Consider the following 53,563-nt stretch of genomic DNA (forward strand, 5'->3'; position numbering starts at 1 on the left):
GGTGTCTTCCAGCGGCAGCGGCGCGTTGCGGTCCCAGACCTGCATCACATCCAGCCCCAGCCATTTGCGCTTCAGCTCGTAATAGCGGTGGCTGAGCTTGGGGTAGGCGGCAACCACCGCCTCGCGCAGCGCCTCGACGACCTCGGGCTCGACGTCGTTGGACAGGTGGCGGCCGGTCTGCGGGCTGGGCATGCCGCGCCAGCGGTCGATGATTTCCTTTTCCTTGGCTTGCGTGTTGTGGACGCGGGCAAAGGTCTTGATGTTCTCGCTGAACACGCGGGCCAATTCGCGGGCCGCGGCCTCGCGTTTGCTGCGGTCCTGTTCGGTCAGCAGGTTCAGTGTGCCCTCGATGTTCAGCTCTTCGCCGTTCACGGTGAAAGTGAGGCCCGCGATGGTCTCGTCGAACAGCTTCTCCCAGGCGTCGCCGACGATGCCGAGATCGTGCATGAACTTCTCCAGCTCGTCCGACAGCTGGTAGGGTTTCATCGCGCGGATGCGGCGGAACACACTGGCATAGCGGGCAAGCTCCGTATTGGCGGCCAGATGCGCCTGCATCGCGTCGTCTTCGATCCGGTTCAGCTCCAGCGTGAAGAACACCAGGGGGGTGGTGGCGATGGTCACCTTCTCCTGGCAGTCGGACAGGAAGGCGGCGCGGTCGGCGTCGGTGGTCAGCTGGTAATAACGCAGGCCCGCAAAGGACATGATGCGGCCGGCGATGTTGTTGATCTTCTCGTTGCGCTGCACGCATTCCAGCAGCCCGTCTGCATCCAGATCCGCCAGCTTGCCCTCGTAATCGGCGGCAAAGGCGGCGCATTCCTTCTCCAGCCAGTCCAGGTCGCGGGCCAGTTCGGGGGCGTCCTCCGACGCATAAAGATCGCTGAGGTCCCATTCCGGCAGATCGCCGAGGCCGCCGGAACCGGCAGTGGCATTTGCGTCGCGAACGGGGAAGGGAAGCTGGAACATGGGGGCTCCTGTCATGAGAAATGCTTTGACCCAACATCTAAGGGCGGGCTTGCGGGATCACAAGCAGCCGGGTGCGGAACCGGGAGAGAATGACAAAAGCGGGTAAGGGCCGGGTAAACGGTGCGTGCGCAGCCCGCGCAACGGGGCAGCAGAGTGTCAGCGGCTGTACTGGTCAAACAGGCGGCACATGCGGGAAAACACGCGGGTTCGGATTTCCGGGGTTTCCATCATCACCTCGTGCTGGGCGCCCTTGATCAGCTCCAGCTCGCCGCCCGGCCAGCGGTTCATGCGGTCGTGAACCGCCTCTGGATTGACGATCTGCTCTTCGGTGCCCAGGAAGGTGATGCAGGGCAGGGCAGGCGAGGGCATGGCTGCCAGTTCGGCGCATTCCTGCAGGCTGACACGCAGCCATTGGATGGTGGGGCCGCCAAGCGCCAGATCGGGCTGGGCCGCCAGCTGGGCATGCATCAGCCGGTACATCTCGGGGTCGGTGGTCAGCGTGTTGCCCTCAAACGGGGTGATCTGAACATACTGGTCCAGCGCGGTGGTCGGCAGCAGCCGTTTGTCCAGCCGCAGATACGGCGCGATGCTGCCCAGGAGGCTGGCGAGCGGCCGCAGCAGCGGTGGGATCTGGATGCCCCACATCGGGCCGGTGAAACAGCAGGAGTTGACCTCCAGCCCCTCGATCAGCGCCCGCAGGCCGATGGCGCCGCCCATCGAATGGCCAACCAGGTGCCAGGGCTGGGGCAGCTCCAGCTGCGCGGCCAGAGCGGCCAGCGCCTGCACATCTTTCTGAAAATCGGTGAAATGCCCGACATGGCCCAGCCGCCGTTCCGCCAGCATTCGCCCGGACAGCCCCTGGCCGCGCCAGTCAACCGTCAGGGTGGCATAGCCGCGGGCGGCAAACTCCGCCGCGGCGAGCCCGTATTTTTCGACATACTCGGTGCGCCCCGGGAACAGCAGGACCGTGCCCTTTGCCTCCCCCTCCGGGCGCCAGTGGCCGGCGCGGATGCGCAGGCCATCCGATGTGTGCACCCAATGGGCTGCGCCGCCCGCCGGCCCCCGCGCGATCTCCGCGAACAGGGGGGCGGGCTGCAGATCCACCGGGGTTCCGTCCATCAGGCCAGTGCCGAGGCGAGCTGCATCGCCGTGCCCATGTCGCCGTCAATGGTCAGCTTGCCGGACATAAAGGCGGCAGTCGGGTTCAGGTCGCCTTCCAGGATCGACTGGAAGGTGTCGGCGTCGGCGGACATGGTCACATCCGCCTCTTCGTCGGCAACGCGGGCGCCTGCGCTGTCCAGCATGATGGCGCCCAGGCCTTCGATCTGGAATTTGGCGGAGGCGGTGAATTCGCCTGCGTCCAGTTTGCCGTTCAGGGCTTCTGCCGCCTGCTCAAGGGTAACGCTCATATTGGTCCTCAATCTGTTTGGCGCGCTTATAGCACAAACCTGTGAAGCCATGGCAGCTAATACTGGAAAATGCAGCGCGCGGGATTACACTGGGGGTATCATGCTGGCAAATTTCCCAAAGCTCAAAGCTATCGTGGCGGCAACGGCGGCCACTGCCGCGCTATCCCTGTCCGGAAGCGGCGCGGCGCAGCAGCTTACCGCCGAGGTCCTGCTGCAGGACCTGGCGCAATCGGAGAAGTCCGAGGCTGCGGCGATCGACCGCGAGTTGCAGGCGCTGTGGGCCAGGAGCGGCTCTCCGGCGATGGATCTGCTGCTGCGGCGGGGACGCGATGCAATGGAGCGCGGCGATCTGCAGGAGGCGGTGGAGCATCTGACCGCGCTGACCGATCACGCGCCGGAATTCGCCCGCGGCTGGTACGAACGCGCGCGGGTCTATTTCGAGATCGGCCTCTACGGCCCTTCGATAGCGGATCTGGAACGGTCGCTGGCGCTGAACCCGCAGGACTACAACGCGATCTATGCGCTGGGCGTGGTGTTTGAGCAGTTCCGCCAGCCAGACCGCGCCTATGAGGCCTACCAGCGCGCCAAGGCTATACATCCGCACCACGAGGAAGTAAGCAGCGCCCTCGAACGTCTGAAGCCCTCTATCGAGGGCAGGGAACTGTAAGCCCCTTTGGGGCGCGGGGGCTGAAGATATGGCAAGCGCATCGCGGATCGTGGCCGTCCTGGGCCCGACCAATACCGGCAAAACCCATTATGCCATCGAACGGATGCTGGGCTACCGCACCGGGGTGATGGGCTTTCCGCTGCGCCTGCTGGCGCGTGAAGTTTATGACAAGGTGGTGGCAGCGCGCGGGCCGTCGGTGGTGGCGCTGGTCACCGGCGAGGAGCGCATTGTGCCGCCCCGGGCGCAGTACTGGATCTGCACGGTGGAGGCTATCCCGGAGGGCATGGGCTGCGACTTCCTGGCCATCGACGAGATCCAGCTTTGCGCCGACCCGGAGCGCGGCCATGTGTTCACCGACCGGCTGCTGCGCGCCCGCGGCACCCAAGAGACGCTGTTCCTGGGCGCCGACACCATGCGCGGGCCGATTTCGGCGCTGGTGCCGGGCGTCGAATTCCACCGCCGCGAGCGGATGTCCGATCTGGTCTATGCGGGTTCGAAAAAGATCAGCCGGATGCCGCCGCGCACCGCCATCGTCGGGTTTTCGGTCGACAGCGTCTATGCGATTGCCGAGCTGATCCGCCGCCAGAAGGGCGGCGCGGCAGTGGTGATGGGCGCGCTTTCCCCGCGGACGCGGAATGCCCAGGTGGCGCTGTATCAGAATGGGGAGGTCGACTACCTGGTTGCCACCGATGCCATCGGCATGGGCCTCAACCTCGACATCGACCACGTGGCGTTTTCTTCTACCACCAAGTTCGACGGCCGCCGGATGCGCCCGCTGGCGCCCAATGAACTGGCGCAGATCGCAGGCCGCGCAGGCCGGGGGATGAGCCACGGCACCTTTGGCGTCACCGGCGATGCCCGGCCGCTGGACGAGGGCACCGCCTCGGCGATCATGAACCACCAGTTCACACCGCTGAAAAAGCTCAACTGGCGCTCTGCCGATCTGCAGTTCGGCACGGTCGAGGCGCTGATCAATGCGCTCGAATCAAGCCCGGCGAATGAAAACCTGACCAAGGCGCGCGAAGCCGATGATCTGGGTGCGCTGAAGATGCTGTCGCGGGAATCCGCCGTTATTGCCCGCACCACCAATGCGCAATCGGTGAAACTGCTGTGGGATGTCTGCCGGATCCCGGATTTCCGCGGCATCTCCCATGCTGAGCACGCCTCGCTTCTGGGGGTGATTTTCGAACATCTGCACGGCGGCGGGGTGGTGCCGGACGACTGGATGGCCCGCCAGATAAAGCGGATTGACCGCACCGACGGAAACATCGACACATTGTCCAAGCGTCTGGCATTTATCCGGACGTGGACATATGTCGCGCAGCGGAATGGCTGGCTGCGTGACGAAAGCCATTGGCGCGGGGAGACGCGCGCTGTAGAAGACAGGTTGTCAGATGCTCTGCATGAGCGCTTGACTCAGCGATTTGTGGACCGGCGCACGTCTGTGCTGTTGCGGCGGCTCAAACAGAAGGAGGCCCTTTTGGCCGAAGTGAATGACAAGGGTGAAGTGACGGTCGAAGGCGAATTCGTCGGCCGTCTGGAAGGGTTCCGGTTCAGCCCGGACAAAGGTGCGCAGGGTGCCGAGGCGAAAGCCTTGAAGGCGGCCTCGCTGCAGGCTTTGGCGCCGCAATTCCATCTGCGTGCGGACCGGTTCTACAACGCGCCCGACACCGAGATCGATTTTACCGAGCAGGGCGGCCTGATGTGGGGCGAGCACGCGGTGGGCAAGCTGGTTCCCGGCGCAGACGCGCTGAACCCGCGGATCGAGGTCTTCGTCGATGACGCCGCCGGGCCGGACGTGGCCCAGAAGGTCGAGCGCCGCCTGCTGCATTTCATCACCCGCAAGATCAATGCGCTGTTCGAGCCGCTCTTGAACCTGCAGAAGGATGAAGAGCTGACCGGCCTGGCGCGCGGTTTTGCCTTCCGCATGGTCGAAAACCTCGGCGTGCTGCCCCGTGCGGGCGTGGCGCAGGAGGTCAAGGACTTGGATCAGGACGCCCGCGGCGCGCTGCGCAAGCATGGCATCCGGTTCGGCCAGTTCACCATCTTCATGCCGCTCTTGCTGAAGCCGGCGCCGACCCGTCTGCGCCTGGTGCTGTGGTCGCTGGCCAACGGCCTGCAGGACTTCCCCGAGGCGCCGCCGCCGGGCCTGGTCACCGTGCCGTCGATCAAGGACGCGCCGGAAGGCTATGACACCATGTCCGGCTACCGCGCGGCAGGCGAGCGGATGATCCGCATCGACATGCTGGAGCGCCTGGCCGACATGCTGCGCAGCGAAGACAGCCGCGGCGGCTTTGAAGCCAAGGCCGACATGCTGTCGATCACCGGCATGACGCTGGAGCAGTTCGCCGATCTCATGCAGGGCTTGGGCTACAAGGCCGAGAAGGGCGAGCGCGAGAAGGTGAAGCCGGCCGATGCCGTGGTGGCCGAAACCGGCACGCCTGCCGAAGGGCAGCCGGTGATGGATGCCGCCGCAGAGGCAGAGAACACCCCGGCCGCGGCGCCGGCCGCCGAGGGCGAGCCTGCGCCGGCGGATGTGCCTGCCGGCACCGAAGCCATCGCGGACGAGGGCGTTGCCCCCATCGCCGAGGAGCCGGCCGAGCCGGCAGCCGAGGAGCCCGTAGCGGAAACGGCCGCGGATGAAACCCCGGTTGGCGAAGCTGCCGATGCGGCCGTCGACGCGCCGGAGGTGGAAGTCTTCTATACCTTCACCTGGGGCGGCAACCGCGGCGGACGCCAAGGCGGCGGCCAGCGCCAGCAGAACCGCCGCCCGCAGGGCGAGGGCAAGCCTGGCGGCAAGGGCAAGCCGCGCGGCGCCAAGGGCGGCGACCGCGGCGACCGCGGCAAGCCGGGCCGCAAGGGCGGTCCGCGCCAGGATCAGGGCGCCAAGACCTATTCCTCGCGTCCCGCCAAGAAGGAAAAGCAGATCGATCCCGACAACCCCTTTGCCGCAGCGCTGATGGGGCTGAAGCAGGGCGACTGATCCGGCCATGGCCGAAGGGGCGCACAAGATCCGCATCGACAAGTGGCTGTGGCATGCGCGGTTTTTCAAAACCCGCAGCCTGGCCGCGAAACAGGTCAGTGCGGGCCATGTGCGCCTCAACGGCACCAAGGCCCTGAAACCGGCTCAGAACGTCACCCCGGGCGACGTTCTGACCTTTGCCCAGGCCAAGGTGATCCGCGTGGTGCGGGTGGAGGCCATCGGCGAGCGGCGCGGCCCGGCGCCGGAAGCACAGGCGCTGTACTTCGACATGACGGAAAGGCAGGAAAAAGTTCCGGCCAATCCGAAGTTCGAGGGAAAAGGCCGCCCGGACAAAAAAGCCCGCAGGGCGCTTGATCTTACCCGCAAGCCCGAGGGCTTTTGACGCCTTGAAGTGCAGCCGCGTCTGGATTAGCTAGGCGCAAACGGATAACGGGACTCGGTACAATGACCTATGTCGTGACGGAAAACTGCATCGCCTGCAAATACACCGACTGTGTCGAGGTGTGCCCGGTGGACTGTTTTTATGAGGGTGAGAACACTCTGGTGATCCATCCCGACGAATGCATCGACTGCGGTGTCTGCGAACCGGAATGCCCGGCTGATGCGATCCGCCCGGATACCGAGCCGGACATGGACAAATGGGTTGAGTTCAACCGCAAGTACGCCGAGCTGTGGCCGGTGATTGTCTCCAAGAAAGACCCGATGCCGGGTTACGAGGAGCGCGACGGCGAAGAGGACAAGATGGAGAAGTATTTCTCTGAGGCGCCCGGCGAAGGCGGCTGATTCTCTGCCGCCAGGGGCGATGCCGCATTTGTGCGGAAAACCGCCGCATTGCACGGGGAATTTACGCCCCCTTGCCAGCAGGCCGCCTTTCGGGCGGCCCTGTTTTATGATATACTTAAGGCGTAAATGACATAAACAATCGGAGTCCGCCCCCGGCGCACGCCTCTGGCGGTGCGCGTTATTGGGCGGTATTTCTGCGGAGAAAATGTCCTGGAACTGGTCAGAGCAAAATGACCGGAGCCGGGTGTTTTGTTCGCCTTAGTGCCGGTTCTGCCCGGCTGTGAGTGAGGAAAAACCTGTATGACCAAGTCGAAGAAGCTCGAATTCCGCCCCAATGATTACGTGGTCTACCCGGCGCATGGCGTGGGTCAGATCATCTCGATCGAGGAGCAGGAAGTCGCTGGCTTTGCGCTGGAGCTTTTCGTGATCACCTTCGAAAAGGACAAGATGACCCTGCGGGTGCCGACCAACAAGGCAACCGAAGTGGGTATGCGTTCGCTGAGCTCGCCGGACGTGATCGACCAGGCGATGAAGACCCTCAAAGGCAAGGCCAAGGTCAAGCGCGCCATGTGGTCGCGCCGCGCTCAGGAGTATGAGCAGAAGATCAATTCCGGCGATCTGATCTCAATCGCCGAGGTGGTGCGCGACCTGCACCGCACCGACGACCAGCGCGAGCAGAGCTACTCCGAGCGCCAGCTGTACGAAGCTGCGCTGGAGCGCCTGACCCGCGAAGTGGCTGCCGTTTCCGGCAACGACGAGATCGCCGCGGCCAAGCAGGTGGATGAGGTTCTGACCTCCCGCGCTGCCTGATCTTCCGGACCTAATGACTGATGGGCCGTGCCTGAAAAGGCGCGGCCTTTTTCATGGCCGGCCCGGTTCAGCCGCAGATGGCGAGGAGCGCAAGCAGCCCGGCAATCTCAGCCGCCTGCTGCGAGGCGCCCAGGATATCGCCGGTCTGGCCGCCGATCTTGGCCTTGGCCAGGGCGCCCAGGCCCAGGGCGGCCGCGGCCATCGCCAGGGCCGCGCCCAAAGCCGCGCTGCCAATCAGCGGCAGCGACAGGGCAACCGCCAGCCCGGCTGCCAGCAGGCAGGGCAGGGCGCGGGGGCGGCCCACGGTTTGCGACAGCCCCGCCGCCCGCGCATTGGGCAGCGCCGCCATCAGCGCGGGCATTGCGGCTCGGCTCATCATCGCCAGCGCCAGCAGCGGCCAGACCCCGGCCGTTTCCAGCAGCGCGGCAAGGGCGCTCCAGCGCAGGCCCAGCCCTAGGATCAGCGCAATCACCCCGTAGGCGCCAATGCGGCTGTCCTTCATGATCTCAAGCCGCCGTTCGCGGCTGAAACCGCCCCACAGCCCGTCGGCAGTATCCGCGAGCCCGTCTTCGTGCATGGCGCCTGTCAGCAAGACTTGCACTGCCAGCGCCAGACCGGCGGCTACCATGGCGGGCAGGCCCGCCGCCAGCGCCAGCGCGGCCAGCAGAGCTGCGGGCAGCGCAACCGCGAGCCCGGCCAGCGGAAACGCCCAGACCGCCCGGGACTGGCGCTGGAAGGCCTGCGGCGGCAGATGCGGCAGCGGCAGCCGGGTCAGCAGCACCAGCGCCAACAGGATGTCTTTTGCCTGAATGTCGTTTTTTTGCATTTGCGGGCCTATTGCAGTGCTTGCGGCAGGGCTGCCAGCGGGTAAACAGGGTGAAACCGCTTTATCCGCGTCACCCGCTCAGATGCAACGAGGCTTTCCCATGCTGCCACAGCTTTCTTCCCTTGATGATTTCCGCGCCGCACTGGCTGGCGCGCCCGCGCAGGACCAGACGGCGCTGGATGGCGCCGCCGAGCGCAACGGGCAGCTGACCAAGCCGCCGGGCGCGCTGGGGCGTCTGGAGGACCTGGCAGTGTGGTACGGCGGCTGGCGCGGCAGCGCGCGGCCCCAGATAGCCGCGCCGCAGGTGATTGTCTTTGCCGGCAACCACGGTGTGACCACGCAGGGCGTATCCGCCTTCCCGCCCGAGGTCACCGCGCAGATGGTGATCAACTTCGAGCATGGCGGCGCCGCGATCAACCAGCTGGCCAAGCTGGCGGGCGCCCGCATGGATGTGCATGCGCTGGAGCTGGACCGCCCGACGGCCGATTTCACCAAGGGCGCCGCGATGCGCCAGGACGAGCTGCTGGCGGCGCTGCAGACCGGCTGGGATGCGGTGGACCCGAGCGCGGACCTGCTGGTGGTCGGCGAAATGGGCATCGGCAACACCACCCCCGCCGCGGCGCTGGCCTGTGCGCTGTTCGGCGGCGAAGCGGCGGACTGGACCGGGCGCGGCACCGGTGTGGATGACGCGGGCCTTGCCAACAAGACCCGTGTGGTAGCCGAAGGCGTTGCTCTGCACCGTGATGCGGTCCGCGACGGGCTGGACGCGCTGGCCTGCCTGGGCGGGCGCGAGATTGCCGCCATGGCGGGCGCCATTGCTGCGGCCCGCGTGCTGCGCATCCCGGTGATCCTGGACGGTTTCATCTGCTGCGCTGCCGCTGCCTGCCTGCTGCAGACTTCCGATGGGGCGCTGGACCACGCGGTGGCAGGCCATCAGAGCGCTGAGGGCGCGCACAGCGCCTTGCTGGCTAAGCTGGGCAAGCAGCCGCTGCTGTCGCTCGGCCTGCGGCTGGGCGAGGCCTCCGGCGCCGCGCTGGCAATCCAGGTGCTGAAAGGCGCCATTGCCTGCCATAGCGGCATGGCGACATTTGCGGAAGCGGGGGTGGCTGACGGCTGATAGGTCCGCCGGCCCTGCGCATCAAAACAAAGCCCCGGCCAGTGCCGGGGCTTTTCTCATTCAGCAGCTTCAGCTGATTTCTTGCGCTTGCGTTCCGCCATTTCGAAGATTGCGCTTTCGATCGCCTTCTCCAGCTCCTGCGCGCGTTCGATATAGGCAGGGTTCTGGCTGGCGGGCACGCCGGGCATCCAATGCTGTGCCAGGTCGCGCAGGTTCTGGCGGTCATGGGCATAGAAAGTCTGCGCCGCCTGCGCTGCCTCATATTCGCTGAGGCCGACGTTCTCCAGCACATAGCGGCCGGCGCGGACCGAGCTGTCGAACAGCTCGCGCACGATGTCGTCGGCGCCGGCCTGGTACAGCTCATAGACATGATTGCGGTCCTTGGCGCGGGCGATGATGTGCAGGTCCGGGTAGGACCGGCGCACATGGGACACCATCTTGACCACGCCCTCGGGGTCATCCAGTGCCACCACAAAGACCTTGGCCTTGGCGATGCCCGCGGCCTTCAGAAGCTCCGGACGGGTGGGGTCGCCAAGGAAGCTCTTGACCCCGAAACGGCGCATCAGCTGCACCGCCTCCATGTCGTGATCCAGCACCACGGTCTTGAAGCCGCTGGCCTGCACCAGCCGGTTGACGATCTGCCCGAACCGGCCGATGCCCGCGATGATGACCGGGCCTTCCTCGTCGATCTCGTCCGGCTCCTGCGCCTGCAGCGGTTCGCCCATGCGTTTGGACAGCAGGTCATAGGCAATGAACAGCAGCGGGGTGATGAGCATCGACAGCGCAATCACCAGCAGCAGTTTCTCCGACAGCGCTTCCGGCAGGACGTTGAGCTGGGTGGAAAAGGCCAGCAGCACAAAGCCGAACTCCCCGGCTTGCGCAAGGCTGAGGGTGAACAGCCACAGCCGACGGCGGCGCAGGCCAAAGGCGCGGCCGACAACAAACAGCACCGCGCCCTTGGCGATGATGACCAGAAGCGCAAGGCCGATCAGGTCGCCCGGGTCGGCCAGGAACAGGCGGTAGTCGATGCCGGCCCCGACGGTGATGAAGAACAGGCCCAGGAGCAGACCCTTGAAGGGGTTGAGGTCGCTTTCCATCTCGTGCCGGAATTCCGAGTTGGCCAGCACCACCCCCGCGAGGAAGGCGCCGAGCGCCGGCGACAGGCCGACCAGGGTCATCAGGAACGAGATGCCGACCACAATCATCAGCGCCAGGGCAGTGTACATTTCACGCAGGTTGGAGGCGTGGATGAAGCGGAACAGCGGCCGTGTCAGATAGATGCCTGCCAGGATGATGAAGGCGATGGCGGCGAGTGTGACCAGCGCCACCGCCCAGCCCGGCAGCCCTTCCACCAGAGACAGGGAGCCGTGGCCGCCATGGCCGCCCGCGCCCTCGCGGCTGATGGAGCCGTCAGCGGTAAACTGGGGGATAGCGTAGCTGCCTAGGAGCGGCAGAAACGCCAGAATCGGGATCACCGCAATATCCTGGGTCAGCAGCACGGAGAAGGCGGCGCGGCCGCCGCCGGTGCGCATCAGCCCCTTCTCCGAGAGCGTCTGCAAAACGATCGCGGTGGAGGACAGCGACAGCGCCAGGCCGACCGCGAGGCTGACATGCCAGGTTTCTCCTGCAGCCATGGCAGCGCCCATCAGGACAACGGTCGAGGCGGTAATCTGCATGCCGCCCAGGCCGATCAGCTTGTCCCGCATCGCCCAAAGCGCCCGCGGCTCCAGTTCCAGGCCGATCAGGAACAGCATCATCACCACGCCGAACTCGGCGAAATGGCGCAGATCCTCGGTTTCGGTGCCGGTCAGGCCCAGCACCGGCCCAATAGCGATGCCCGCCGCCAGGTAGCCCAGCACCGAGCCAAGCCCGAGCCGGGCCGCCAGCGGCACCGCGATGACGGCGGCCGCCAGGTAAATTGTTGCCTGATAGAAAAACTCTTCCATGGAAAAGGTATCGCAAGCCTGCCCCGGCCTTGGCAATGGCTTTCCCGGCTGCGCCGCCATGTTCCGGGCAAAACGGCGCCTGCCGGGCGGTTATTGCTCCAGCATTCTGATCTCTTCGCTGAGTTTGCCGATCCGGTCCAGGCGCCGCGAAATCCGTTCCTGGAAGCCGCCCAGCTGGTCGATGATGTCCGCCAGGGTTTCGCCGGAATCGGTCAGCCGTGCGCTTTCGATCTTAAGCAGCACCCGGGTGGAGCTGAGGCCGAGGAAATGGCGGTGCATGATCTGGCAGGCCGCGGTGATCCGCGAGGCTTCTCCGTCCACCTCTCTCATGCCCTCCTCGGAGCGTTTCACCTGCTCCTTCACCAGATTGCTGAGGATGTCTCGCTCCGCTTCCATGTCGGCTTCGCCCATGCTGCGGCGCTCTTCCTGCAGCTGGTTGTCGCATTCGATCAGGATCCGCGCCATGCCTTCGACAAACAGGCTGGCATTCACAGAGGACTTGATCTTGGCAAAATTGCTGTTCTTGCCCATCACGTGGGCGGCAAACCAGTCCGACATCTGCCGCGACATGGCGCCATAGTTCTGCGACAGCACCGTCACCGGCCCGCCGGAGGGCTCGATCCGCGACGCCAGAACCCGAAGGTTGTGGGGGATGGTGTGCATCGCATCGAAATCGGTGATCAGGCCCTCGGTTTCTTCAACCAGGGTTTCGGCGTCCTTCAGCATGCTGGTCAGCTCCCGGACCCGGGCGTGCGGCTGGTTGCCCAGCCCCTGGTCGCGGGCAATCAGCTCCTGGCTGAGGGCATGGGCGGCAAACTGGTGGTAGTTCTCATAGCCCTGGCCGGCCAGCCAGTCGAGCAGGTACCGGGCGCTGTCCTCCGGGCTGGCGCCCTCGTCCTTTTCGCGCTTCAGCATTTTGGCATAAAGCCCACGCACCTCGTCAAACAGCTTGCTGCTGGGCTTGATCCGCGCGGACAGATAGCCGTCCTGGCAGGGCACGACCACGGCGAAGACCCAGTAGTACAGGCCGTCCTTGGCCTTGTTCTTGACATAGGCGCCAATCGCCTCGCCGCGCTGGATGGTTTCCCAGAACAGCGAAAACACGCCCTTGGGCATGTCCGGGTGGCGGATCACCTTGTGGGGGGCGCCGATCAGCTCCGACCAGGAGTAGGCGCCGACGCGGCGGAACACATAGTTGCCGGCCTGGATCACCCCGCGGCTGTCGGTTCTGGAAAAAAACACCTCGTTCAGGCCAAACGGAGCCTCCCCGCTGGAGGGGCGGGTTTCGACACGGCGGTCTACAAAAGACACGGAACAATTCCACTTTAGGTTACAGTAGTCGTTGCCGCATCTTTACGCCCAATTCCTTCCCGCTTGGTTAAGTCGGCAGCGGCGCATCGCGTTTTAATTGAGCCATGACGATCTGGCTCTGGACCCGTGAAACGCCGGGATGAGGCAGCAGAATGTCGTGGATCAGGGCGTTCAACGCCTGCAGGTCGGTGCAATAGACCCGCAGCAAGTAGTCGGCTTCGCCGGTCATGGTCCAGGCGGAGGTGATTTGCGGCTGGCTGGCGACCAGGCGGGCGAACCCCTTGGACTGTTCAGGCCCGTGGCTGCCCAGATGCACCTGGATGAATCCCTGCACGGCCAGCCCCAGCTTGGCAGGGTTCAGCCGGGCAGCGTAGCCTTCGATATAACCTTCTGCCTCCAGCCGCTGCCGCCGCCGCCCGGCCTGGCTGGGGGACAGATTGAGAATCTCGCCCAGTTCCTGCGCGGTCAGATGGGCGTTCTTCTGCAGCGATGCGAGCAATTTGGTATCTGTTGGGTCCAGCATGCGTATATTCCTCTTGTATGCACCATTTGGCGCGTAAAGCTCGCGTGTTTCAAGGCCTGGCTGCAGAACTACGCGGAAAACCTGCATCGCTAATGCGGTATTCTTGATTCAAGAATTCACATTGTCCCGCATGACATGAAGGAGACGCGCAATGGGTCCTTTCCCGCACAACGCCCCGAGATCCGAAATCACCCCCGAGAACCCGGCCGGCACCGATGGCTTTGAGTTTGTCGAGTTCGCAAGCCCCGAGCCGGAAGAACTGCGGGCGCTGTTCGCCCGCATGGGCTACGAGCTGACCGGCCGCCGCAAGGACCAGCCGCTGGTGGAACTGTGGCAGCAGGGGGATGTCACCTACATCCTGAATGCCGACCCGGAGAGCTTTGCCGCCAAATTCGTGGACGAACACGGCCCCTGCGCCCCGGCGATGGGCTGGCGCGTTGCCGACGCGCAGAAGGCTTTCGCGCACGCGGTTGCCAAGGGCGCCGAGGCCTATGAGGGGCCGGGCAAGGTCATGGATGTGCCGGCGATCAAGGGCATCGGCGGTTCGCTGATCTACTTCATCGACCAGTATTACGACACCTCGCCCTACAACACCGAGTTCGAGTGGCTGAAACAGTCCAAGCCGCGCGGCGACGGGTTCTATTACCTCGATCACCTGACCCACAACGTCTACAAGGGCAACATGGACAAGTGGTTCAAGTTCTACGAGGAGCTGTTCAACTTCAAGGAGATCCGTTTTTTCGATATCCAGGGCAAATACACCGGCCTGTTCAGCCGCGCGCTGACCTCGCCCTGCGGCCGCATCCGGATCCCGATCAACGAGGACCGCGGCGAGACCGGCCAGATCGTGTCCTACCTCAAGAAATACAACGGCGAAGGCATCCAGCACATCGCGGTCGGCACCGAGGACATCTATGCCAGCACCGATGCGATTGCCGATAAGGGCCTGAAGTTCATGCCCGGCCCGAACGACACCTATTACGAGCTGTCCAAGGAGCGGGTGCATGGCCACGACGAGCCGCTGGACCGCATGAAGAAACACGGCATCCTCATCGACGGCGAAGGCGTGGTGGACGGCGGCGAGACCCGCATCCTGCTGCAGATTTTCTCGAAAACCGTGATCGGCCCGATCTTCTTCGAGTTCATCCAGCGCAAGGGCGACGACGGCTTCGGCGAAGGCAACTTCAAGGCGCTGTTTGAATCGATCGAGCGCGAGCAGATCGAAAGCGGTGAGATCCAGGCCGCGGAATAAGCGCTGCAGGAAACCGGAAGAGAACTGGACTGCGCCGGGCCTGCCATGCAGGCCCGGCTTTTTTGCGGCTGGCCGTCAGCGGGGAGAGGGGGGAACCTGCCGCCGCTCCCCAAACCCGGGCGGATACCATGAGGGGCTGAGGGGCATGGGACTTAACGGGGATAAGCAAAGGCAGTGGCTGAGGGGCGAGCAGCGGCGCAGAAAGCTGCGCGCGAAGCCAGCTGCAGGCGGCAAAGCTGCCTGAACGCGGCAGCTTAGCCGTTGGGCATGGTCAGGGTGCGGTTGCGGCCGCCTTTCTGGTACTGCAGCTGGCTTTCGCCAATAGCGATCACCCGGCCGCCGTCGATGCGGTCGCCGACCTGCACCTTCTTGTAGCGGCCCGAGGGCAGCCGCACCAGCGCGCGGCGGTCGGAGGCGGTGCCATAGACCCCGATCAGGTTCAGCTTGCGCAGGTTGAGCGCCTTGCTGACGGTGGCGCGGCGCGCGACCGATGCGCTGGTCGGAATGCGCGGCGGAGTGGCCGCCGCGGCGGGCGGCACGGCGGCTGCAGTCTGCACCTGGTTCTGCGCGTTGCGGCGCGCGCGGTCGACCAGATTGGCGAAATTGGCAGGCCGGCCGCGCGGCACGACCGAGGACGCGATGGCCTGGGCAGTGACCGGCAGCTGTTCCTCTTCCGCCGGCTTCAGGCTGGCCGGGCGCTGCCGCGGGCGCAGGCTTGCCAGTTCCGCCCGGCTGAGGCCGCCGTTCTGGGCCCGCTCCACCTGTTCCGCCAGGTTTTCCGGCCGGGCCTTGGGCCGCTTGCGCGACAGCACCTGGTTGCGGGCGACCTCTTCCGCCAGCGCCTCGGCGGCCGGATCGGCGCGGTCCGGCGCGCGCGGCGGCACCTTCTTGGGACGGCCGAGGTAAACCGTGATGCCGTCGGGGTTCACCGCGCCCTCGGGCGTGGCCTTGACCAGCCCGCGCGCATCAAGGTCAAACGCAGACCCTGCCGCGGCGGGGGAGGCGATGGCGGCCGGAACGTCGTCGCGGGCAAAGGAGTCCGCTTGCGGCAGCGCCACCGCGTCGGCGGCGATTTCCGTGTGGTCGACGGAGGCGGTGTAGAGCTCATCAAGGCCGGTTGCGGCGGGAAAATCGTCCAGCTCCGGCGCCACAGGCCAGACACCGGTGGCCGCATAGCGCGCGGCCTGGGCCAGCTCATCCAGCGGCTCTGGCGCTGTATCTTCAGCTGCGCCAGGCAACAGGGCCTCGGAGTCCAGGAAGGCGGAGCCGGTGCCTTCTTCCGGCAGGTCTACCCCATCGGCAGCGGCTTCATCTTCAGCTGAAGGATCCGCAGCGCTGTCTTCGGCCTCCGGCAATGCGGTCTCACCGGTGTCCTGCAAACCCGGGTCGGGCTGATCCGCCAGCACGCTGACCTGCGGCGCAATTTCTTCCGGCTGCCCGCCTGTCCCGGAGGACGGTGCAGCGGCGGTTCCGCTGCTCTGGCCGTCACCGGTGCTGATTGCCGGGGCAGGGGACAGATCCCGGTTATCCACGGGGCCGCCGCCGAAGAAGCCGTCCTCGCCGAACAGGGCCCAGACCGCAACCGTGGCCAGGATGAGCAGCAGCAGTGCCGTCAGGGCGAGGCCAAGGAAGCGTGGTTTGCCGGTGCCCGCGGTCTTGCGGTCCGCAGCCGGTTCCGGCGGCGGGGCGGGGGCGGCAGGGGACGGCGCGCGCAGGGCAGCCGGGGCTGGCGGGATTGTCCGCGGCGGCGCGGGCGGCCCGGCCTTGTCTTCTGCCAGGTCAGCACCCGGGGCGCCCAGCGGCTTCACCGGTCCGGGCGCGTTTGCGGGCTGGAGGCCGGCGGACAGCGCCGCAGCAGGTTTCTCCGGCGCGGTCTTTCCTTCGGGTGCGGGCGCAGGCGGCACAATCCTGCTGCCTATTTCAGGCGCCGCGGCCCGGCGGCTGGAAAACCCCGAGGCCTCCGGCGCCGGTGCCGGCGCAGCCTGGGCGGGCGGCGGCGGTGCCGGCGGCAGCGTTACCGGTGCCGCAGCAGGCGCCGCAGTCTGCGGGGCTGCTGGAGCCTCCTTGGCGGCAGTCTCGTCAGGCTTGTCCGGCCCGGTCTCTTGTTCCGGTTCCGGCGCCGAGGTCTCGGCGATTTCCTCCGCGGCAGGAACCGGTTGCCGTGCGGCTTCGGGCTGCGCCGGTTTCTCCTCGGCCGGGTCTTCGGCGACTGCGGATGCGCTGCTCTCTGTGGTGATTTCAGCTTCACCCTCAACCCCGGTCTCACCGTCGGCCTCGGTCTCACTGTCAGCCCCAGGCGCTGGCAAAGCCGCTGGGCCGATCACTTCAACCGCCTGATCGTCCGGTTCCACCTCGGTGCCGCGGATCGCCCGCGTGGTGCCAAAGAAAGGTTCGCCCTGAAATCCGCCGTCTTCCGGCGCCGCGACGAAACTCACCGGGCCGAACCCGTGTTCGACCGCAAATGTCTCTGCCTCATCCAGCGTTTCCAGCGCCACGGCGGCCACATGGGTCACGCCGCCGTTGGCGCAGATGTCAAAGGCCAGCTCATCCACCGTGTAAGGCGTGGCCCCTTCCAGCGCCTGCCGCGCCGCCTCGATGCGCTCGCCGGCAGGCAGATCGCCGGTTTCAATGCTCAGATAGCGGATCTGGTCGTTCGGCAGGATCAGCTTGCTGTGAATCCCGTCCGGCGCCAGCCGCAGCGCATCTGCGCGCATTGCCGCCAGTGCGGCGGGCAGATCCTCGGTGTCAAACGGCGTGCTGCCGACGCTCCTCCAGCCGTCCTTGGCACGGTGGATCAGAGCGATCCCGTCAGCGGAAAGCGAAAGAGCAAAGGCCGGTTTCATGCTTTGGGTCAAACCATCCAAATCCATACTGCCCGGGGCTGTCTGGCGTGCCCGGTGTTTTGCCGCGGACCTTAAAGCAGGAACCTGTCGAGTTAAAGGAAAAGACGGGCCGCCGGCCTTGCGGGCGGCGGATTGCCGTCCCCATGTAAAAGGCATTCGAAAAGGAGCTTTTTAGGATGAAAGCAAAGAAACTTCTGGCCGCCGCCCTGATGCTGTCGATGAGCGCAGGCGCCCTGGCAGCAAGCGAAGCAGCAGCCCCGCGGCAGATCACGGTCACCGGCGAAAGCACCCTGCAGGTGGCGCCTGAACTGGCCACCATCACCCTGGGCGTGACGGAGGAGGCCGGGGAAGCCGCCGCCGCCATGGCCGCGGTGTCTGAGGCCATGGCAGCAGTGATTGCCCGGCTGAAAGATGCCGGCATCGCAGCAGAGGACATGCAGACCCGGCAGATTTCCATGCACCCCGTCTGGTCGCAGGACCGCTCTTACGACAGCGGCGGGCGGCGCGAGATCACCGGTTTCGAGGCGTCGAACACGCTGATGGTGCGGGTGCGCGATCTGGATGGTCTGGGACCGGTGCTGGACAAGGTGCTGGCCGCCGGCGCCAACCGGTTTCAGGGTCTGAACTTTGGTGTCGAGGACCCCTCGGCAGTCACCGGCAGGATCCGCGGCGAGGCGGTCAAGGATGCGATCCGCAAGGCGCAGCAGCTGGCGGAAGCAGCCGGCATGGAGCTGGGCCCGGTGCGCTCTATCAGCGAGCACGGCGGCGGCGGCGGACCGCGGCCGATGATGGCAATGGACATGGCGCGCCAGGAGTCGATGCCGATCGAAGCGGGGGAGCTGACCTTCACGCACAACGTCTCGGTGGTGTTCGACATGTCCGTGCCGGGCGGCGAGGGCAGCGAATAGCAAAAAGGCCGGGCAGGGCGCCCGGCCTTTCATTTCATGGGGCTGCAGTTTCTCAGCCGCAGGCCTTGGCCAGCGCCTGGTCAAGATCGCGGATCAGGTCGTCCGCATCTTCGATCCCGATCGACACGCGCACCACGTTGGGGCTGGCGCCCGCAGCTTCCTGCTGTTCCGGCGTCAGCTGCCGGTGGGTGGTGGAGGCCGAGTGGATGATCAGCGAGCGGGTATCGCCGAGGTTGGCCACATGGCTGAAGATCTCCAGCGAGTCCACCAGCTTGATGCAGGCCTCATAGCCGCCCTTGACCGCAAAGGTGAACAGCCCGCCGGTGCCCTTGGGGTAGAGCTCGCTGGCGCGTTCGTAATAGGGCGAGGACGGCAGGCCTGCATAGGTCACATAGTCGATCCGGTCGTCATTCTCGAGCCATTCGGCAACATTGCGGGCGTTCTCGCAATGACGCTGCATCCGCAGGGACAGGGTCTCGACGCCCAGCAGCGTGTAATGCGCCGCCTGCGGGTTCATCGTCATGCCCAGGTCGCGCAGGCCGATGGCAATGCCGTGGAAGGTAAAGGCCAGCGGGCCGAAGGTCTCATGGAACTTGAGCCCGTGATAGGCCGGCTCCGGCGCCGACAGGGACGGGAACTTGTCATTTGCCGACCAGTCGAACTTGCCGCTGTCGACGATGCAGCCGCCGGTCACGGTGCCGTTGCCGGTCAGGTATTTGGTGGTTGAATGCACCACCAGCGTCGCGCCATGCTCGATCGGGCGGCACAGGTAGGGCGTGGCAGAGGTGTTGTCGACGATCAGCGGGATGCCGGCGCCATCGCTGATATCCGCCAGCGCCCGGATGTCGGTCACGTAGCCGCCGGGGTTGGCCACGGATTCGCAGAACACCGCGCGGGTGTTTTCGTCGATCGCCGCCTTGACCGCCTCCAGGTCATCGGTGTCGACGAATTTCGCCGACCAGCCGAAGCGCTTGATGGTCTGGCTGAACTGGGTGACGGTGCCGCCATAAAGGCGGGTCGAGGCGACCACGTTGCAGCCCGGCCCCATCAGCGGGAACAGCGCCATGATCTGCGCCGCATGGCCGGAGGAGCAGCAGACCGCGCCAACACCGCCCTCCAGCGTCGCCAGCCGCTCCTGCAGCACCGCAACGGTGGGGTTGGTCAGGCGGGAATAGATGAAGCCGACTTCCTGCAGGTTGAACAGCGCCGCCGCGTGCTCGGCATCGCGGAAGACGTAAGCGGTGCTCTGATAGATCGGCGTCTGCCGCGCGCCGGTGGCCGGATCCGGTTTGGCGCCGGCGTGGATCTGCAAGGTGTCAAAACCATAGGACGGGGCGTCGGTCATCAGTGGGTCTCCCTGAAAGCTCTTCTGTTTCGCGCGCACCACAGCATGGCTGGGTCCGGAAGGCAATCGCGCGAATGCCGCAGCGAAACCCTGCCGCCCGCCGCACTCCGCCTTGCGGCGCCTGCGCTCTCTGACCTTCAAAAGCCGGGTATTGGAGTGTCTCTGCGCGCGAGGCGCGGTTGGGGCCCTGACATTTGGGGGCTTAGGGGAAGCGGCGGCTGCAGCAGAAGACGCCATCCTTTACGAAAGTGAACGCAGGCGAAATGGTCTCCGGCGTCGTCTCCGGCTCCTTGCGCGTGTAAAAAGATGGAGCGAAACCAATGTGTTAGCTGAAGTGGTGGTGCCCCCACACGGACTCGAACCGCGGACCTACTGATTACAAATCAGTTGCTCTACCAGCTGAGCTATAGGGGCACTTAGCTGTGAAACCGCGCTTAGCATCCTTCGCGGGTCCCTCGCAAGAGGTCTTTTTCAGCAAAGGAACAGGCTGGCTGACACGCGTGGCCGCCGCGCAAATGGCCGGTGCCCAAAGGGGCTGCTGCCGGATATGCTTGCGCGGCTTTGCGGCGAAGTTTCCGGCAACTTCAGCCGCCAGCCTCGGGCCGGATCCGGGGGCCGCTTCAGGCTCACTGCAGGGGCTGGCCGTTGCGCCCGAAGGTCAGGCTTTCGCGGCTCAGGTCGTCATAGGTCACCTCGACAGAAACCTGCTGGATCGAGCCCAGCGGATAGCTGCGGTAGGGCAGGCCGTCTTCCTCCTTGATCATGTTGGGAAAGCCTTCCTCCAGGTGGCAGTCCGGCAGCGGCCAGATTTCCGGCGCCTGTCCGTTCACCCCCAGCTTGACCCGCGCCAGGCCGCAGCGCCAGGACCACAGATGGGTCACATAGAGCAGGTCCTGGCCGTCGAATTCGCGCACGTGGATCCAGTTGCCTTGGGTGGCGGCCAGGATCGGCTTCACTTCCAGCGCGGTGGTGAAGCGGCCGGTGGCCTCCTGCGGCTCCGCCGCCAGTGCGGCTTGCGCAGGTGCTGGTTCGGGTGCCGCCGCCGCGGCTTCCGGTGCGCCGCTATCCGTCCCGGGCTGCGCCGCAGCCGCGATGATCGCCAGGATCACATCAATCATAATCTGTCTCCGCTTGCGGCGCCCTATGCGTCACAGGGCCGCCCGAATGTCCCAATGGCCTGTTGCGCGGCATCCTGCCGGCTTATAGCTACCATAGCAGGCAGGTCTGCCCGCACCCTTAACAGCAGTCCTAACCGCCCGGCAGAGACGGAAAACGGGGAAAACAATGGCAAATGCCCCCTTCAACGTGATGGTTGTCGGCCAATCGGGCCGGCTGCAGTACGAGGCGCTGCTGTTTGCCGCGTCGCTGCGCCAGTGTTCCCCTGGGTTTGCCGGCCGCCTGTTTGTAGCGGTGCCGCAGCCGGGCCCGCTGTGGGACAAGGACCCCGGCATTCGCAATCGGGACGTCCTGCAGGCGCTTGCGGATCTGGGCGCGGAGATCCTGCCGTTCGACAGCACGGTGTTCGGCGCTGCCTACCCTTATGGCAACAAGATCGAAGCGCTGCAGGCGCTGCCGCAGGGCGAGCCGTTTGTGTTCTTTGACACCGACACGCTGATCACCGGCGAACTGGCGGAGGTTCCGTTTGATTTCTCCCGCCCCTCGGCGTCCCTCAGGGTGGAGGGCACCTGGCCCAAGCCGACGCTTTACGGGCCGGGCTACGCCGGGATCTGGCAGGCGCTGTATTCCCGCTTCGGCCTCGATTTCCAGTCCAGCCTCGACCTCAGCCAGCCGGATGAATACTGGAAGCGCTACCTCTACTTTAATGCAGGATTCTTCTTTGGCGCCTGCCCGCGGGCCTTCGGCAAGCGGTTCCTGGTCTATGCGCAATCTGTTCAGAACGACCCGCCGCCAGAGCTGGCGGGTCAAAGCCTGGACCCCTGGCTGGACCAGATCGTGCTGCCCTTGGTGATTCACTCCTTCGGCGGCGGCCGGGATGCGCTGCCGGCAGGCTATCTCGACGGCGAAACCAGCTGCCACTACCGGCTGTTCCCGCTGCTTTACGCGCGCGAAAGCGACCGGGTGGTGGAGGTGCTGCACGAGGTTGCCGCGCCGAACCGGATCAAGAAGGTGCTGAAGGGCTACGAACCGATCAAGCGCATGGTCTACCAGGGCCGCGGCGAGAAAGTGCGGGCGCTGTTCGACCGCGAGAACCTGCCCCGGCGCGAGCAGGCGATCCGCAACCGGATCAAATCAGAAGGCTTCTGGATGCGCTGAGCCGGGTCAGCCCTGAAGCGCCCGCTCGATGCTGCGGGCAAATTGCAGCAGGCGCGCATCCGATCCTTTCGGCCCGGTGATATGCAGCCCGGCCGGCATCCCGTCAGCGGATTGCCCAAAGGGGATCGAGATCGAGGGCAGCTCCATCGGCGGCGTCAGCGTCACCGTGCGCCAGTCCTCGGTGATCTCCCCGTCGCGCAGGTCGGCGGAAAACGGCATGCCTGTGGCGGTGGGCCAGAGGGCGAAGTCATAGCGTTCAAAGAATGCGGTTACGTCCGTCCAGACCCGGGCGCGGGTTGTCTGATAGGCAATCAGCTCCGTCAGGCCGCGCCCTTCGGCCTGGGCACAGGCGGTGCGGTAGCTTACGCCAGCTAGCGCCATGTCCGGCGCCAGCGCCGCACGGATCTGAAGCGCGCATTGGCCGCGGATGATATCGCCATGCGCCATGAGCGGCTCCAGCGGCGGTGCGTCTTCTGCCACCTGCCAGCCCATGTCCTGGCAAAGCCTTTCAACCGGGGCAATCGCGGCCTGCACCGACCGCTCCACGCTGGCCCCGAACGGCGCCAGCGACAGCGCCACCCGGCCAGAACGCGGGGCAGGGGGCTTTTCCAGGTCCGCCAGCCGCGGCAGCGCCTGCCAGAAGCCCAGCGGCTGGCAGGCCGCATTGCCCTGCATCACCTCCAGCATCAGCACCAGGTCCCTTACCGTCCGCGCCATCGGCCCCGGCACCGACAGCCCGTCAAAGGGCGCCGGGTTCGGGCGATAGGGGATCAGGCCGGAGGTCGGGCGCATCCCCACGACGCCGCACCAGGCGGCGGGCGTGCGGGTGCTGCCGCCAAGGTCGGAACCATCGGCCAGCGCCGCCATGCCTGCCGCCAGCGCTGCCGCCGCGCCGCCGGAACTGCCTGCTACCGATTTCTGGGGGTCCAGCGGGTTGCGGGTGGTGCCCGCGACCAGATTGGTTGTCTGGCCGGACAGCGTGAACTCCGGTGTATTGGTCTTGCCGGTAATCACCGCACCGGCTGCGCGCAGCCGGGCCACATGCAGCGCGTCGTAATCCGGCACATGTGATTCAAAGCTCCGCGAGCCCCAGGTGGTGCGCAGGCCCTCGGTTTCGAAGCAATCCTTGATGGCAACCGGCAGCCCGTGCAGCGGCCCGGCAAATTCCCCGCGCGCGGCCAGTGCATCCAGCTCCGCAGCCCGCGCCTCAGCCGCTGCCCAATCCAGTGTGATGAAAGCGTTGACCGTGCCCTGCCGCGCCTCGGTCTGCGCCTTGTGGGCCGCCAGCACCTCCCGCGCGCTCAGCTCCCGCGCACGCAGCTTGGCAGCCATCTCCTCGGCGGTGAGCGCGGTGATATCAGTCATGCGGCGGGTCTCCGGGTCGAGGTGGCAGCGGTGCTGCCGCGACCCTAGGGAGCCTGCCCGCGCAGCTCCGTCCTGAAACCGGCCTGAAAACCGTCTGCCTGCGACCTTGCGCCGTTCAGCGGCGCAGCCAGCGGTGGACGGCGCGCTTGGCCTTGCTGCAAGCATCCGGCAGAGCGGCGCCCTGCGCCAGATGGCAGGCGGCGGCGGTGGCAAGGCTGCATCCAGTGCCGCGTTTTGAAACCGGCAGCCGCTGCGCCGCAAGGGGAATGACAGCGCCGTCCGGAGTGAACAGCAGGTCGGTGCTCTTGGTGCCGGTGCCGTGCCCGCCCTTGACCAGCACAGCCTGCACGCCTTGGGCCAGAAGTGCCGCAGCCTTCACTTCAACTGGGCCGCCGGCGCCTGCCAGCACTTCCAGCTCCGCCAGATTGGGGGTGACCAACGCCGCGCGGCGCAGCAGGGCGCCAAACCCGTCCGCGTCCATCAGCGTGCCGCCGGAACTGGCCTTCAGAACCGGGTCCAGCACAATGGGCAGCCCGGCTGGCAGGGCAAGGTCCACAGCCTCTGCCGCCTCAGCAGAGCCAAGCATGCCGATCTTGACGGCTCCCGGCGCCGGGGCTGTTGCCAGGGCAGCGCGGACCTGATCCGCCACAGTCGTGGGCGGGCAGGGGTGAACACCCAGAACCGCCGCATCTGTCTGCACGGTGACGGCTGTCACCACCGGACGGACCGTAACGGCCAGCTCTGCGGCCATTGCCGTATCCCGTGTCAGCCCCGCACCGCCGCTGCTGTCGGTGCCGCCAATGGCCAGGATCACCGTCATGCGCTGTCCCCGGCGGCGAGCAGGGCCAGATCGCTGTACCCCGCTTGCCGCAGATCCTGCGCCGCGCCCCAGGCCCGCAGCCCGCTGCGGCAGCATAGCACGACCCGCCCTTCGCGCGGCAGACCCGCGGCGGGCAGATCCGCGCGGGCGATCCGCAGGGCCTGCGGCACCGGCAACTCAGGCGCCTCCGTGGTGTCACGCAACTCGATCACCGTGTCCTGGGCCGTGATGTGGCTGGCAGCGATGAAGGGCAAGGCATCCTCCGGCTCCTCGGCTTCGTCAAAGCGGAAGGAACTCATCTGCAGCTCTCCGAGCCGAAAAACAAACAGCTGCCCCTGCGGCGAGGGCTGATGACCCAGCAGCGCCTTCAGCGCCAGTTGCGCCTGCAGGGCGCCGACCATGCCCACCACCGGCCCCATCACACCGGCGGTTGCGCAGGTTTCGGCCTGTGCGGGCAGGTCCGGAAACACCGCCCGCAGCGACGGCGCGCCGCCGCAGAAGCCCCCGGCATAGCCCGATTGCCCCAGCGCAGAGGCCGAAATCAGCACCTTGCCCTGCCTCAGGCATTCGTCAGAGAGGATATAAGACACCGCAAAACTGTCCGCCGCATCTACCACCAGATCGGCATCCGCCACCATCTGCTCCGCGTTGGCCGCATCGAGGCGCTGGACCTGTGCTGTGACTTTCAGGTCTGAATTGGCCGCCAGCAGGTGCTGCCGGGCCGCCTCCGCCTTGGGCAAACCGATGTCCGCCATGGAATAGAGCACCTGCCGGTGCAGGTTGCTCTCCTCCACCACGTCACCATCCATCACCGTGATCCGCCCGACACCCGCGCCGCCCAGGTATTGCAGCACCGGACAGCCAAGCCCCCCGGCGCCAACCACCAAAACATGGGCGCGGGCCAGCACGTCCTGCCCCTCTGCACCGACCTCCGGCAGGATCATCTGGCGCGCATAGCGGCTCATGCGTCCTCCCGGATCCGGCAAGCCTCCACCCATTCGCGGGTGCGGGCCTCGGGGTCGGCGGCTAGCTGGATGTCCGTCACCACCGCAGCGCTGTCGGCGCCCGCGGCAAAGACCCCAGGCAGCCGTTCCGGCGTCAGCCCGCCGATGGCAACCAGCGGGACTTCGCCCGCCAACTGTTTCCAGCGCGTCACCCGCTCCAGCCCCTGCGGCCCCCATTTCATCTTCTTCAGAAGCGTCGGATAGACCGGACCCAGCGCCACATACTCCGGCCCTAAGGACAGGGCGCGGTCCAGCTCCGCCTCGTCATGGGTCGACAGGCCAAAGCGGACCCCTTTGCGGCGCAGCGCAGCAAAGTCGGCACTGTCCATATCCTCCTGCCCCAGGTGCACAAAGCTGCAGTTCAGATCCAGCGCCGCCTGCCAGTGGTCATTGACCACCAGCTGGGCATCATGCACCGCGCAAAAATCCCGCGCCCGGGCGATCTGGCGGCGCACCTCGGCCTCTGGCTTGTCCTTGATGCGCAGCTGCACCAGTTTCGCGCCTTGAGGAACCAGCAGCTCCAGACGGCCGACATGACCGACAATCAAATAAAACCGTTCCATCATGCAAACTCCGCCATTCCCAGAACCGGGGTTGAGGGCACCGCCATGTCGCGCCGCTCCATCGGGTCGGCAGCAAAGCCGGCACGGCCTGCCTCAACCGCCAGCGCCATTGCCCGGGCCATCCCGGCAGGGTCGCCGGCCTTGGCCACGGCAGTGTTCAGCAGCACCGCGTCCATGCCCAGCTCCATCGCCTGGGCCGCGTCCGAAGGGCGCCCGATGCCGGCGTCCACAATCAGCGGGACATCCGGAAAATGCGCCCGCATCGCGCGCAAGGCATCCGGGTTGCGCAGGCCCTGGCCGGAGCCGATCGGCGCGCCCCAGGGCATCAGCACTTCGCAGCCCGCCTCCAAGAGCTTCTCCCCGACCACCAGATCATCGGTGGTATAGGGGAACACCTGGAACCCCTCGCCGCACAGGATGCGCGCCGCCTCGACCAGCCCGAACACATCCGGCTGCAGCGTGTCGGAATGGCCGATCACCTCCAGCTTGATCCAAGCCGTATCGAACAGCTCCCGCGCCATTTGGGCGGTGGTCACGGCCTCCTGCACCGAATGGCAGCCGGCCGTATTGGGCAGGATGCGGCAGCCGGTTTCCCGCAGCCCCTGCCAGAAGCCCGCACCCGAGCCATCGGCGGTCTCGCGGCGCAAGGAAACGGTGAGGATCTCCGTGCCGCTGGATTTCACCGCCTCCGCCAGAACGGCGGGTGAGGGGTATTGCGCGGTGCCCAAAAGCAGGCGCGAGGTGATTTCACTTCCGTAAAGCTGCATCTCACCCTCCCTGCATCGGGGCGAGCACTTCCAGGTGGTCGCCTTCGGCCAGCTGCGTCTCCGCCCGCCGGCTGCGGGCCACAAAGCTGCCGTTCAGCGCGGTGGCAACCGCAGGGCTGGCAAACCCCAGTTCCTGCAGTGCGGCCTCCACGGTGCCGCCCGCAACCTCATGCGGTTTGGCGTTCACAATGATCTGCATGGCTATGGTCCTGACAAAATTGGGCGGCAAGTTCCTTGGCCAGTGCTGGGGCCAGAAGGAAGCCGTGGCGGTAAAGGCCGTTCACATGGGTGGTGTCGCCGCGGTGGCTGAGCCGCGGCACATTGTCGGCAAAGGCCGGGCGCAGGCCGGTGCCGGTCTCGATCACGCTGGCTTCGCCCAGCCCGGGGTGCAGGGCAAACGCGGCGCCCAGCAGTTCCAGCAGCGAACGCACGGTGATGGGCCGCCAGGAGCTGCTTTCGATCATGGTGGCACCGATCATGTAGATGCCGTCCCCGCGCGGCACCAGGTAGACGGGAATGCGCGGATGCAGCAGGCGGATGGTGCGGGTGATCCCGATGTCCGGCGCCTCGATCACCGCCATTTCGCCGCGCACCGGGCGCAGGCCCGGCAGGCTGGCTGCCATGCCGCGGCAATCGACGTCCACCTGTTCCGGGGCAGGGGTGCCATAGCGGATCTGGACCCCAAGATCCTGCACTGCACGGGTAAGGTCGCGCAGTGCCCGGCGCGGGTCGAGATGGGCTTCCTCCGCAAAGAACAGCCCCTGCTGGAACCGCCCGGCAAGGGCCGGCTCCAGCGCCGCGATCTCAGCTGCGCCCACCACGCGGTGGCTTTCAGTGCGGCGGGCAAAGCGGATGAGTTCGGCGGCGTCGCGCGGCGGCGCCACGACCAGCGTGCCGCGTTTCACCACTTCGGTCACCTGCTGCCACCAGGCGATGGCCCCGGCGCCCAGCCGCACCACCTGCGGATCGGCGGTTTCGCCCTCGCACCAGGGCGCGAGCATGCCGCCCGCGAACCAGGAGCAGGGGTTATTGTCCGGCGCATCCCCGGCCTCGTAGATGGTCACCGCCAGCCCCCGGCGGGCAAGCTCATAGGCGCTGGCGAGGCCGGCCACGCCGGCCCCTGCGATGGTGATCATTCCGCCGGCTCCGCAGCCTCGGCGGCAGGCACATACAGCTCGCCGCCCTCGCGGAACTTGGCGGCCATTGCCTCCATGCCCTCTTTCTGCGCCTCGGAGCGGATGTCGTGGCTGATCCGCATGGAGCAGAATTTCGGCCCGCACATGGAGCAGAAATGGGCAACCTTGTGGGCCTGTTTCGGCAGGGTCTGGTCGTGGAACTCGCGCGCGGTGTCCGGATCCAGCGACAGGTTGAACTGATCTTCCCAGCGGAATTCGAACCGGGCGCGGGACAGGGCATCGTCGCGGCGCTGCGCCCCCGGCAGCCCCTTGGCGAGGTCGGCGGCATGGGCCGCGATCTTGTAGGTGATAACCCCGGTCTTCACGTCGTCGCGGTCGGGCAGGCCCAGGTGCTCCTTCGGCGTCACGTAGCACAGCATCGCGCAGCCGAACCAGCCGATCATCGCCGCGCCGATACCGCTGGTGATGTGGTCATAGCCTGGCGCGATATCGGTGGTCAGCGGCCCCAGCGTATAGAACGGCGCCTCGTGGCAGCACTCCAGCTGCTTGTCCATGTTCTCCTTGATCTTGTGCATGGCGACATGGCCCGGCCCTTCGATCATCACCTGGCAGTCCTTGGCCCAGGCGATCTTGGTCAGCTCACCCAGGGTTTCCAATTCGGCAAACTGCGCTTCGTCATTGGCGTCCGCGATGGAGCCGGGGCGCAGCCCGTCGCCAAGCGAGAAGGAGACGTCATACTGGCGGCAGATGTCGCAGATTTCCTCGAAATGCTCATAGAGGAAGCTCTCCTTGTGGTGATGCAGGCACCACTTGGCCATGATCGACCCGCCGCGCGAGACGATCCCCGTCACCCGATTCACCGTCATCGGCACCATGTGCAGCCGCACGCCCGCATGGATGGTGAAGTAATCGACGCCCTGTTCCGCCTGTTCGATCAGCGTGTCGCGGAACACTTCCCAGGTCAGGTCCTCGGCGATGCCGTTCACCTTCTCCAGCGCCTGGTAGATCGGCACCGTGCCGATCGGCACGGGGGAGTTGCGCACGATCCATTCACGGGTGTTGTGAATGTTGCGCCCCGTGGACAGGTCCATCACCGTGTCGGCGCCCCAGCGGATCGCCCAGACCAGCTTGTCGACTTCTTCCTCCATCGAGGAGGTGACGGCAGAGGTGCCCATATTGGCGTTGATCTTCACCTTGAAATTGCGGCCGATGATCATCGGCTCGATTTCCGGGTGGTTGATGTTGGCGGGGATGATGGCACGGCCTGCAGCGATTTCCTGGCGCACGAATTCCGGGGTCACGTAATCCGGGATGTTGGCGCCGAAGTCATTGCCATCGCGGTTCGCGTGGCAGGGCGACAGCTCGCGCAGCTGGTTTTCGCGGATCGCCACGAACTCCATCTCCGGCGTGATGATGCCCGCACGGGCATAGGCCAGTTGGGTCGGCGCCTTGCCGTCCTTGCCGCGCAGGGGGGCGGGCTTCACCGGGAACTCAGGCGTCAGCCGGTCGCCTTCGACAAAGCCGTTATCCTCCGGCTTCACATCGCGGCCCTGATAGCTCTCGACATCGCCGCGCGCCTCGATCCACTGGCGGCGCAGCTGCGGCAGGCCCTGACGGATGTCGGTCAGCACATCGGGGTCGGTGTAGGGGCCGGAGCTGTCATAGACCGGCAGCGGCGCCTCGCCCGCGGTGGGGTGGGTGGAGATCTCGCGCATCGGCACGCGGATGTCCTCATGGACCTCGCCGCTGACGTAGATCTTGCGCGATGCGGGCAATGCGCCCGTGGTGATCTTGGGGTTGGGGACGTTCATCTGGTGTTCCTCCGGGCCTTCGGTTCAAAAACACCAATTGAGCCGGGACGGAGGAAAACGGGCAGGGGGGTGTACAGCCGGTGTACGGCCGGTGCACGCATGCTGCCTGTTCGAAACACGGGTTGCCGCCGGGGGCGCCGCGCCATGCTTCTAGCTTCCTACGCCAGTATCAACTGGGTCAGGTTCAAAGGGTCGCGCCGCCGGTCCGGGATGCCCCGTACCATGACGCCTCTCAGTCCCTTGGGCGGGACTCCCCTGCGTGCCTATAGGGCTAGGGGAGGTGCGGGGTTTGCGTCAACCGGAATCTTTGTAGATTATTTTTTGCCATTAATATCAGTTCTGTATTGGCCTAATTGGCGCGGTATTGGGGCAAATCGCTGCAGCGCAGCTTTGATGCTTGATCGGGGGCGGTAAAATTATCTATAAAAACCGGAAACGCCATCCGCGCATGGCCAACAGGTATAGAGAACAGGAGACAGCATGCTGGACGCTGCGCCCATCCGCACCGACTGGACCCGCGAGGAAGCGGAAGCGATTTACAACAAGCCTTTCATGGACTTGCTGTTTCAGGCGCACACCGTGCACCGGCAGTATTTCGATCCCAACCAGGTGCAGAAATCCAAGCTCCTCAGCATCAAGACCGGCGGTTGCGCCGAGGACTGCGCCTATTGCTCCCAGTCGGCCCGCAACGGCGCGCAGCTCTCGGCCTCCAAGCTGATCGAGGTGCAGCGCGTGATCGCCGAGGCCAAAAAAGCCAAGGAAGGCGGCGCGACCCGTTACTGCATGGGCGCCGCCTGGCGTTCGCCCAAGGACCGCGACATGGCGGCGCTGGAGGCGATGGTGCAGGGGGTCAAGGACCTGGGCATGGAAACCTGCATGACCCTGGGCATGCTGGACGAGGAACAGGTGTTCCGCCTGCGCGACGCCGGTCTCGACTACTATAACCACAACATCGACACCTCGGAGCGCTACTACTCCGAAATCATCACCACCCGCACCTTTGCCGACCGTATCGACACCCTGAACCGGGTGCGCGAGGCGGGCATCAAGGTCTGCTCCGGCGGCATCGTCGGCATGGGGGAAAAGCAGCTCGACCGTATCGACATGATGCTGGCGCTGGCCACGCTGGAGGTGCACCCGGATTCGGTGCCGGTCAACATGCTGATCCCGATCGCCGACACGCCGCTGGCCGATGTCGAGAAGCTGGACCCGATCGAATTCGTCCGCTCGGTGGCGCTGGCCCGCATCCTAATGCCGAAATCGCATGTGCGCCTGTCCGCGGGCCGCACAGATATGTCGGACGAGATGCAGGCGATGTGCTTCTTTGCCGGTGCCAACTCGATCTTTGTGGGCGACACGCTGCTGACCGCGGACAACCCCGAAGAGGACAAGGACCAGCAGCTGTTCGACCGTCTGGGCATCACCGCGATGGCGGCAGGCTGCGACGGCAGCCGCTAATGGCGGGCGCCTTCCCGAGGCATGAGAAATCGCTGGAAGCGCTGCGCACGCGCGGGCGCTACCGGCAGCTGATGCCGCGGGACGGGTATGACTTTGCCTCCAACGACTACCTCGGGCTGGCGGGCAGCGATGTGCTGCGCGCGGCCGCCGCAGACGCGCTGGCGCGCGGGGTGCCGGTGGGGGCGGGCGGCTCGCGCCTCTTGCGCGGCAATGACGCGGAACACCAGCGTCTGGAAGCTGAGGCGGCTGAATTCTTCGGCACTGAGGCCGCGTTGTTCATGGGTGGCGGTTTCAACGCCAATCAGGCGATCTTCTCCACCCTGCCGCAGCAGGGCGATCTGGTGCTCTATGATGCGCTGATCCATGCCAGCACCCATGACGGGATGCGGCTGGGCCGGGCAGAGACCCGCAGCTTTGCACACAGCGATGCGGAGGACGCGGCACGGGTGCTGAAGGACTGGCGCTCGTCAGGCGGTTCAGGCCAGGTCTGGATCGCGGTTGAGGCGGTCTACTCCATGGATGGAGACCTCGCCCCGCTGGAGGCGCTGTTGGCGCTGGCGGATGCAGAGGGCGCCGTGCTGGTGGTGGATGAGGCGCATTCTTCCGGCGTGTTCGGCGACCTGGGCTGCGGGCTGGCGCATGAAATCGCCCGCCGCCCCAACGTTCTTTCCTTACACACCTGCGGCAAGGCGCTGGGCGCCTCGGGCGCGTTGATCTGCGGTCAGCGGGTGCTGATCGAGACGCTGATCAACAAGGCGCGCGGGTTCATCTTTGCCACCGCGCCGTCGCCGCTGAACGCGGCGCTGGTGCGGGCGGCCTTGCAGGAACTTCAGCAGAACCCGGGCCGCCGCGAACAGGCGTGGCAGGGAATTACCCATGCGCAAGGCGAGGCCAAGCGTCTGTGCGGGCTGGAAGGGTTCCAAAGCCAGATCCTGCCGGTGGTGATCGGCGATGACAAGCGCACCATGGCGCTGGCTTCGCGGATGCAAGGCCATGGTTATGACATCCGCGGCATCCGCCCGCCGACAGTGCCGCGCGGCACCTCGCGGCTGCGGCTGTCGATCACGTTGAACACGGGGGCAGAGGTCATCACCCAGATGTTCGAAGACCTCGCCCGGGAAATGGAGACAACCCCATGAACGCGCTGATCGTGACCGGAACCGATACCGGCATCGGCAAGACCATCTTCTCGGCCGGCCTGGTGCAGGCGCTGGGCGCCACCTATTGGAAGCCGGTGCAATCGGGGCTGGAGGACGAGACCGACAGCCAGACCGTGGCCCGCCTGTCGGGCCGCCCGGCGCTGCCGGAAGGCTATCTGCTGCAGCTGCCCGCCTCGCCGCATCTGTCGGCAGAGGCCGAAGGCGTGGAGATCGACCCGGATGCGCTGCCCTTGCCCGAGGTTGACGGCGTGCTGGTGGCCGAAGGCGCAGGCGGGCTGATGGTGCCGCTGAACCGCAAGGTGCTGTATCTCGACCTGGTTGCCCGCTGGGGCGCGCCGGTGATCCTCTGCGCCCGGACCCAGCTGGGCACGATCAACCACACGCTGCTGTCGCTGAAAGCGCTGCGCGATGCAAGCTGCCCGGTGATCGGCGTGGCCTTCATCGGCGACGCGGAACCGGCGGTGGAGGAAACCATCTGCCAATTCGGCCAGGTGGCGCACCTGGGACGGTTGCCGGTGCTGGGCGAGCTGACCTCTGACGCGCTGGCCGTGGCCTTTCAGGCCAGCATCCGGGTGGATCTGATCAAGGAGGCGCTGTCATGAGTGCCGCAGACCTCACCCAGCTGGAGTTTGATCAGCAGCATCTCTGGCATCCCTACACCAATGTCGCCAAGCCCGGCCCGACCTTCGTGGTGAAGGAAAGCGAAGGCATGTACATCACCCTGGACGACGGCACCCGGCTGATCGACGCCATGTCGTCCTGGTGGTGCATGATGCACGGCCACAAGAACCCGGCGATCACCAAGGCAATCCACGACCAGCTCGACACCCTGCCGCATGTGATGTTCGGCGGGCTGACCCATGATCCGGCCATCGACCTGGGCCGCAAGCTCTTGGAGATCACACCCGATAGCCTTACCCGCATCTTCTATTGCGACAGCGGTTCGGTCTCGGTCGAGGTGGCGATGAAGATGGCGGTGCAGTATCAGCACGCCATCGGCCAGGCGGGGCGCAAGGAATTTGCCACCATCCGCTCCGGCTATCACGGCGACACCTGGAAGGCGATGAGCGTCTGCGACCCGGATACCGGCATGCACCACCTGTTCCAGGGCGCGCTGAGCGTGCAGCACTTCGTCTCCCGCCCGCCGGTCCGCATTCATCAGGACTGGAATGACGACCCGGCGCAGAACGGCCTGGGCGAGCTGCGGGCAGTGCTGGAGGCCAACGCCGAGAGGATCGCCGCCTTCATCCTGGAGCCCGTGGTGCAGGGCACCGGCGGGATGTATTTCTATCACCCCGAATATCTCAATCAGGCGCGCGCGCTCTGTGATGAACTGGGCATCCTCCTGATCTTCGACGAGATCGCCACCGGCTTCGGCCGCACGGGGGAGCTGTTCGCAACCAATTTCTGCAGTGTCGAGCCGGACATCATCTGCCTCGGCAAGGGGCTGACCGGCGGCCATATCTCCTTCGCCTGCACCATGACCAACGACCGCGTGGCGGAGGGCATCGGCGGCGGCAACCCCGGGCTGTTCATGCACGGGCCGACCTATATGGGCAACCCGCTGGCCTGTGCCGCGGCCAAGGCGTCGCTGGACCTGCTCACAGGGCAGGACTGGCGCGGCACGGTGGCGGCAATCGGCGAACAGATGCAGGCCGAACTGGCCCCGGCCCGCGACCTGCCCAACGTGGCGGACGTGCGGGTGCTGGGCGCCATCGGCGTCATCGAGATGAAGCACCGCGTCTCAGCCGACGAGGCGCATGCCCGGGCGCATGAAATGGGCGTGTTTCTGCGCCCGTTCGGCACCAACATCTACACGATGCCGCCCTTCATCACGGCGCCGGAGCAGCTGAGCGAGATCACCGCAGGCATGCTGCGGCTGGCGCGGGAGCTGTAGAAAATGGAGTTCCGCTGGCTCAAACAGGACAGTGCAGCCGAGGCCATCGTGGTCTTCGGCGGCTGGGCTGTGGGGCCGGAGGTGTTCTGGCACCTGGATGGCCCGCAGGACGTTCTGTTTGCTAGTGATTACACGCGTCTGGACGCGGAGCTGCCGGACCTGTCCGGTTACGGGCGGGTCAGCCTGCTGGCCTGGTCGTTCGGCGTCGCCTCATATGCCCATTGGCAGCAGGGGCGCCCCGACCCCTTTGCCCGCAAAGTGGCAGTAAACGGCAGCCTGCAGCCGGTGAATCGCAGCGCGGGCATTCCGCCCGCCGTGTTCCGCCGCACCGTGGAGACCCTGAGCCTCGAAAGCTATCAGCAGTTCCTGGCCCGCGTGTTCGGCGCCCCGCAAGAGGCCGAGGCGCTGGACGTGGAGGCGCGGCGGGCCGAGCTGCTGGCGGTTGAGCGCCGCGGAGACGCGCCGCAGATGCGGTTCAGCCGGGTCTGGATCAGCTCCGGCGACAAGATTTTTCCGCCCGCCAATCTGGCCCGCGCCTGGGCCGGGCAGAACGTGTCGCATCTGGATGCGCCGCATGCGCCGTTTGACCGGTTTGCCCAGTGGGAGGAGCTGTTCTGATGAAGGATATGCAGCCCCCGCATCTGGATCAGTCCCGCGTGCGCCAGAGTTTTCGGCGCGGGCTGGAGAGTTATCACGGCTCGGCCTCCGTGCAGGCGGATATTGCCGGCCAGCTGGCCGCGATGCTGCAGCAGCAAGGCGCGCCGCGGCGCTTCGCCAGCGTCCTGGAGTTCGGGTGCGGCACCGGCCATCTGACGCGGCAGCTGCTGCAGCGGTTCCAGGCGGACAGCCTGAGCCTGAATGACCTGGTGCCGGAAGCCGCACAGGTGCTGCAGGCGCTGGATGGCACAGCCCCGGCGCAGGCCCGGTTCGCGGGCGGCCCGATCGAAATCCTGCCGCTGCCGCAAGAGCTGGATCTGATCGCCTCTGCCTCTACCGTGCAGTGGATCCCGGATTTGGCCGGCTTGGCCGCGCGGCTGGCAGCGCATCTGAAACCGGGCGGCTGGCTGGCGCTCTCAGGCTTCGGCCGCGGCCAGTTCCGCGAGCTTGCGGCGCTGGGTTCCGCCGCTGCGGCCCCCAGCTATCTGGACGCGGATGAATGGCCGGCGGTCCTGCCGCACGGCATGGAAATCCTTCAGATTACACAGCGCCCGGTGGTGCTGGAGTTCAGCTCTGCTATGCACTTGCTGAAGCACCTGCGCCAGACCGGTGTGAACGGCCATGCCCAGCAAAACTGGAGCCGCCGGCGCCTGAGGGAGTTCGAAGAGGCTTACCGAGCGCGTTTCGGCCGCAACGGCATTCTGCCGCTGACCTATGATCCTGTGCTGCTGGTGGCCCGCAAGGCCGCCTGAGCAGAGCCAGCGCGCTTTGCGCAAGTTTTAGGTTTTTTCCTGTCCGGCCGGGCTGCGGTTCCGGGGCGGCGTTAATCTTTGTCAACTCCCGCCTGCTATCCCGGGTCCCGGAGCTGCGCCGAGGCGCGGCGCGTGGGACGACTGGCAGTACGGGAGTTGCGCCAATGAAATTCAATGTTTTTGCCGCGGCATTGGCGGCGCTGGCGGTTTCGGGGGCCGCCGAAGCAGCTGATATGGGGGATACCGGTACGCCGATCCGTCTGTCGCTGAACAACTGGACGGGCCAGCACCTGTCGACCTACATCGCCGGCGGCATGCTGGAGGAGGCGGGCTATACCGTCGAATATGTCGAGGCCGACCTGAACGACCTGTACGGTGAAATCGCCACCGGCGACGTGCATGCGATGGTGGAGATCTGGACCAGCAGCGACCCTGCAGAATATTTCGATCTGGTGGATGAAGGGCGGCTGGAAAACCTGGGCGACATGGGGCTGGACGCGCGCAACGGCGTGGTGTTTCCGCCTTACGTGGCGCAGATGTGCCCCGGCCTGCCCAACTGGGAGGCGCTGCGCGACTGCGCCGGCATCTTCTCAGTGGATGGCAAGGGCAAGCGCGGCATCTACCTGGCCTACCCGGAATCCTGGGGCTCGCCCGGCGCCGACCGGATCCGTGCGCTGGAGCTGCCGTTCGACGTGGTCGCGGCCGAGTCGGAGGCGGCGATGATCGAGGCCTTCCAGACGGCCTACCGCGAGAAGCGTCCGGTGATCTCCACCTTCTGGGCGCCGCACTGGGCAATGTCCTCTTATGCGCTGCAGTTCGTGCGCCTGCCCAAGCCGGAGCCCGCCTGTTACACCGATCCGTCCTGGGGGCCGAACCCCAAGGCCACCGGCGACTGCGATTTCTACCGCGGCGGCGTGGTCAAGGCGAGCTGGCCGGGGCTCAAGGACCGCTGGCCTGCCGCCTACGAGATCCTGAAGAACTACCAGCTGAGCATCTGGGATCAGCAGCCGCTGATCGGGCTGGTCGATGTCCGCGGCGAAACCCCGCGGGGCGCCGCCCGCGGCTGGCTGGCAGTGAACCGCGCCAAATGGATGCCGGTCGTCGAGGAGGCCACCGGCAAGGGCCGCTCCTGACCCCGGCAATCCGTGCAGTATTCCGAACCGGCGCCTCCGCAATGCGGGGGCGCTTTCTTATTCGCGGCAGGCGGCCTGCAGCTGCCGGCGCCGCCGCGCAGCCCCGGGCGGGGCGGGAGCGGGTGATTCCAGAACTTGTCTGTTTGCACAAAATCTTAAACCGTCAATCAAAATATTTCGCCTTTTGTGCCGCATTCACTCGACAAACTGTCGCAATATGTTCCAATACTTGCATTATCCCCGGCCACACTTGGGTCATGGGTGCCTGCCGCAAATAACAACACTGGCCGCAAGGCCGGGCAGGCGCCATGAACCGCCGGGTTCCAAAAGACGCGCCAGGCCGGAAAACAGGCCGCGCAAGCACAACGACAGGGAGTATTGAGATGAACATCAAGGGATATGCGCTGGCGCTGGGCGCCGCAACAATGACGGTTGCCGCGGGCATCGCCTCCGCCGCCGAACTGGGCGACACCGGCAAGCCGATCAAGCTGGCGGTGAATGAATGGACCGGCCAGCATGTGACCACCCACATCGCTGGCGAGATGCTCAAGGCCGCGGGCTACGACGTTGAATATGTCTCTGCCGGGATGATGAACCAGTTCCAGGCGATTGCCGATGGCGACATCCACGCGACGCTGGAAATCTGGTCTTCCAACGTGTCCGACGAATACGCCAAGAAGGTCGAGGAAGGCACCGTCGTCGAGCTTGGCGATCTGGAGCTGAACGCCCGCGAAGGCATCGCCTATCCGGCGCATGTGGCCGAGATCTGCCCCGGCCTGCCGGCCTGGGAGGCGCTGAAGGACTGCGCCGCGCAATTCGCCACCGCCGAAACCCTGCCCGAAGGCCGCCTGGTTGATTATCCAGCCGACTGGGGCACCCCGGGCGCCGACCGCATGACCGGCCTGGCGCTGCCGTTCAAGGCTGTGCCTGCCGGTTCCGAGGCGGCGCTGATCGTTGAGCTGCGCGCAGCCACCGAACGCAAGACGCCGCTTTTGATCACCTTCTGGCAGCCGCATTGGGCGATGTCGGCTTATGACGTGAAATTCGTCGACCTGCCGCCGGGCGAGGATGCCTGCTTCTCCGATCCGGCCTGGGGCCCGAACCCCGATGCGGTGAACGACTGCGACTTCTCTCCCTCGCGCATCTTCAAGGCCGCCTGGTCCGGCACCGCGGAAACCTGGCCTGCGGCGTTTGAGATCCTGTCGAACTACACCCTGGCTGTTGAGGACCAGCAGCCGATGATGGGCGCGATCGATGTGGACGGCGGCAAGGTCGAAGAGGTGGTTGCTGAATGGATGGCCGCCAACGAGGACAAGTGGCGCCCGGTTGTCGACGCCGCAATCAACTGAGCCCAGCCCAGTGAGCGGCTCAGAGACGCCTGCCATCACCTGCCGGAATGTCTGGCAGGTGTTTGGCAACAACGCAGACAGCGCCCTGAAAGAGGCGCTGTCGCGGCACGAAACACCCGAAGCGGCTGCCCAGGAACTGCGCGGCAAAGGGCTGATCCCGGCGGTGCAGGACGCCTCCTTTGACGTGAAGGAGGGGGAGCTGTTTGTGATCATGGGGCTGTCGGGTTCCGGCAAGTCGACCCTGATCCGCTGCATCTCGCATCTGCTGCACGCCACCGGCGGCGAAATCCGCATCGACGGCGAGAATATCGTCGAGGCCAGCCCTAAGCGCCTGATCGAGCTGCGCCGCAAGAAGCTGGGCATGGTGTTCCAGCACTTCGGCCTGTTCCCGCATATGACCGTGGCCGAAAATGTCGCCTACCCGCTGCGGGTGCAGGGCGTGAAAAAGAAACAGCGGCTGGCCAAGGCGCAGGAGGTGATCGAGCTGGTCGGCCTCGGCGGGCGCGAAAAGAATTTCCCGCGTGAACTTTCAGGCGGCCAGCGCCAGCGCGTCGGCATTGCCCGCTCACTGGTGGCCGACTGCTCGGTCTGGTTCCTGGATGAGCCGTTCTCGGCGCTGGACCCGCTGATCCGGCGGCAGCTGCAGGATGAGTTCCTGGAGATCCAGGCCAAGCTCAGGACCACCATCGTTTTCATCACCCATGACATCAACGAGGCGCTGAAACTGGCTGATCGGATCGCCATCATGCGCGACGGCAAGGTGGTGCAGATCGGCACGCCTGCTGATATCGTGCTGCGCCCGGTCGATGACTACGTGCGCGAGTTCTCCAAGGATGTGGCCAAGGGCCAGCACGCGCATGTGTCCTCGGTGATGCAGCCGGGCGAACACCATGTCTACGGCGCCGACGATCCCGGCCTGCGCCAGGATATGACGCTGGATGCAGCCCTTGCGCGCTGCATGGAGCTGTACGAACCGGTGCCGGTCCGCACGGATGACGGCAAGCTGGTCGGCGTGGTGAACCCTGCAGACCTCGCTGCCGCGCTGCAGGTGGAGCAGGGCTGATGGCGTCTCTCTCAAAAGGCTCGATTGCGGCGCTGATCGCGGCCGTGGTGGGCGCCCTGTGCCTGCTGCTGGAAAGCAGCCTGCCGTGGCTGGTGAAATTCCCCGCCGCCTGGGTGCTGCCCGCCACCGACTGGGTCGGGGCCGCCATGGAATGGTTCCTGGCGCTGATCAAACCCGCCGCGCGCAGTTTCTCGGCGCTGATGTTCTATCCGATGGAAGCGGCGAACTACGTGCTGAGCCACACGCCCTGGCCGCTGGTCATCTGCGCCACCGCGGCGCTGGCCTGGACCCTGGGCGGGGTGCGGATGGCGCTGATGGCCGTTGTGGGTTTGGGCTTTGTGCTGGCGTCGGGGTACTGGCCCGAAAGCATGAACACTCTGGCGCTGGTTGCCGTCTCGGTTCCCTTGGCGCTGATCATCGGCGGCGGCATCGGCATCCTCGCCAATGAATACCCCAAGATCCGCCAGCCGGTGCAGGCGGTGCTCGACATCATGCAGACGGTGCCGACCTTTGCCTACCTCACGCCGTTGCTGGTGCTGTTCGGCTTTGGTCCTGTGGTCGGCCTCATCGCCTCCGCCATCTACGCAGCGCCGCCGATGGCGCGCAATGTGCTCCTTGGCCTCGAACGGGTGGAGCCTGAAATCAAGGAAGCCGCCATCATGGCCGGCGGCACCCGCTTGCAGCAGCTGTTCCAGTGCGAGATCCCCTCCGCCGGGCAGCAGATCATGGTGGGCGTCAACCAATGCCTGATGGCGGCGCTGTCGATGGTGATCATCGCGGCCGTAATCGGCGGCTTTGACGACATCGGCTGGGAGGTCCTCCTGACCATGCGCAAGGCCCAGTTCGGCCAGAGCCTGCTGGCGGGCCTGGTGATCGTGATCTTCGCGATCCTGATCGACCGGATGAGCGGCACGCTGACCCAGGACCGGCGCGACAAGCACGATGTGCGCGTTGCCTGGGGCATCCTGGCGCTGGGCGTCTTGGTCAGCGCGGCCTTCTGGGGCAGCGTTCAGCAGCCCGGCAACTACGGCTTGTTCAACCCGGTGGCGGACAGTGTCGACCGGGGGCTGTCGTCCTTTACCAGTGCCAATGCGGAGTTCCTGACCGCGCTCAAGAACAACGTGCTGTTCTATGTGCTGCTGCCGATGCGGATCGGGCTGGATCAGGCGGTACTGCCCTTCACCTGGGGCTTTTCCTGGACTCCGATGATGAGCCTGGGGCTGTTCGCCGCGGGCGCCGCTGCCGGAGTTGTTTTCGCCTTGCGCGGCCAGATGGCGCTGGGGGTCATGCTGCTGATCGCCGCGGGGATGCTGGAAACCGGCATATCGCAACTGCCCTGGCCCTTTGTGCTTGTAGGGGCGGGCGCGCTGGCCTGGGTCGCGGGCGGGCGCGGGCTGGCCATCCTGACGGTGGTGCTCTTGGGCACCATCCTGCTCTCCGGCCTGTGGGAGCGGGCGCTTCTGTCGCTCTATCTGTCCGGTGCAGCGGTCTTTGCCTGTGCGGTGATGGGCGGGGCTATCGGCCTGGCCTCCGCCGTGTCGCCCGGTGTCTGGCGCGTGGTGCGTCCGATCTGCGACATGCTGCAGACCATTCCGCTGTTCGTGTTCCTGATCCCGGTGCTGATGGTGTTCCAGATCGGCGAGTTCTCCGCCTTCCTGGCGATCATCGCCTATGCCATCGTGCCGATGATCCGCTACACGCGGCACGGGCTGGTCTCGACGCCGGAGGAGATGATCGAGGCCGCAACCGCCTCTGGTGCAACCAGATGGCAGATGCTCAAGGACATCCGTGCGCCCTATGCGGCGCCGTCGATCCTGCTGGGGCTCAATCAGACCATTCTCTATGCCTTTGCGATGCTGGTCATTGCGGCGCTGATCGGCACCACCGGCCTTGGCCAGTCGATCTATCTGGCGCTGGGGCAGGCGGATGTGGGGCTGGGCATCTCGGCTGGCGCGGCGATGGCGATCCTTGCCCTGATCGCCGACCGCATGGTGCAGGGTTTTGCAGAGGAGCGGCGCAAGGCCCTGGGTTTGTGAACCTCTGGCATAACGATGAAAAGGGCGCCCGCGCGGCGCCCTTTTTTGATTTGGGGCAACGTTATACACTGCCCGCCCGCCTATAGCTGCACAGAAGACTGATCTATGACCGGAGAGACCCCGATGGGCTGGCTTGAATTCACTGCTGCGCTGCTCTTGTTCCTGGCCAGCCACGCCATCCCTGTACGCCCGCCGGTGCGGCCCTGGCTGGTCAGCCGCCTGGGCCTGCGCGGCTATATCATCGCCTACAGCCTGCTGTCGCTGGCTATCCTGGCCTGGCTGGTCGTGGCCGCCGCCCGCGCGCCTTATGTCGGCGTGCTGCCCTATTGGGAGGGCTTCCGCTGGGTGCCGCTGCTGGTGATGCCGCTGGCCTGCCTGCTGGCGGTGGCGGGCATGATGCGGCAGAATCCGTTCAGCTTTGGCGGCCTGGGGCTGCGCGCCTTTGATCCGGCGGATCCCGGCATCCTGGCTGTCAGCCGCCACCCGCTGCTGGCGGCGATGGCGCTCTGGGCCGGGGCGCATCTGCTGGCAAACGGCGACCTGGCGCATGTGATTCTGTTCGGCCTCTTTGCGGGCTTTGCCTGGATGGGCATGGCGCTGATCGACAAGCGCAAGCAGCGCCAGATGGGGCAGGGCGAATGGCGCCGCCTCAGCCGCAACACCGCGCGGCTGAACCTTGCCCGGCTGCGGCCCTCGGGCAGCGAGGCCGCGCTGGCCGCGGCAGTGTTCCTGGCTCTTCTGCTTCTGCACGCCCCCGTCATCGGCTACCAACCGCTGCCCTGGTAGGGGTTGACCCCGGCGCCCGCATGACCACCTATGAAACGACACGAGACTGGAGAATACAACCGATGCACCTGGCCTATGTGATGACCGAAGAACGCGGTGCCACTGACCGTTTGCTGAGCGAACTGGCCGAACGGCTGCAGGCCAAAGGCATCCGCCTGGCCGGCATCGTGCAGACCAATGTGGAATGCTACGACAAGGAGCTATGCGACATGGATGTGCGGGTGCTGCCGGACGGCGAGACCATCCGCATTTCGCAATCCCTGGGCGCCGGCGCCCGCGGCTGCCGCCTGAACCCGGAGGCGCTGGAACAGGCGGTCGGGCAGGTCTCTGCCACCCTGCAGTCGGACCCGGCGCCGCAGCTGATGATCGTCAACAAATTCGGCAAGCACGAGGCCGAGGGGCGCGGCATGCGGCCCATCATCGGCGAGGCGCTGGCGCTGGGCATCCCGGTGATTTCCGGCGTCAACAAGATGAACGTGGAGCCGTTCCAGGCCTTTGCCGACGGCATGGCTGTTGCGGCGGGCCCTGATCTGGATGCGCTGGCCGAATGGGCGGAGCAGGCCGTGGCCGAGACTGCCTGACCAAAACTTTGCCGTTTGAAATCAAAGGAAAGGCCCGCGAAGTTCACGCGGGCTTTTTTTGCCGTGCTGCGCAGCGCGCGGCTTGTCCAGCCTGCTGCTGAACCACCTTCGTCTAGTCTGAAAAAAAGAGAAGATGGTGGGCGACCCTGGAATCGAACCAGGCGTGCGTCTCCGCGAGGGAGTTACAGTCCCCTGCCACACCTTGCGGCCTGTCGCCCACTGTCAGTTGCTTGTTGCACCTGATGTGGAGGCGTGATTACAAGCAGGCCAAACGGGCGTCAACCGGAAAAACGCAAGTTTTTCGCGCGCCCCGCAAATTCTTTCTGCCGGAGAGCAAAATGTCCAAGAAACCCAAATGGGTCGTCGAAAAAGAACAGGCCAAACGGGCCGCCGCAGCGGAAACCGTATGGCTGTTCGGGCTGCATGCGGTGCGCGATGCGCTGCTCAATCCCAAGCGCGAAAAACTGCGCCTGATGGTGACCATGAACGCGCAGGCGAAGCTCGCCGATGCCATTGCAGAGTCCGGCATCGAGGCAGAGGTCATCGACCCGCGCAAGTTCAACCCGCCGATCGACCCGCAGTCGGTGCACCAGGGCGCGGCGCTGGAGGTGAAGCCGCTGAACTGGGGCGGGCTGGCCGAAAACTGCATCGGGGCTGAGGCGCCGCGGGTGCTGTTGCTGGACCGGGTCACCGACCCGCATAATGTCGGCGCGATCCTGCGCTCGGCCGAGGTGCTGGGCGCCAGCGCGGTGATCGGCACCCGCCATCACTCGGCACCTGAAACCGGGGCGCTGGCCAAGACCGCCAGCGGCGCACTGGAGCGCCAGCCCTATCTGCGGATGCGCAACCTGGCCGACACCATCACTGAACTGCAGAACATGGGTTTTATCGTGCTGGGTCTGGATGGCGAGGCCGATCAGACCATCGAATCCGCGCTGGAAGGCAAGCAGCACCTGCCGGTGGCGCTGGTGCTGGGGGCCGAGGGGCCCGGCCTGCGCCAGAAGACCAAGGAAACCGTGGACGCGCTGGTCAAGATCGACGCCGCGGGCGGCTTTGGCTCGCTCAATGTCTCCAACGCAGCCGCCATCGCGCTTTATGCCTCGATAGCGCGCTAGGGGCCTGTGCGAACCGTCACAGCGCGATCACATCTGCGTATGCTCTCTTTGCAAGCCCAGCCCGGTGCGGCAGAGTCGGAAGCCTGTTACGAGACTGAAAAGGAGAGCATCTTGGCCTTGCGTCTGGTCCTGATGTCAGTTGCGGTTTTCTTCCTGTCCCTGGCCGGTGCGGCCAGGGCAGACATGGCTGTTTTCTCCTCCCAGGGCGGTGTTGCAATCGGCGGCTATGATGCGGTCGCCTTTTTTGAGCACGGCGCGGCAGAACAGGGGCGGCGCAGCAATGCGGTGATGTGGAAGGGGGTCGTGTGGCGCTTTGCCTCCGCCGGCAACCAGGCCCGGTTCGAGTCGAACCCGCGGGCCTATGCCCCGGCCTTTGGCGGCTATTGCGCCTATGCGATGTCGCAGGGACAGGTCCATTCCGGCGATCCCAGGATCTGGGCCATCGTGGACGGCGAACTGTTTCTTCTGAACAACCGCAGGGTTCACCAGCTGTGGCAGGCGGACAAGGTGCAGATGATCGCGGATGGGCATTCGCATTGGCCGGCAGTCCTGCGCAGATAGCTTGTCACCTCACAAATTCGCGATTACCCCTTTTTTTTCTCAGACTGTGACCCATATTCAATACAGACTGCGGAGTGGAACCACCGCAGATCTTTTTCACTGTCCCTCGTTCCATACCTTGCGCCCGGTTCGTCCGGGCGCATTTTTATTTGCGGGCAGCGAATCCCGCTTTGCCGCGGCCGGCGCCGCAGCTAGGGTGCGGGCATGACAGACTACAGCGATGAGCATCTGAAGAAAGTCCTGCAAAGGGCCAAGACCGTAGCGGTGGTGGGCGTGTCGATGAACCCGGTGCGCCCCAGCTACTATGTGGCGCGCTATCTGGGCCTCAAGGGGTTCCGGGTGATTCCGGTGAACCCGGGCCATGCCGGCAAGACTCTGTTCGGTGAAACCGTGCGGGCCAGCCTGTCGGAGATTGATCTGCCGGTGGATATGGTCGACATCTTCCGCCGCTCAGAGGCGGTTCCGCCGGTCGTGGACGAGGCGCTGGAGGCGTTTCCCAAGCTGCAGACCATCTGGATGCAGATCGGGGTGGAGCACGCCGAGGCGGCCGCCAAGGCCGAGGCGCGCGGGGTGACGGTGATCCAGAACCGCTGCCCCAAGATCGAATACCAGCGCCTGTTCGGCGAGCTGCGCATGGGCGGCTTTGCCACCGGAATCATATCCTCGAAACTCTGACAGCTGGCGCGGGGCAGGGCGCTCCCGCCCGTTGCTGCCGTCCTGCCGGACAGCATGCACGCTTGGGCCGGGCGCCGCTGCGCGGCGCAAGGGAATTTCTGAGACGCCATTGAGGGGCAAAGGTGCCCTCAATGGCCGAGCCGAATGTGTTTTTCTTGGCGCGTCAAGGGCAAGCCGCTTGTGCCGCGCGGAGGCTGCGCCTCCCTTTACCCGCCGCAAACGGGCCGGTTGAGCGCTGGGTTCAGCCCTTGGGGCGGCCGGCCTTCTCGGCAATGCCGCTGAGGCCTTGGCGTTCTGCAAGCACCTGCAGCACATCATCCAGCGCCACATCGCGGGCGGCCAGCATCACTAGGAAATGATAGAGCACATCGGCGCCTTCGGAGGCGAGCCCCGCCTTGTCATCTTTCACCGCTTCGATGATCGCCTCAATGGCTTCCTCGCCGAATTTCTCGGCGCATTTCTCTGGCCCCTTGGCGAGCAGCTTGGCAGTCCAGCTGGTCTCCGGATCAGCTCCTTTGCGCGCCAGTATGGTGGCTTCGAGATCGTGCAGCAGGCTCATCACATGCCCCTTCAGTTCAGCCGCATCGCAATGCCGGCGGCAGCCATGTGTTCCTTGGCTTCCTGGATCGTGTATTCGCCGAAGTGGAAGATCGAGGCCGCCAGCACCGCGCTGGCGCCACCCTTGGTCACGCCTTCCACCAGGTGATCCAGGTTGCCGACGCCGCCCGAGGCAATCACCGGCACGTCCACCGCATCGGAAATCGCCTTGGTCAGCGGCAGGTTGAAGCCGGATTTGGTGCCGTCCCGGTCCATCGAGGTGAGCAGGATTTCCCCGGCGCCCTTGGCCACCACAGTCCGTGCGAATTCCACCGCGTCTATGCCGGTCGGCTTGCGCCCGCCATGGGTGAAAATCTCCCAGCGGCCCGGCTCCACCGTCTTGGCATCAATGGCGCAGACGATGCACTGGCTGCCGAACTGATCCGCGGCTTCAGCGATCACATCCGGATTTGCTACCGCGGCTGAGTTGAAGGAGACCTTGTCGGCGCCTGCCAGCAGCAGCGCCCGCACGTCCTCCTTGGTCCGCACCCCGCCGCCGACGGTCAGCGGCACAAAGCACTGCTCGGCGGTGCGCTGGACCATGTCGAACATGGTGCCGCGGTTTTCATGGGTCGCGTGAATGTCGAGAAAGCAAATCTCATCCGCGCCCGCCGCATCATAGGCCTTGGCGCATTCCACCGGATCGCCCGCATCGCGCAGGCCGACAAAGTTGACACCCTTGACCACGCGCCCGTCAGCGACGTCGAGACAGGGAATGATACGGGTTTTCAGCATGGATCGTGCCTTTCAAGCTGCTTGCCCCGTGGGTACGCAAAGCCTGCGGCAAGCGCAACAGATATGGCAGATGCTGCGCGTTTTGGTCCGGCCCTCTTGCGCGGTCCGCACGGAACCGCCGGAACCGGGTGGTCTCGCAGAAGTGAATTGCCCCTGCGGGATGACAGCCCCGATGATGTGCAGATGTCCCTGATTTCCTGAGTATCTGTTATGAAAAAATCTCTTCCCCTCGCAGGCGCCATTGCGCTCGCCTCAGCGCTTCCCGCCGCAGCCGAACTGGTGACCGTGCCAAGCCAGAAACCCGTGGCGGAGACCATGGACGCGCTGCAGGCCGCGGTGGAGGGCGCGGGCGCCACTGTCTTTGCCCGGGTGGATCACGCCGCAGGTGCGCAGGCGGCGGGGATGGAGCTGGCGGGATCGCAGCTCCTGATCTTCGGCAACCCCAAGCTCGGCACCCCGGCGATGCAGGCGGATATGCGGGCAGGGCTCTATCTGCCGTTCAAGGTTCTGGCTTACCAGGATGCGGATGGCCAGGTCTGGCTGACCTATCAGGATCCGGCAGAAATGCTCTCCGGCCTCGAAATCCCCGCTGATGCAGAATTCGTTGCCAAGATGCAGGGCGCCTTGGGCAAGCTGACTGCAAAAGCGGCGGAATAGGCTCAGCGCCGGGACGCCAAATAGCGCGAGACCGCGATGGCGATGCCCCACAGCAGCCCGGCCCCAAGCGAAACCGGGCCAAAGACCAGCGGCCCCCAGGCGGCAAAGACCCCCATGGAATAGGCGGTCTCTCCAATGTCGCGGCCCAGCACCACGCAGGGGTTGGCAAACCCCTCGTGGATTTCGCAATCAAAGCCGAACCCCAGCAGCATCACAAACGCGATGCACAACAGCCAAAGCACGATTGGCCCTATGGTCAGGACGGCAAGGATGCGGCGGACAAGGCGCATGCGGTTTCCTTTCGCCGGGGCTCACCGGGCTGGCGTCAGGCTTTCAGAACCGCCAGCGCCTCTTTCAGGTCAATGGCGCCATCATACAGCGCCCGGCCCGAAATCGCACCGTTCAGCGGCGCGCCGCAGGATTTGAGCGCCCTGAGGTCATCCAGCGAGGACACGCCGCCGGAGGCAATCACCGGGATGCTGACCGCATTTGCCAGATCGGCAGTGGCTTCGACGTTTGGACCCTTCATCGCGCCGTCGCGCAGGATGTCGGTATAGATGATCGCGGCCACGCCCGCGTCCTCAAAGGACTTGGCGAGGTCGGTCACCATCACGTCGGTTTCCTCGGCCCAGCCCTTGGTTGCGACCTTGCCGTTGCGGGCGTCGATGCCGACCGCGACCTTGCCGGGGAATTCCCGCGCCGCCTCGCGTACCAGATCCGGGTTCTCCACCGCCACGGTGCCCAGGATCACCCGTGCCAGCCCCTTGTCGATCCAGCGCTCGATGGTCGCCATGTCGCGGATGCCGCCGCCCAGCTGCGCAGGCACCTTGGTCTGCTTCAGGATCTCCTCCACCGGCGCCGCATTCACCGGCTCGCCGGCAAAGGCACCGTTGAGGTCCACCAGATGCAGCCACTCGCAACCCGCCTCGACAAACTCCAGCGCCTGTGCGGCGGGGTTGTCGTTGAACACGGTGGTCTTGTCCATCTCGCCATGCAGCAGGCGCACGGCCTGGCCGTCTTTGAGGTCAATCGCGGGGTAGAGGATCATCCTGGCGGTCCTTCGTGAAATCAAGCTGGCGGTGTTTTGCACAAGCGCGGTCTGAAATGCAACGCGACCCGAAGTCAACCTTGCCTCAAAGACCGCATCAGGGACAGGCTGCCTGAAAAACAGGGAGGAAATGGAATGAAACATCTTCTGGCAGGCTTGGCCGTCGCATTGGGGCTGGCGGGCGCTGCGGCGGCGGACCCGGTGCTTGGCGTCTGGAAAACGCAACCCGACGACGGCTCTTATGCCCACATCCAGATGGCCCAATGCGGTGCCGCGGTCTGCGGCAAGATCGCCCGCACCTTCAACAGCGAAGGCGAGTACAAGTCCCCCAACATCGGCAAGACGCTGGTGATCGACATGGTGCCAAACGGCGACGGCTCCTATGAGGGCAAGGTCTGGCGGCCCTCCAACGACAAGATCTACATCGGCAAGATGGATCTGGCAGGCAGCTCCCTGGCCTTGCGGGGCTGCGTCGCGGGCGGGCTGATCTGCTCGAAACAAACCTGGACCCGGGTCCAGTAACCGCCTCGGGGGCTGCCGCTACAGCAGCCCCAGCTGCACCGGGATCGGCGCATAGCCGCGTTTCAGCTGCCTGTCCCGGAACCCTTCAAATATCGCCAGCGCCTCGGCGTGCGCCGCAAAATAGGTCCGCTTCAGCGCGCCGCCGGGCGCGTTCAGCGGACCGGACACACGCTCAACACACCAGTCGCCGAACAGCGTCGGCGTCAGGCTCAGCTGGCAATAGCGGTGCTTGCCTTCGGCGTGGTCGTATTTCTCGAAACGGATATGCAAGGGAGGGGCTGCCGCAGTGACAAAAGGTCCGCCCCGTATGCCTCGAAGCGGACCTCTTGTCTATTGCTCAAACCGGCGAAGTGCACCGGCCCCCGCGGCAGCTGTGACGCTTACACATCACCCGTGTATTCGCCGCGCGCCGGGTAGTTGTTGGGGATGGCAAAATCCAGCGCCGCCACCAGTTCGGCGAAATGCGGGCGCACAAACGGCATGGTCTGCACCGAGCCGTAATACAGCGTCTGCTCCGGCGTCACCAGGAACAGGCCGGGTTCCGAAAACAGCGCCGGCTCTTCAATCCCGATCGAGGTCTTGCCGCGCGAAGTAGAGATATACAGCCCCCATTCTTTGGCCACAGACAGCGGCAGGCCGTACCCGAACCGCAGTTCCTTGGCTTCGATCTTGTCGGCCATTGCACGTGTGCGGTCCTCGCCGTCAGAGCTGATGGCGATGCAATTGACGCCGCGCTCGGCAAAGGCTGCGACCTTCTTCTCGAACTCCTTCAGATAGGTGGCGCAGATCGGGCAGTGCAGACCGCGGTAGAAGCAGATCACGGTGCCGCGCTCGGCCGTTTCCGAGGACAGGTCAAACTGCCCGTGGTCCAGTGTCGGCAGGGTCAGGTCCGGGGTCTTCTGGCGGGGGATCAGCATGCAATTGGTCCTCGTGAGTGGTGGGGGAAGTTGTGTGAGTGGTGGTGCTTGCCCCAATGTATCGCGCAGTTTACTGTCGTATAAATCCGAAAAACCTGATGGAAACACCGAAAACATGGACCGCCTCACGACTTTAATGGATCGATTCCAGCTCGCCGTGCGGGCCGCTGACCCGGGCGAGGCCAACCTTCTCTCTCTGGCGGACGCGGCAGGGGAGCCGGTGCGGATCCTCTACAGCACCCGCGGTCCGTTGGCGGATCCGGCTCCGGGCGCGGTCATGTGGGCAGCGCGGGTGGAATGGTCGGGGCAAAGCAACCCGTTCCTGGCCGCCCTGCCGCCGGTGGTTGAGTATGACGTTTCAGGCAATGCCGAGGCGCAGGGGCTGGTCAGGCTGATGCGGGACGAGGCAGAGGGCCAGCACTGCGGCGCGCAATCGGTGATCAACCGGCTGGGCGAGGTGCTGATGGTGCGCCTTTTGCGCAACCAGATCCGGAAAGGCGCGACAGAGCCGGGTCTGCTGGCGGGCCTCGCCGACCCGCGTCTCAGCCGGGCCATCGTGGCGATGCATGACCATCCGGGCCGCCTCTGGACCAATGCCGACCTGGCGCAGGAAGCAGGCCTGTCGCTGTCGCGCTTTGCGGAACTCTTTGCGGCAGAGGTGGGCGAAACCCCGATCGGCTACCTGCGCCGCTGGCGGCTGATTCTGGCGCATCAGGACCTCGCACGCGGCGACCGGGTGGAGGCAGTGGCACGCCGATATGCCTACACCAGCCCCGAGGGCTTCACCCGCGCCTTCCGCAAGGCCTACGGCGTCGCGCCGGTCTCCCTTCGCTCCGCTGCAGCCTGAACGCCACGGCTTTCATCTTTCCCCAAATACTCCCGCCGGAGGCAACGGCGCTTCAGCGCCGTCCCCTTACGGTTTCCAGGTCAGGAAGTTGCCGATCATCCGCAAGCCAGTGGCCTGGCTTTTCTCCGGATGGAACTGCATGCCGACCATCGTGTCCCGGCCGATGACCGCGGTCACGTCGCCGGCATAATCCACATGCGCCAGCCGCTCCGCCGGATTCGCCACCCGGAAATGGTAGGAATGCACGAAATACACGTGATCGCCGCTCTGGATGCCGTCAAACACCGGGTGCGCGTGGTCGATCACCAGATCGTTCCAGCCCATATGCGGCACCTTCAGGGAGGCATCCGCGGGCGTGATCTTCACCACATCGCCGCCAACCCAGCCTAGGCCCGGTGTATCCTCATACTCATGCCCGGTGGTCGCCATCAGCTGCATGCCGACGCAGATGCCCAGGAACGGCCGGCCTTTCTGCTCCACCGCTTCGACCATGGCGTCATAGATGCCCTTGTGGCCGCGCAGCTCAGCCGCGCAGGCGGGGAAGGCGCCGTCGCCGGGCAGCACCAGCCGGTCGGCCCGCGCCACCACATCGGCGTCAGAGGTCACCACGACCTCGCCTGCATCCATTTCCCGCGCCATGCGTTGGAACGCCTTTTCGGCGGAGTGCAGGTTTCCGGATTCATAGTCGATAATTGCGGTCAGCATCTCAGAGCGCGCCCTTGGTGGACGGAATCGCGTCCGCCTTGCGCGGGTCGGTCTCCACCGCCAGCCGCAGCGCGCGGGCCACCGCCTTGAACGCCGCCTCGGCGATGTGGTGGCTGTTGAACCCGTGCAGCTGGTCGATGTGCAGGGTGATGCCGCCATGGGTGCTCAGGGCCTGAAAGAACTCGCGCACCAGCTCGGTGTCAAAGGCGCCGATCTTTTGCGTGGGCAGCTCAACATTCCAGATCAGGAAGGGGCGCGCCGACAGGTCCAGCGCGCAGCGCACCTGGGCGTCATCCATCGGCAGGTGGCATTCGCCGTAGCGGCGGATGCCCTTCTTGTCCCCTAGGGCCTGCACCAGCGCCTGACCCAGCGCGATGCCGGTGTCCTCCACCGTGTGGTGGTCGTCGATGTGGTAATCGCCCTTGGCGCGGATGGTCATGTCGATCAGCGAATGGCGCGCCAGCTGGTCCAGCATATGGTCGAAAAAGCCGACCCCGGTCTGGTTGTCATAAACCCCGGTGCCGTCGAGGTTGATCTCGACAGAGATATCGGTTTCCGCAGTCTTGCGGGTCACTTTGGCGGTACGCATTGCGGGCTGTCCTTCGTCATGCTGCACGCGCGCTTATAGGGCGGGCAGGGGGCACGGCTCAAGTGCGGCATTGTGCATGGGGGTCAATCTGTTGCAGCAATCCCGGCCTTGTCCTGGTCCCATCCCGGCCTATTGCACCCGGATGCGCCGCATGCGAGCTTGGGCGCAAATCCGTGACCATTCAAAAGGGGCACCCATGTCCACCTGCGTCTTTGTCCAGATCCGCTGCAAACCCGGCACCACCTACAAGGTGGCCGAGGAGATTGCCCTGCGCGAAATCCATTCCGAGCTTTACTCCACCAGCGGCAACTTCGACCTGCTGATGAAGCTCTACATCCCGACGGGTGAGGATGTTGGCAAATACATCAACGACCAGCTGCTGCAGATCGAAGGGATCGAGCGGTCGCTGACCACAATGACCTACAAGGTGTTCTGAGGCATCCGGAACACAGGCCGCAGACAGAAAAACGCCCCGCAGTGCGGGGCGTTTTCTTTTTCCAGTGCGGGGGATCAGGCGGCGATCAGCCCCTGTTCCTGCAATTCGGCATGCGCCGTATCAACACCTGCCTTCATCCGCGCCAGCATGTCGTCCACCTCGGCTTTGGTGATGATGATCGGCGGGCACAGCGCCAGCGCGTTCCCCGCGACCGCCCGCAGGATCAGCCCGTTCTCCTGGCAGGCCTTCTGCGCCGCCGCGCCTGCTGCGCCTTTGTCAAAGCTGGCACCGGTGGTCTTGTTCGACACCAGCTCCAGCGCTGCGATCAGCCCCTTGCCGCGCACCTCGCCGACCAGCGGATGATCGGTGAAGATCTCGCGCAGCTGCGCCTGCATATAGGCGCCCACGTCCGCGGCGTGCTCAAACAGGTTGTCGCGCTCATAGATCTCCAGCGTCTTCAGCGCCGCGGCGCAGGCCGCCGGGTGGCCGGAATAGGTGTAGCCGTGGCCGAAGACGCCGACCTCATTGGTCTGGTCAATCATCGCCTCATACATGTAACCCGGGATGACCGAGGCTGAGATCGGGAAATAGGCCGAACTCAGCTGCTTGGCGAATGTCATCAGGTCGGGCTTGATGCCCATGGTGGTGCAGCCGAAATCGGCGCCGGTGCGCCCGAAGCCGCAGATCACCTCATCGGCCCAGACCAGGATGCCATGCTTGCGCAACAGCGCCTGCAGCTTCTCGTAATAGCCCTCCGGCGGCACGATCACGCCGGACGCGCCGGTGATCGGCTCGACAATCATCGCTGCGATGGTGCCGGGGTCTTCCGCCAGGATCTGCTGTTCCAGGTTGCTGATGATCCGGTCGACAAACTGCTCCTCGGTCTCATTCCCCTGGCGGCCTGTGTAATAATGCGGCGCGTCCGAGCGCAGGATGTGCAGCGCCTCCAGCGGCGCGTCGAAATGCGCAAGATTCGCGGGCAGGGAAGTCAGCGAACCGGCCGCCACCGTCACGCCGTGATAACCGCGCTCGCGGGTGATGATCTTGCGCTTCTCCGGCTTGCCGATGGCGTTGAAGTAATAGCGCAGCATCTTGTAGTGGGTGTCATTGGCGTCCGAGCCGGAGTTGCCAAAGAAGATGTAGGCATCCTCCACCGGCACCATCGCCTTCAGCTTCTCGGCCAGCTCCATGATCGGCTTGTGGGTCTTGCCGCCGAAGGTGTGGGTGAAGGGCAGCTTGTGAAGCTGTTCGGTGATTGCATCCATCACCTCGGTGTTGCTGTAGCCCAGCGAGGTGCACCACAGGCCTGCCAGCCCTTCGATGTATTTGTTGCCGTCCGTGTCATAGACATAGATGCCTTCGCCGCGGTCCAGGCACAGCTGTTCGGTCGCGGTGAAATTGGTGGTGGGATAGATGACTGGGGCCATGGCCAAACTCCTGCGATGATCTGCCCGTGAGCATTGTTTGGCAGTAGCATTGGCTTGTTTTTCAGCCCGCGTCAAAGGAATTTGATCAAATTTCACGAGGGCGTTTGAAAAAGCGAAAGGCCGCCCCGGAGGGCGGCCTTTTCGTTTCCCGATGGAGCGGGCGATGAGATTCGAACTCACGACCCTTACCTTGGCAAGGTAATGCTCTACCCCTGAGCTACGCCCGCGCTGCCATCCGGTGACGCGGTGAATAGGAAATCCGCGCGCAGGCCGCAAGCGGAAAATGACAGTTCAGTGAAGAAAGTGCCGCCGGTGCCGCGGTGCAGAAAAGCGAAAGGCCGCCCCGAAGGACGGCCTGTTCCGCTTTCGAATGGAGCGGGCGATGAGATTCGAACTCACGACCCTTACCTTGGCAAGGTAATGCTCTACCCCTG

The 53,563-nt window shown here is 65.4% G+C and carries 55 protein-coding genes, 4 tRNA genes and 1 riboswitch (2 of these 60 cut by a window edge); of the genes, 28 read left to right on the forward strand and 31 right to left on the reverse strand.

Annotation, left to right across the window (positions count from 1 at the left end; translation table 11 throughout):
* The 3 genes from LHL23_RS09290 to LHL23_RS09300 all read right to left on the reverse strand — a co-directional run.
* On the reverse strand, positions 1–963 hold the 5' portion of the coding sequence (locus tag LHL23_RS09290; protein WP_226429644.1) for a M3 family oligoendopeptidase. The gene continues 858 nt to the left of window position 1, outside the view; only the first 963 of its 1,821 coding nucleotides appear in the window; the start codon lies at positions 961–963; its stop codon lies beyond the left edge, outside the window.
* Positions 964–1,119: 156 nt separating this feature from the next.
* The gene (locus LHL23_RS09295) at positions 1,120–2,082 is read right to left on the reverse strand and encodes an alpha/beta hydrolase (RefSeq protein ID WP_226429645.1); all 963 of its coding nucleotides are present in this window, start codon (positions 2,080–2,082) and stop codon (positions 1,120–1,122) included.
* Positions 2,082–2,372, reverse strand: a complete 291-nt coding sequence (locus tag LHL23_RS09300; protein WP_222480943.1) for an SCP2 sterol-binding domain-containing protein — start codon at positions 2,370–2,372, stop codon at positions 2,082–2,084. Before LHL23_RS09300 ends, LHL23_RS09295 begins: the two co-directional genes overlap by 1 nt.
* 100 nt (positions 2,373–2,472) lie before the next feature.
* Between LHL23_RS09300 and LHL23_RS09305 the strand changes: the two genes are divergently transcribed.
* The 5 genes from LHL23_RS09305 to LHL23_RS09325 all read left to right on the forward strand — a co-directional run bounded on the left by LHL23_RS09305 (position 2,473) and on the right by LHL23_RS09325 (position 7,615).
* Positions 2,473–3,039: a tetratricopeptide repeat protein gene (locus LHL23_RS09305; protein ID WP_226429646.1), complete on the forward strand. Its 567-nt coding sequence runs from the start codon at positions 2,473–2,475 to the stop codon at positions 3,037–3,039.
* Positions 3,040–3,067: 28 nt separating this feature from the next.
* Positions 3,068–6,022, forward strand: coding sequence for a helicase-related protein (locus LHL23_RS09310; RefSeq protein ID WP_226429647.1), 2,955 nt, complete (start codon positions 3,068–3,070; stop codon positions 6,020–6,022).
* Positions 6,023–6,029: 7 nt separating this feature from the next.
* Positions 6,030–6,404, forward strand: coding sequence for an RNA-binding S4 domain-containing protein (locus LHL23_RS09315; protein WP_226429648.1), 375 nt, complete (start codon positions 6,030–6,032; stop codon positions 6,402–6,404).
* 62 nt (positions 6,405–6,466) lie between these two features.
* The gene (gene fdxA, locus LHL23_RS09320; RefSeq protein ID WP_226429649.1) at positions 6,467–6,805 is read left to right on the forward strand and encodes a ferredoxin FdxA; all 339 of its coding nucleotides are present in this window, start codon (positions 6,467–6,469) and stop codon (positions 6,803–6,805) included.
* Positions 6,806–7,105: 300 nt separating this feature from the next.
* Positions 7,106–7,615, forward strand: a complete 510-nt coding sequence (locus LHL23_RS09325; RefSeq protein WP_222480951.1) for a CarD family transcriptional regulator — start codon at positions 7,106–7,108, stop codon at positions 7,613–7,615.
* 67 nt (positions 7,616–7,682) lie between these two features.
* On the opposite strand, the gene cobS is transcribed toward LHL23_RS09325, so the two are convergent.
* On the reverse strand, positions 7,683–8,441 hold the full coding sequence (cobS, locus tag LHL23_RS09330; RefSeq protein ID WP_226429650.1) for an adenosylcobinamide-GDP ribazoletransferase: 759 nt from the start codon (positions 8,439–8,441) through the stop codon (positions 7,683–7,685).
* A 100-nt stretch (positions 8,442–8,541) separates the two neighbouring features.
* Between cobS and cobT the strand changes: the two genes are divergently transcribed.
* Complete coding sequence (cobT, locus tag LHL23_RS09335) at positions 8,542–9,558, forward strand: nicotinate-nucleotide--dimethylbenzimidazole phosphoribosyltransferase (RefSeq protein WP_226429651.1); 1,017 nt, start codon at positions 8,542–8,544, stop codon at positions 9,556–9,558.
* 56 nt (positions 9,559–9,614) lie between these two features.
* Here the strand turns inward: cobT and LHL23_RS09340 are convergent, their stop codons facing one another.
* From LHL23_RS09340 to LHL23_RS09350, 3 genes are all read right to left on the reverse strand, one after another.
* On the reverse strand, positions 9,615–11,504 hold the full coding sequence (locus LHL23_RS09340) for a monovalent cation:proton antiporter-2 (CPA2) family protein (RefSeq protein WP_226429652.1): 1,890 nt from the start codon (positions 11,502–11,504) through the stop codon (positions 9,615–9,617).
* 90 nt (positions 11,505–11,594) lie between these two features.
* Positions 11,595–12,815: a PAS domain-containing protein gene (locus LHL23_RS09345; protein WP_226429653.1), complete on the reverse strand. Its 1,221-nt coding sequence runs from the start codon at positions 12,813–12,815 to the stop codon at positions 11,595–11,597.
* Positions 12,816–12,882: 67 nt separating this feature from the next.
* Entirely contained in the window at positions 12,883–13,338 is a 456-nt protein-coding gene (locus LHL23_RS09350) for an Lrp/AsnC family transcriptional regulator (protein ID WP_222480960.1), read from the reverse strand.
* A 151-nt stretch (positions 13,339–13,489) separates the two neighbouring features.
* On the opposite strand from LHL23_RS09350, the gene hppD reads away from it, so the two are divergent.
* Positions 13,490–14,590: a 4-hydroxyphenylpyruvate dioxygenase gene (gene hppD / locus LHL23_RS09355; RefSeq protein WP_226429654.1), complete on the forward strand. Its 1,101-nt coding sequence runs from the start codon at positions 13,490–13,492 to the stop codon at positions 14,588–14,590.
* A gap of 254 nt (positions 14,591–14,844) precedes the next feature.
* Here the strand turns inward: hppD and LHL23_RS09360 are convergent, their stop codons facing one another.
* Positions 14,845–17,433 carry a hypothetical protein gene (locus tag LHL23_RS09360; RefSeq protein ID WP_226429655.1) on the reverse strand — a complete coding sequence of 863 codons (2,589 nt, stop codon included), beginning with the start codon at positions 17,431–17,433 and terminating at the stop codon, positions 14,845–14,847.
* A 176-nt stretch (positions 17,434–17,609) separates the two neighbouring features.
* Here LHL23_RS09360 and LHL23_RS09365 point away from each other — a divergent pair, with 176 nt between their 5' ends.
* Entirely contained in the window at positions 17,610–18,341 is a 732-nt protein-coding gene (locus LHL23_RS09365) for an SIMPL domain-containing protein (RefSeq protein WP_226429656.1), read from the forward strand.
* Positions 18,342–18,393: 52 nt separating this feature from the next.
* Here the strand turns inward: LHL23_RS09365 and LHL23_RS09370 are convergent, their stop codons facing one another.
* The 3 genes from LHL23_RS09370 to LHL23_RS09380 form a co-directional block, all read right to left on the reverse strand.
* Positions 18,394–19,686, reverse strand: a complete 1,293-nt coding sequence (locus tag LHL23_RS09370) for an O-acetylhomoserine aminocarboxypropyltransferase/cysteine synthase family protein (protein ID WP_226429657.1) — start codon at positions 19,684–19,686, stop codon at positions 18,394–18,396.
* A gap of 338 nt (positions 19,687–20,024) precedes the next feature.
* Positions 20,025–20,100, reverse strand: a tRNA-Thr gene (locus LHL23_RS09375).
* Between the two features lie 212 nt (positions 20,101–20,312).
* Positions 20,313–20,804, reverse strand: a complete 492-nt coding sequence (locus LHL23_RS09380; protein ID WP_226429658.1) for a hypothetical protein — start codon at positions 20,802–20,804, stop codon at positions 20,313–20,315.
* A 166-nt stretch (positions 20,805–20,970) separates the two neighbouring features.
* On the opposite strand from LHL23_RS09380, the gene LHL23_RS09385 reads away from it, so the two are divergent.
* On the forward strand, positions 20,971–21,960 hold the full coding sequence (locus tag LHL23_RS09385) for a hypothetical protein (RefSeq protein WP_226429659.1): 990 nt from the start codon (positions 20,971–20,973) through the stop codon (positions 21,958–21,960).
* Between the two features lie 6 nt (positions 21,961–21,966).
* Here LHL23_RS09385 and LHL23_RS09390 read toward each other — a convergent pair whose 3' ends face one another.
* From LHL23_RS09390 to thiC, 8 genes are all read right to left on the reverse strand, one after another.
* Positions 21,967–23,325 (reverse strand): amidase, encoded by a 1,359-nt coding sequence (locus LHL23_RS09390; RefSeq protein ID WP_226429660.1) that lies wholly within the window; start codon positions 23,323–23,325, stop codon positions 21,967–21,969.
* A gap of 115 nt (positions 23,326–23,440) precedes the next feature.
* The gene (gene thiD / locus LHL23_RS09395; protein WP_226429661.1) at positions 23,441–24,145 is read right to left on the reverse strand and encodes a bifunctional hydroxymethylpyrimidine kinase/phosphomethylpyrimidine kinase; all 705 of its coding nucleotides are present in this window, start codon (positions 24,143–24,145) and stop codon (positions 23,441–23,443) included.
* Complete coding sequence (locus LHL23_RS09400; RefSeq protein ID WP_226429662.1) at positions 24,142–25,110, reverse strand: HesA/MoeB/ThiF family protein; 969 nt, start codon at positions 25,108–25,110, stop codon at positions 24,142–24,144. The genes thiD and LHL23_RS09400 overlap by 4 nt, the downstream gene beginning before the upstream one ends.
* Complete coding sequence (locus LHL23_RS09405; RefSeq protein ID WP_226429663.1) at positions 25,107–25,712, reverse strand: thiamine phosphate synthase; 606 nt, start codon at positions 25,710–25,712, stop codon at positions 25,107–25,109. The genes LHL23_RS09400 and LHL23_RS09405 overlap by 4 nt, the downstream gene beginning before the upstream one ends.
* Positions 25,712–26,479 (reverse strand): thiazole synthase, encoded by a 768-nt coding sequence (locus LHL23_RS09410; RefSeq protein WP_226429664.1) that lies wholly within the window; start codon positions 26,477–26,479, stop codon positions 25,712–25,714. Before LHL23_RS09410 ends, LHL23_RS09405 begins: the two co-directional genes overlap by 1 nt.
* Before the next feature lies 1 nt (position 26,480).
* Positions 26,481–26,678, reverse strand: coding sequence for a sulfur carrier protein ThiS (thiS, locus tag LHL23_RS09415; protein WP_226429665.1), 198 nt, complete (start codon positions 26,676–26,678; stop codon positions 26,481–26,483).
* Positions 26,647–27,615 (reverse strand): FAD-dependent oxidoreductase, encoded by a 969-nt coding sequence (locus LHL23_RS09420; protein WP_226429666.1) that lies wholly within the window; start codon positions 27,613–27,615, stop codon positions 26,647–26,649. The genes thiS and LHL23_RS09420 overlap by 32 nt, the downstream gene beginning before the upstream one ends.
* Positions 27,612–29,426, reverse strand: coding sequence for a phosphomethylpyrimidine synthase ThiC (gene thiC / locus LHL23_RS09425; RefSeq protein WP_222480987.1), 1,815 nt, complete (start codon positions 29,424–29,426; stop codon positions 27,612–27,614). The genes LHL23_RS09420 and thiC overlap by 4 nt, the downstream gene beginning before the upstream one ends.
* A 138-nt stretch (positions 29,427–29,564) precedes the next feature.
* Positions 29,565–29,693, reverse strand: a riboswitch (TPP riboswitch).
* 213 nt (positions 29,694–29,906) lie between these two features.
* On the opposite strand from thiC, the gene bioB reads away from it, so the two are divergent.
* From bioB to LHL23_RS09485, 12 genes are all read left to right on the forward strand, one after another.
* The gene (gene bioB / locus LHL23_RS09430; RefSeq protein WP_226429667.1) at positions 29,907–30,884 is read left to right on the forward strand and encodes a biotin synthase BioB; all 978 of its coding nucleotides are present in this window, start codon (positions 29,907–29,909) and stop codon (positions 30,882–30,884) included.
* A complete protein-coding gene (locus tag LHL23_RS09435) occupies positions 30,884–32,023 on the forward strand; it encodes an 8-amino-7-oxononanoate synthase (protein ID WP_222480989.1) in 1,140 nt (379 codons plus the stop codon). The genes bioB and LHL23_RS09435 overlap by 1 nt, the downstream gene beginning before the upstream one ends.
* On the forward strand, positions 32,020–32,646 hold the full coding sequence (gene bioD, locus LHL23_RS09440) for a dethiobiotin synthase (RefSeq protein WP_226429668.1): 627 nt from the start codon (positions 32,020–32,022) through the stop codon (positions 32,644–32,646). The genes LHL23_RS09435 and bioD overlap by 4 nt, the downstream gene beginning before the upstream one ends.
* Positions 32,643–33,941, forward strand: a complete 1,299-nt coding sequence (gene bioA / locus LHL23_RS09445; RefSeq protein ID WP_226429669.1) for an adenosylmethionine--8-amino-7-oxononanoate transaminase — start codon at positions 32,643–32,645, stop codon at positions 33,939–33,941. The genes bioD and bioA overlap by 4 nt, the downstream gene beginning before the upstream one ends.
* A 3-nt stretch (positions 33,942–33,944) precedes the next feature.
* The gene (locus LHL23_RS09450) at positions 33,945–34,559 is read left to right on the forward strand and encodes a pimeloyl-ACP methyl esterase BioG family protein (protein ID WP_226429670.1); all 615 of its coding nucleotides are present in this window, start codon (positions 33,945–33,947) and stop codon (positions 34,557–34,559) included.
* Complete coding sequence (gene bioC, locus LHL23_RS09455) at positions 34,559–35,350, forward strand: malonyl-ACP O-methyltransferase BioC (RefSeq protein ID WP_226429671.1); 792 nt, start codon at positions 34,559–34,561, stop codon at positions 35,348–35,350. The genes LHL23_RS09450 and bioC overlap by 1 nt, the downstream gene beginning before the upstream one ends.
* Positions 35,351–35,514: 164 nt before the next feature.
* Positions 35,515–36,483, forward strand: a complete 969-nt coding sequence (locus tag LHL23_RS09460; protein WP_226429672.1) for an ABC transporter substrate-binding protein — start codon at positions 35,515–35,517, stop codon at positions 36,481–36,483.
* 383 nt (positions 36,484–36,866) lie between these two features.
* Entirely contained in the window at positions 36,867–37,832 is a 966-nt protein-coding gene (locus LHL23_RS09465) for an ABC transporter substrate-binding protein (protein ID WP_226429673.1), read from the forward strand.
* Positions 37,833–37,842: 10 nt separating this feature from the next.
* Complete coding sequence (locus LHL23_RS09470) at positions 37,843–38,895, forward strand: quaternary amine ABC transporter ATP-binding protein (RefSeq protein ID WP_222481003.1); 1,053 nt, start codon at positions 37,843–37,845, stop codon at positions 38,893–38,895.
* Positions 38,895–40,931, forward strand: a complete 2,037-nt coding sequence (locus LHL23_RS09475; RefSeq protein ID WP_226429674.1) for an ABC transporter permease — start codon at positions 38,895–38,897, stop codon at positions 40,929–40,931. The genes LHL23_RS09470 and LHL23_RS09475 overlap by 1 nt, the downstream gene beginning before the upstream one ends.
* Before the next feature lie 123 nt (positions 40,932–41,054).
* On the forward strand, positions 41,055–41,717 hold the full coding sequence (locus tag LHL23_RS09480) for an NnrU family protein (protein WP_222481173.1): 663 nt from the start codon (positions 41,055–41,057) through the stop codon (positions 41,715–41,717).
* A gap of 62 nt (positions 41,718–41,779) precedes the next feature.
* Positions 41,780–42,298 carry a DUF2478 domain-containing protein gene (locus LHL23_RS09485; protein ID WP_222481175.1) on the forward strand — a complete coding sequence of 173 codons (519 nt, stop codon included), beginning with the start codon at positions 41,780–41,782 and terminating at the stop codon, positions 42,296–42,298.
* Between the two features lie 134 nt (positions 42,299–42,432).
* Here LHL23_RS09485 and LHL23_RS09490 read toward each other — a convergent pair.
* Positions 42,433–42,516: transfer RNA gene (locus tag LHL23_RS09490), tRNA-Tyr, on the reverse strand.
* A gap of 120 nt (positions 42,517–42,636) precedes the next feature.
* Here LHL23_RS09490 and rlmB point away from each other — a divergent pair.
* From rlmB to LHL23_RS09505, 3 genes are all read left to right on the forward strand, one after another.
* Entirely contained in the window at positions 42,637–43,413 is a 777-nt protein-coding gene (gene rlmB / locus LHL23_RS09495; protein WP_226429675.1) for a 23S rRNA (guanosine(2251)-2'-O)-methyltransferase RlmB, read from the forward strand.
* A gap of 111 nt (positions 43,414–43,524) precedes the next feature.
* Positions 43,525–43,974, forward strand: a complete 450-nt coding sequence (locus LHL23_RS09500; RefSeq protein ID WP_226429676.1) for a YHS domain-containing (seleno)protein — start codon at positions 43,525–43,527, stop codon at positions 43,972–43,974.
* 204 nt (positions 43,975–44,178) lie between these two features.
* Complete coding sequence (locus tag LHL23_RS09505; RefSeq protein ID WP_222481010.1) at positions 44,179–44,649, forward strand: CoA-binding protein; 471 nt, start codon at positions 44,179–44,181, stop codon at positions 44,647–44,649.
* A gap of 241 nt (positions 44,650–44,890) precedes the next feature.
* On the opposite strand, the gene LHL23_RS09510 is transcribed toward LHL23_RS09505, so the two are convergent.
* Both LHL23_RS09510 and hisF read right to left on the reverse strand, forming a co-directional pair.
* The gene (locus LHL23_RS09510; protein ID WP_226429677.1) at positions 44,891–45,208 is read right to left on the reverse strand and encodes a phosphoribosyl-ATP diphosphatase; all 318 of its coding nucleotides are present in this window, start codon (positions 45,206–45,208) and stop codon (positions 44,891–44,893) included.
* A gap of 11 nt (positions 45,209–45,219) precedes the next feature.
* Positions 45,220–45,981: an imidazole glycerol phosphate synthase subunit HisF gene (hisF, locus tag LHL23_RS09515; RefSeq protein ID WP_226429678.1), complete on the reverse strand. Its 762-nt coding sequence runs from the start codon at positions 45,979–45,981 to the stop codon at positions 45,220–45,222.
* A gap of 210 nt (positions 45,982–46,191) precedes the next feature.
* Here hisF and LHL23_RS09520 point away from each other — a divergent pair, with 210 nt between their 5' ends.
* Entirely contained in the window at positions 46,192–46,638 is a 447-nt protein-coding gene (locus LHL23_RS09520) for a DUF302 domain-containing protein (RefSeq protein ID WP_226429679.1), read from the forward strand.
* Between the two features lie 2 nt (positions 46,639–46,640).
* Here LHL23_RS09520 and LHL23_RS09525 read toward each other — a convergent pair whose 3' ends face one another.
* Complete coding sequence (locus tag LHL23_RS09525; RefSeq protein WP_226429680.1) at positions 46,641–46,928, reverse strand: hypothetical protein; 288 nt, start codon at positions 46,926–46,928, stop codon at positions 46,641–46,643.
* 35 nt (positions 46,929–46,963) lie between these two features.
* Positions 46,964–47,686, reverse strand: coding sequence for a 1-(5-phosphoribosyl)-5-[(5-phosphoribosylamino)methylideneamino]imidazole-4-carboxamide isomerase (hisA, locus tag LHL23_RS09530; protein ID WP_039189700.1), 723 nt, complete (start codon positions 47,684–47,686; stop codon positions 46,964–46,966).
* Between the two features lie 135 nt (positions 47,687–47,821).
* Between hisA and LHL23_RS09535 the strand changes: the two genes are divergently transcribed.
* Positions 47,822–48,208 (forward strand): DUF2147 domain-containing protein, encoded by a 387-nt coding sequence (locus tag LHL23_RS09535; protein ID WP_226429681.1) that lies wholly within the window; start codon positions 47,822–47,824, stop codon positions 48,206–48,208.
* 18 nt (positions 48,209–48,226) lie between these two features.
* Here the strand turns inward: LHL23_RS09535 and LHL23_RS09540 are convergent, their stop codons facing one another.
* Together LHL23_RS09540 and LHL23_RS09545 are read right to left on the reverse strand one after the other, a co-directional pair.
* A complete protein-coding gene (locus LHL23_RS09540; protein WP_226429682.1) occupies positions 48,227–48,478 on the reverse strand; it encodes a WGR domain-containing protein in 252 nt (83 codons plus the stop codon).
* A gap of 110 nt (positions 48,479–48,588) precedes the next feature.
* On the reverse strand, positions 48,589–49,125 hold the full coding sequence (locus LHL23_RS09545) for a peroxiredoxin-like family protein (RefSeq protein ID WP_222481027.1): 537 nt from the start codon (positions 49,123–49,125) through the stop codon (positions 48,589–48,591).
* 115 nt (positions 49,126–49,240) lie between these two features.
* Here LHL23_RS09545 and LHL23_RS09550 point away from each other — a divergent pair, with 115 nt between their 5' ends.
* Entirely contained in the window at positions 49,241–49,972 is a 732-nt protein-coding gene (locus LHL23_RS09550; RefSeq protein WP_226429683.1) for an AraC family transcriptional regulator, read from the forward strand.
* Positions 49,973–50,038: 66 nt separating this feature from the next.
* Here LHL23_RS09550 and hisH read toward each other — a convergent pair whose 3' ends face one another.
* Both hisH and hisB read right to left on the reverse strand, forming a co-directional pair.
* On the reverse strand, positions 50,039–50,677 hold the full coding sequence (gene hisH / locus LHL23_RS09555) for an imidazole glycerol phosphate synthase subunit HisH (RefSeq protein ID WP_065266277.1): 639 nt from the start codon (positions 50,675–50,677) through the stop codon (positions 50,039–50,041).
* A 1-nt stretch (position 50,678) separates the two neighbouring features.
* The gene (hisB, locus tag LHL23_RS09560) at positions 50,679–51,266 is read right to left on the reverse strand and encodes an imidazoleglycerol-phosphate dehydratase HisB (RefSeq protein ID WP_027236985.1); all 588 of its coding nucleotides are present in this window, start codon (positions 51,264–51,266) and stop codon (positions 50,679–50,681) included.
* Positions 51,267–51,462: 196 nt separating this feature from the next.
* Between hisB and LHL23_RS09565 the strand changes: the two genes are divergently transcribed.
* On the forward strand, positions 51,463–51,702 hold the full coding sequence (locus LHL23_RS09565) for an Lrp/AsnC family transcriptional regulator (RefSeq protein WP_039179418.1): 240 nt from the start codon (positions 51,463–51,465) through the stop codon (positions 51,700–51,702).
* Between the two features lie 74 nt (positions 51,703–51,776).
* Here the strand turns inward: LHL23_RS09565 and LHL23_RS09570 are convergent, their stop codons facing one another.
* From LHL23_RS09570 to LHL23_RS09580, 3 genes are all read right to left on the reverse strand, one after another.
* Entirely contained in the window at positions 51,777–53,129 is a 1,353-nt protein-coding gene (locus tag LHL23_RS09570; protein ID WP_226429684.1) for an aminotransferase, read from the reverse strand.
* Positions 53,130–53,281: 152 nt separating this feature from the next.
* Positions 53,282–53,356, reverse strand: a tRNA-Gly gene (locus LHL23_RS09575).
* A gap of 144 nt (positions 53,357–53,500) precedes the next feature.
* A tRNA-Gly gene (locus tag LHL23_RS09580) sits at positions 53,501–53,563 on the reverse strand (it continues 12 nt past the right edge of the window).

Origin of the sequence: Leisingera sp. McT4-56 (assembly GCF_020514995.1) — a bacterium.
In the GTDB taxonomy this organism is placed as follows: Bacteria; Pseudomonadota; Alphaproteobacteria; order Rhodobacterales; family Rhodobacteraceae; genus Leisingera; species Leisingera aquaemixtae_A.

What these genes read in the sequence shown, in the direction of transcription:
- LHL23_RS09295 (WP_226429645.1), bottom strand. Translation starts at nt 2,082, where the DNA reads ATGGACGGAACCCCGGTGGATCTGCAGCCCGCCCCCCTGTTCGCGGAG.
- LHL23_RS09300 (WP_222480943.1), bottom strand. Translation starts at nt 2,372, where the DNA reads ATGAGCGTTACCCTTGAGCAGGCGGCAGAAGCCCTGAACGGCAAACTG.
- LHL23_RS09305 (WP_226429646.1), top strand. Translation starts at nt 2,473, where the DNA reads ATGCTGGCAAATTTCCCAAAGCTCAAAGCTATCGTGGCGGCAACGGCG.
- LHL23_RS09310 (WP_226429647.1), top strand. Translation starts at nt 3,068, where the DNA reads ATGGCAAGCGCATCGCGGATCGTGGCCGTCCTGGGCCCGACCAATACC.
- LHL23_RS09315 (WP_226429648.1), top strand. Translation starts at nt 6,030, where the DNA reads ATGGCCGAAGGGGCGCACAAGATCCGCATCGACAAGTGGCTGTGGCAT.
- fdxA (WP_226429649.1), top strand. Translation starts at nt 6,467, where the DNA reads ATGACCTATGTCGTGACGGAAAACTGCATCGCCTGCAAATACACCGAC.
- LHL23_RS09325 (WP_222480951.1), top strand. Translation starts at nt 7,106, where the DNA reads ATGACCAAGTCGAAGAAGCTCGAATTCCGCCCCAATGATTACGTGGTC.
- cobS (WP_226429650.1), bottom strand. Translation starts at nt 8,441, where the DNA reads ATGCAAAAAAACGACATTCAGGCAAAAGACATCCTGTTGGCGCTGGTG.
- cobT (WP_226429651.1), top strand. Translation starts at nt 8,542, where the DNA reads ATGCTGCCACAGCTTTCTTCCCTTGATGATTTCCGCGCCGCACTGGCT.
- LHL23_RS09340 (WP_226429652.1), bottom strand. Translation starts at nt 11,504, where the DNA reads ATGGAAGAGTTTTTCTATCAGGCAACAATTTACCTGGCGGCCGCCGTC.
- LHL23_RS09350 (WP_222480960.1), bottom strand. Translation starts at nt 13,338, where the DNA reads ATGCTGGACCCAACAGATACCAAATTGCTCGCATCGCTGCAGAAGAAC.
- hppD (WP_226429654.1), top strand. Translation starts at nt 13,490, where the DNA reads ATGGGTCCTTTCCCGCACAACGCCCCGAGATCCGAAATCACCCCCGAG.
- LHL23_RS09360 (WP_226429655.1), bottom strand. Translation starts at nt 17,433, where the DNA reads ATGAAACCGGCCTTTGCTCTTTCGCTTTCCGCTGACGGGATCGCTCTG.
- LHL23_RS09365 (WP_226429656.1), top strand. Translation starts at nt 17,610, where the DNA reads ATGAAAGCAAAGAAACTTCTGGCCGCCGCCCTGATGCTGTCGATGAGC.
- LHL23_RS09370 (WP_226429657.1), bottom strand. Translation starts at nt 19,686, where the DNA reads ATGACCGACGCCCCGTCCTATGGTTTTGACACCTTGCAGATCCACGCC.
- LHL23_RS09380 (WP_226429658.1), bottom strand. Translation starts at nt 20,804, where the DNA reads ATGATTGATGTGATCCTGGCGATCATCGCGGCTGCGGCGCAGCCCGGG.
- LHL23_RS09385 (WP_226429659.1), top strand. Translation starts at nt 20,971, where the DNA reads ATGGCAAATGCCCCCTTCAACGTGATGGTTGTCGGCCAATCGGGCCGG.
- LHL23_RS09390 (WP_226429660.1), bottom strand. Translation starts at nt 23,325, where the DNA reads ATGACTGATATCACCGCGCTCACCGCCGAGGAGATGGCTGCCAAGCTG.
- thiD (WP_226429661.1), bottom strand. Translation starts at nt 24,145, where the DNA reads ATGACGGTGATCCTGGCCATTGGCGGCACCGACAGCAGCGGCGGTGCG.
- LHL23_RS09400 (WP_226429662.1), bottom strand. Translation starts at nt 25,110, where the DNA reads ATGAGCCGCTATGCGCGCCAGATGATCCTGCCGGAGGTCGGTGCAGAG.
- LHL23_RS09405 (WP_226429663.1), bottom strand. Translation starts at nt 25,712, where the DNA reads ATGGAACGGTTTTATTTGATTGTCGGTCATGTCGGCCGTCTGGAGCTG.
- LHL23_RS09410 (WP_226429664.1), bottom strand. Translation starts at nt 26,479, where the DNA reads ATGCAGCTTTACGGAAGTGAAATCACCTCGCGCCTGCTTTTGGGCACC.
- thiS (WP_226429665.1), bottom strand. Translation starts at nt 26,678, where the DNA reads ATGCAGATCATTGTGAACGCCAAACCGCATGAGGTTGCGGGCGGCACC.
- LHL23_RS09420 (WP_226429666.1), bottom strand. Translation starts at nt 27,615, where the DNA reads ATGATCACCATCGCAGGGGCCGGCGTGGCCGGCCTCGCCAGCGCCTAT.
- thiC (WP_222480987.1), bottom strand. Translation starts at nt 29,426, where the DNA reads ATGAACGTCCCCAACCCCAAGATCACCACGGGCGCATTGCCCGCATCG.
- bioB (WP_226429667.1), top strand. Translation starts at nt 29,907, where the DNA reads ATGCTGGACGCTGCGCCCATCCGCACCGACTGGACCCGCGAGGAAGCG.
- LHL23_RS09435 (WP_222480989.1), top strand. Translation starts at nt 30,884, where the DNA reads ATGGCGGGCGCCTTCCCGAGGCATGAGAAATCGCTGGAAGCGCTGCGC.
- bioD (WP_226429668.1), top strand. Translation starts at nt 32,020, where the DNA reads ATGAACGCGCTGATCGTGACCGGAACCGATACCGGCATCGGCAAGACC.
- bioA (WP_226429669.1), top strand. Translation starts at nt 32,643, where the DNA reads ATGAGTGCCGCAGACCTCACCCAGCTGGAGTTTGATCAGCAGCATCTC.
- LHL23_RS09450 (WP_226429670.1), top strand. Translation starts at nt 33,945, where the DNA reads ATGGAGTTCCGCTGGCTCAAACAGGACAGTGCAGCCGAGGCCATCGTG.
- bioC (WP_226429671.1), top strand. Translation starts at nt 34,559, where the DNA reads ATGAAGGATATGCAGCCCCCGCATCTGGATCAGTCCCGCGTGCGCCAG.
- LHL23_RS09460 (WP_226429672.1), top strand. Translation starts at nt 35,515, where the DNA reads ATGAAATTCAATGTTTTTGCCGCGGCATTGGCGGCGCTGGCGGTTTCG.
- LHL23_RS09465 (WP_226429673.1), top strand. Translation starts at nt 36,867, where the DNA reads ATGAACATCAAGGGATATGCGCTGGCGCTGGGCGCCGCAACAATGACG.
- LHL23_RS09475 (WP_226429674.1), top strand. Translation starts at nt 38,895, where the DNA reads ATGGCGTCTCTCTCAAAAGGCTCGATTGCGGCGCTGATCGCGGCCGTG.
- LHL23_RS09480 (WP_222481173.1), top strand. Translation starts at nt 41,055, where the DNA reads ATGGGCTGGCTTGAATTCACTGCTGCGCTGCTCTTGTTCCTGGCCAGC.
- LHL23_RS09485 (WP_222481175.1), top strand. Translation starts at nt 41,780, where the DNA reads ATGCACCTGGCCTATGTGATGACCGAAGAACGCGGTGCCACTGACCGT.
- rlmB (WP_226429675.1), top strand. Translation starts at nt 42,637, where the DNA reads ATGTCCAAGAAACCCAAATGGGTCGTCGAAAAAGAACAGGCCAAACGG.
- LHL23_RS09505 (WP_222481010.1), top strand. Translation starts at nt 44,179, where the DNA reads ATGACAGACTACAGCGATGAGCATCTGAAGAAAGTCCTGCAAAGGGCC.
- LHL23_RS09510 (WP_226429677.1), bottom strand. Translation starts at nt 45,208, where the DNA reads ATGAGCCTGCTGCACGATCTCGAAGCCACCATACTGGCGCGCAAAGGA.
- hisF (WP_226429678.1), bottom strand. Translation starts at nt 45,981, where the DNA reads ATGCTGAAAACCCGTATCATTCCCTGTCTCGACGTCGCTGACGGGCGC.
- LHL23_RS09520 (WP_226429679.1), top strand. Translation starts at nt 46,192, where the DNA reads ATGAAAAAATCTCTTCCCCTCGCAGGCGCCATTGCGCTCGCCTCAGCG.
- LHL23_RS09525 (WP_226429680.1), bottom strand. Translation starts at nt 46,928, where the DNA reads ATGCGCCTTGTCCGCCGCATCCTTGCCGTCCTGACCATAGGGCCAATC.
- hisA (WP_039189700.1), bottom strand. Translation starts at nt 47,686, where the DNA reads ATGATCCTCTACCCCGCGATTGACCTCAAAGACGGCCAGGCCGTGCGC.
- LHL23_RS09535 (WP_226429681.1), top strand. Translation starts at nt 47,822, where the DNA reads ATGAAACATCTTCTGGCAGGCTTGGCCGTCGCATTGGGGCTGGCGGGC.
- LHL23_RS09545 (WP_222481027.1), bottom strand. Translation starts at nt 49,125, where the DNA reads ATGCTGATCCCCCGCCAGAAGACCCCGGACCTGACCCTGCCGACACTG.
- LHL23_RS09550 (WP_226429683.1), top strand. Translation starts at nt 49,241, where the DNA reads ATGGACCGCCTCACGACTTTAATGGATCGATTCCAGCTCGCCGTGCGG.
- hisH (WP_065266277.1), bottom strand. Translation starts at nt 50,677, where the DNA reads ATGCTGACCGCAATTATCGACTATGAATCCGGAAACCTGCACTCCGCC.
- hisB (WP_027236985.1), bottom strand. Translation starts at nt 51,266, where the DNA reads ATGCGTACCGCCAAAGTGACCCGCAAGACTGCGGAAACCGATATCTCT.
- LHL23_RS09565 (WP_039179418.1), top strand. Translation starts at nt 51,463, where the DNA reads ATGTCCACCTGCGTCTTTGTCCAGATCCGCTGCAAACCCGGCACCACC.
- LHL23_RS09570 (WP_226429684.1), bottom strand. Translation starts at nt 53,129, where the DNA reads ATGGCCCCAGTCATCTATCCCACCACCAATTTCACCGCGACCGAACAG.